Source organism: uncultured Methanobrevibacter sp. (assembly GCF_947169325.1).
Taxonomy (GTDB): domain Archaea; phylum Methanobacteriota; class Methanobacteria; order Methanobacteriales; family Methanobacteriaceae; genus Methanocatella.
Map to the genome: position 1 here is coordinate 1 of NZ_CAMVPN010000003.1, position 57,671 is coordinate 57,671.

Annotated in this window: 58 protein-coding genes (1 of these 58 running past the window's edge); 42 read left to right on the top strand and 16 right to left on the bottom strand. The window is 36.4% G+C overall.

Features of this window, described 5'->3' with window-relative positions; genetic code table 11:
* Nucleotides 1–583 (top strand): MBL fold metallo-hydrolase (locus Q0W26_RS00690; protein WP_298521441.1); only part of this gene is annotated, 583 nt, incomplete at its 5' end.
* Here Q0W26_RS00690 and Q0W26_RS00695 read toward each other — a convergent pair.
* Nucleotides 578–1,231 carry a TrkA family potassium uptake protein gene (locus tag Q0W26_RS00695; RefSeq protein WP_298521443.1) on the bottom strand — a complete coding sequence of 218 codons (654 nt, stop codon included), beginning with the start codon at nt 1,229–1,231 and terminating at the stop codon, nt 578–580. The two genes, Q0W26_RS00690 and Q0W26_RS00695, sit on opposite strands and share 6 nt — an antisense overlap.
* Before the next feature lie 54 nt (nt 1,232–1,285).
* Nucleotides 1,286–2,719: a TrkH family potassium uptake protein gene (locus Q0W26_RS00700; RefSeq protein ID WP_298521444.1), complete on the bottom strand. Its 1,434-nt coding sequence runs from the start codon at nt 2,717–2,719 to the stop codon at nt 1,286–1,288.
* A gap of 78 nt (nt 2,720–2,797) precedes the next feature.
* On the opposite strand from Q0W26_RS00700, the gene Q0W26_RS00705 reads away from it, so the two are divergent.
* Together Q0W26_RS00705 and fhcD are read left to right on the top strand one after the other, a co-directional pair.
* Nucleotides 2,798–3,856, top strand: a complete 1,059-nt coding sequence (locus Q0W26_RS00705) for a UPF0104 family protein (protein WP_298521446.1) — start codon at nt 2,798–2,800, stop codon at nt 3,854–3,856.
* Between the two features lie 468 nt (nt 3,857–4,324).
* Nucleotides 4,325–5,209, top strand: coding sequence for a formylmethanofuran--tetrahydromethanopterin N-formyltransferase (gene fhcD / locus Q0W26_RS00710; RefSeq protein WP_298521448.1), 885 nt, complete (start codon nt 4,325–4,327; stop codon nt 5,207–5,209).
* A 41-nt stretch (nt 5,210–5,250) separates the two neighbouring features.
* Here the strand turns inward: fhcD and Q0W26_RS00715 are convergent, their stop codons facing one another.
* Nucleotides 5,251–6,381 (bottom strand): NAD-binding protein, encoded by a 1,131-nt coding sequence (locus tag Q0W26_RS00715; protein WP_298521450.1) that lies wholly within the window; start codon nt 6,379–6,381, stop codon nt 5,251–5,253.
* Between the two features lie 70 nt (nt 6,382–6,451).
* On the opposite strand from Q0W26_RS00715, the gene Q0W26_RS00720 reads away from it, so the two are divergent.
* From Q0W26_RS00720 to Q0W26_RS00730, 3 genes are all read left to right on the top strand, one after another.
* Entirely contained in the window at nt 6,452–7,993 is a 1,542-nt protein-coding gene (locus Q0W26_RS00720; RefSeq protein WP_298521452.1) for an NAD(P)H-hydrate dehydratase, read from the top strand.
* Nucleotides 7,980–8,708, top strand: a complete 729-nt coding sequence (gene sfsA / locus Q0W26_RS00725) for a DNA/RNA nuclease SfsA (protein WP_298521454.1) — start codon at nt 7,980–7,982, stop codon at nt 8,706–8,708. Before Q0W26_RS00720 ends, sfsA begins: the two co-directional genes overlap by 14 nt.
* 115 nt (nt 8,709–8,823) lie before the next feature.
* Nucleotides 8,824–9,639 carry a class I SAM-dependent methyltransferase gene (locus tag Q0W26_RS00730; protein WP_298521456.1) on the top strand — a complete coding sequence of 272 codons (816 nt, stop codon included), beginning with the start codon at nt 8,824–8,826 and terminating at the stop codon, nt 9,637–9,639.
* Here Q0W26_RS00730 and Q0W26_RS00735 read toward each other — a convergent pair whose 3' ends face one another.
* Nucleotides 9,640–10,371 carry an NAD-dependent protein deacylase gene (locus Q0W26_RS00735; protein ID WP_298521458.1) on the bottom strand — a complete coding sequence of 244 codons (732 nt, stop codon included), beginning with the start codon at nt 10,369–10,371 and terminating at the stop codon, nt 9,640–9,642.
* Nucleotides 10,372–10,558: 187 nt separating this feature from the next.
* On the opposite strand from Q0W26_RS00735, the gene Q0W26_RS00740 reads away from it, so the two are divergent.
* Together Q0W26_RS00740 and Q0W26_RS00745 are read left to right on the top strand one after the other, a co-directional pair.
* A complete protein-coding gene (locus Q0W26_RS00740; RefSeq protein ID WP_298521460.1) occupies nt 10,559–11,380 on the top strand; it encodes a hypothetical protein in 822 nt (273 codons plus the stop codon).
* Nucleotides 11,381–11,482: 102 nt separating this feature from the next.
* Entirely contained in the window at nt 11,483–13,126 is a 1,644-nt protein-coding gene (locus Q0W26_RS00745; RefSeq protein WP_298521462.1) for a helicase C-terminal domain-containing protein, read from the top strand.
* 16 nt (nt 13,127–13,142) lie between these two features.
* Here the strand turns inward: Q0W26_RS00745 and Q0W26_RS00750 are convergent, their stop codons facing one another.
* Together Q0W26_RS00750 and Q0W26_RS00755 are read right to left on the bottom strand one after the other, a co-directional pair.
* A complete protein-coding gene (locus tag Q0W26_RS00750; RefSeq protein ID WP_298521464.1) occupies nt 13,143–14,321 on the bottom strand; it encodes an argininosuccinate synthase in 1,179 nt (392 codons plus the stop codon).
* 245 nt (nt 14,322–14,566) lie between these two features.
* Nucleotides 14,567–16,489, bottom strand: a complete 1,923-nt coding sequence (locus Q0W26_RS00755) for an IGHMBP2 family helicase (RefSeq protein WP_298521466.1) — start codon at nt 16,487–16,489, stop codon at nt 14,567–14,569.
* A 45-nt stretch (nt 16,490–16,534) separates the two neighbouring features.
* On the opposite strand from Q0W26_RS00755, the gene Q0W26_RS00760 reads away from it, so the two are divergent.
* From Q0W26_RS00760 to Q0W26_RS00770, 3 genes are all read left to right on the top strand, one after another.
* Nucleotides 16,535–17,275: a succinylglutamate desuccinylase/aspartoacylase family protein gene (locus tag Q0W26_RS00760; protein WP_298521468.1), complete on the top strand. Its 741-nt coding sequence runs from the start codon at nt 16,535–16,537 to the stop codon at nt 17,273–17,275.
* 69 nt (nt 17,276–17,344) lie between these two features.
* Nucleotides 17,345–18,070: a metal-dependent hydrolase gene (locus Q0W26_RS00765; RefSeq protein WP_298521470.1), complete on the top strand. Its 726-nt coding sequence runs from the start codon at nt 17,345–17,347 to the stop codon at nt 18,068–18,070.
* A gap of 27 nt (nt 18,071–18,097) precedes the next feature.
* Nucleotides 18,098–19,144, top strand: a complete 1,047-nt coding sequence (locus Q0W26_RS00770; RefSeq protein ID WP_298521471.1) for a glycosyltransferase family A protein — start codon at nt 18,098–18,100, stop codon at nt 19,142–19,144.
* On the opposite strand, the gene Q0W26_RS00775 is transcribed toward Q0W26_RS00770, so the two are convergent.
* Entirely contained in the window at nt 19,136–20,107 is a 972-nt protein-coding gene (locus tag Q0W26_RS00775; RefSeq protein ID WP_298521472.1) for an arsenic resistance protein, read from the bottom strand. The genes Q0W26_RS00770 and Q0W26_RS00775 overlap by 9 nt on opposite strands.
* 297 nt (nt 20,108–20,404) lie before the next feature.
* On the opposite strand from Q0W26_RS00775, the gene Q0W26_RS00780 reads away from it, so the two are divergent.
* The 17 genes from Q0W26_RS00780 to Q0W26_RS00860 are packed head-to-tail and all read left to right on the top strand — an operon-like array spanning nt 20,405 to nt 30,267.
* Nucleotides 20,405–20,719 carry a monovalent cation/H+ antiporter subunit E gene (locus Q0W26_RS00780; RefSeq protein ID WP_298521473.1) on the top strand — a complete coding sequence of 105 codons (315 nt, stop codon included), beginning with the start codon at nt 20,405–20,407 and terminating at the stop codon, nt 20,717–20,719.
* A 33-nt stretch (nt 20,720–20,752) separates the two neighbouring features.
* Entirely contained in the window at nt 20,753–21,019 is a 267-nt protein-coding gene (locus Q0W26_RS00785; RefSeq protein ID WP_298521474.1) for a hypothetical protein, read from the top strand.
* Nucleotides 21,016–21,438: a cation:proton antiporter gene (locus Q0W26_RS00790; protein WP_298521476.1), complete on the top strand. Its 423-nt coding sequence runs from the start codon at nt 21,016–21,018 to the stop codon at nt 21,436–21,438. Before Q0W26_RS00785 ends, Q0W26_RS00790 begins: the two co-directional genes overlap by 4 nt.
* 1 nt (nt 21,439) lies before the next feature.
* Nucleotides 21,440–21,673 (top strand): DUF4040 domain-containing protein, encoded by a 234-nt coding sequence (locus tag Q0W26_RS00795; RefSeq protein WP_298521477.1) that lies wholly within the window; start codon nt 21,440–21,442, stop codon nt 21,671–21,673.
* The gene (locus Q0W26_RS00800; RefSeq protein WP_298521542.1) at nt 21,673–22,059 is read left to right on the top strand and encodes a cation:proton antiporter subunit C; all 387 of its coding nucleotides are present in this window, start codon (nt 21,673–21,675) and stop codon (nt 22,057–22,059) included. The genes Q0W26_RS00795 and Q0W26_RS00800 overlap by 1 nt, the downstream gene beginning before the upstream one ends.
* Complete coding sequence (gene ehbF / locus Q0W26_RS00805; protein WP_298521478.1) at nt 22,052–23,506, top strand: energy conserving hydrogenase EhbF; 1,455 nt, start codon at nt 22,052–22,054, stop codon at nt 23,504–23,506. The genes Q0W26_RS00800 and ehbF overlap by 8 nt, the downstream gene beginning before the upstream one ends.
* Complete coding sequence (locus tag Q0W26_RS00810; protein ID WP_298521480.1) at nt 23,503–23,838, top strand: hydrogenase; 336 nt, start codon at nt 23,503–23,505, stop codon at nt 23,836–23,838. The genes ehbF and Q0W26_RS00810 overlap by 4 nt, the downstream gene beginning before the upstream one ends.
* Complete coding sequence (gene mbhE / locus Q0W26_RS00815; protein WP_298521481.1) at nt 23,831–24,112, top strand: hydrogen gas-evolving membrane-bound hydrogenase subunit E; 282 nt, start codon at nt 23,831–23,833, stop codon at nt 24,110–24,112. The genes Q0W26_RS00810 and mbhE overlap by 8 nt, the downstream gene beginning before the upstream one ends.
* Nucleotides 24,109–24,585, top strand: a complete 477-nt coding sequence (locus Q0W26_RS00820) for an MnhB domain-containing protein (protein ID WP_298521482.1) — start codon at nt 24,109–24,111, stop codon at nt 24,583–24,585. Before mbhE ends, Q0W26_RS00820 begins: the two co-directional genes overlap by 4 nt.
* Nucleotides 24,585–24,833: an energy-converting hydrogenase B subunit J gene (locus Q0W26_RS00825; protein ID WP_342765318.1), complete on the top strand. Its 249-nt coding sequence runs from the start codon at nt 24,585–24,587 to the stop codon at nt 24,831–24,833. Before Q0W26_RS00820 ends, Q0W26_RS00825 begins: the two co-directional genes overlap by 1 nt.
* A 12-nt stretch (nt 24,834–24,845) precedes the next feature.
* The gene (locus tag Q0W26_RS00830) at nt 24,846–26,258 is read left to right on the top strand and encodes a 4Fe-4S binding protein (protein WP_298521485.1); all 1,413 of its coding nucleotides are present in this window, start codon (nt 24,846–24,848) and stop codon (nt 26,256–26,258) included.
* Nucleotides 26,259–26,750 carry a 4Fe-4S binding protein gene (locus Q0W26_RS00835; RefSeq protein WP_298521487.1) on the top strand — a complete coding sequence of 164 codons (492 nt, stop codon included), beginning with the start codon at nt 26,259–26,261 and terminating at the stop codon, nt 26,748–26,750.
* A complete protein-coding gene (locus Q0W26_RS00840) occupies nt 26,751–27,197 on the top strand; it encodes an NADH-quinone oxidoreductase subunit B family protein (protein WP_298521489.1) in 447 nt (148 codons plus the stop codon). It begins immediately after the preceding gene.
* 13 nt (nt 27,198–27,210) lie between these two features.
* Nucleotides 27,211–28,338 carry a nickel-dependent hydrogenase large subunit gene (locus tag Q0W26_RS00845; RefSeq protein ID WP_298521491.1) on the top strand — a complete coding sequence of 376 codons (1,128 nt, stop codon included), beginning with the start codon at nt 27,211–27,213 and terminating at the stop codon, nt 28,336–28,338.
* Nucleotides 28,339–28,341: 3 nt separating this feature from the next.
* The gene (locus tag Q0W26_RS00850; RefSeq protein ID WP_298521492.1) at nt 28,342–29,340 is read left to right on the top strand and encodes a respiratory chain complex I subunit 1 family protein; all 999 of its coding nucleotides are present in this window, start codon (nt 28,342–28,344) and stop codon (nt 29,338–29,340) included.
* A 10-nt stretch (nt 29,341–29,350) separates the two neighbouring features.
* A complete protein-coding gene (locus Q0W26_RS00855; protein ID WP_298521493.1) occupies nt 29,351–29,605 on the top strand; it encodes an energy-converting hydrogenase B subunit P in 255 nt (84 codons plus the stop codon).
* A 2-nt stretch (nt 29,606–29,607) separates the two neighbouring features.
* Nucleotides 29,608–30,267 carry a DUF5612 domain-containing protein gene (locus Q0W26_RS00860; RefSeq protein WP_298521495.1) on the top strand — a complete coding sequence of 220 codons (660 nt, stop codon included), beginning with the start codon at nt 29,608–29,610 and terminating at the stop codon, nt 30,265–30,267.
* Between the two features lie 83 nt (nt 30,268–30,350).
* On the opposite strand, the gene cas4 is transcribed toward Q0W26_RS00860, so the two are convergent.
* The 5 genes from cas4 to Q0W26_RS00885 all read right to left on the bottom strand — a co-directional run bounded on the left by cas4 (nt 30,351) and on the right by Q0W26_RS00885 (nt 35,121).
* Nucleotides 30,351–31,145 carry a CRISPR-associated protein Cas4 gene (gene cas4, locus Q0W26_RS00865; RefSeq protein ID WP_298521496.1) on the bottom strand — a complete coding sequence of 265 codons (795 nt, stop codon included), beginning with the start codon at nt 31,143–31,145 and terminating at the stop codon, nt 30,351–30,353.
* A 135-nt stretch (nt 31,146–31,280) separates the two neighbouring features.
* Complete coding sequence (locus Q0W26_RS00870; RefSeq protein ID WP_298521497.1) at nt 31,281–32,759, bottom strand: sodium-dependent transporter; 1,479 nt, start codon at nt 32,757–32,759, stop codon at nt 31,281–31,283.
* Between the two features lie 103 nt (nt 32,760–32,862).
* The gene (locus Q0W26_RS00875; protein ID WP_298521498.1) at nt 32,863–33,180 is read right to left on the bottom strand and encodes a TfoX/Sxy family protein; all 318 of its coding nucleotides are present in this window, start codon (nt 33,178–33,180) and stop codon (nt 32,863–32,865) included.
* Between the two features lie 23 nt (nt 33,181–33,203).
* On the bottom strand, nt 33,204–34,277 hold the full coding sequence (locus Q0W26_RS00880) for a DNA polymerase subunit beta (protein WP_298521500.1): 1,074 nt from the start codon (nt 34,275–34,277) through the stop codon (nt 33,204–33,206).
* A 34-nt stretch (nt 34,278–34,311) separates the two neighbouring features.
* On the bottom strand, nt 34,312–35,121 hold the full coding sequence (locus tag Q0W26_RS00885; protein WP_298521501.1) for a hypothetical protein: 810 nt from the start codon (nt 35,119–35,121) through the stop codon (nt 34,312–34,314).
* A gap of 152 nt (nt 35,122–35,273) precedes the next feature.
* Between Q0W26_RS00885 and Q0W26_RS00890 the strand changes: the two genes are divergently transcribed.
* The 11 genes from Q0W26_RS00890 to Q0W26_RS00940 all read left to right on the top strand — a co-directional run bounded on the left by Q0W26_RS00890 (nt 35,274) and on the right by Q0W26_RS00940 (nt 43,295).
* Nucleotides 35,274–36,134 (top strand): hypothetical protein, encoded by an 861-nt coding sequence (locus tag Q0W26_RS00890; protein WP_298521502.1) that lies wholly within the window; start codon nt 35,274–35,276, stop codon nt 36,132–36,134.
* Between the two features lie 123 nt (nt 36,135–36,257).
* Nucleotides 36,258–36,851, top strand: a complete 594-nt coding sequence (locus Q0W26_RS00895) for a DUF366 family protein (protein ID WP_298521503.1) — start codon at nt 36,258–36,260, stop codon at nt 36,849–36,851.
* Nucleotides 36,848–37,366: a 6-pyruvoyl tetrahydropterin synthase family protein gene (locus Q0W26_RS00900; protein ID WP_298521504.1), complete on the top strand. Its 519-nt coding sequence runs from the start codon at nt 36,848–36,850 to the stop codon at nt 37,364–37,366. Before Q0W26_RS00895 ends, Q0W26_RS00900 begins: the two co-directional genes overlap by 4 nt.
* On the top strand, nt 37,363–38,061 hold the full coding sequence (locus Q0W26_RS00905) for a 7-carboxy-7-deazaguanine synthase QueE (protein ID WP_298521505.1): 699 nt from the start codon (nt 37,363–37,365) through the stop codon (nt 38,059–38,061). The genes Q0W26_RS00900 and Q0W26_RS00905 overlap by 4 nt, the downstream gene beginning before the upstream one ends.
* Nucleotides 38,062–38,123: 62 nt before the next feature.
* On the top strand, nt 38,124–39,059 hold the full coding sequence (locus Q0W26_RS00910) for a CBS domain-containing protein (RefSeq protein ID WP_298521506.1): 936 nt from the start codon (nt 38,124–38,126) through the stop codon (nt 39,057–39,059).
* 26 nt (nt 39,060–39,085) lie between these two features.
* Nucleotides 39,086–39,889 carry a CBS domain-containing protein gene (locus tag Q0W26_RS00915; protein ID WP_298521507.1) on the top strand — a complete coding sequence of 268 codons (804 nt, stop codon included), beginning with the start codon at nt 39,086–39,088 and terminating at the stop codon, nt 39,887–39,889.
* Between the two features lie 60 nt (nt 39,890–39,949).
* Nucleotides 39,950–40,747 carry a prephenate dehydratase gene (gene pheA / locus Q0W26_RS00920; protein ID WP_298521508.1) on the top strand — a complete coding sequence of 266 codons (798 nt, stop codon included), beginning with the start codon at nt 39,950–39,952 and terminating at the stop codon, nt 40,745–40,747.
* A 61-nt stretch (nt 40,748–40,808) separates the two neighbouring features.
* On the top strand, nt 40,809–41,543 hold the full coding sequence (locus Q0W26_RS00925) for an endoglucanase (RefSeq protein ID WP_298521510.1): 735 nt from the start codon (nt 40,809–40,811) through the stop codon (nt 41,541–41,543).
* Between the two features lie 23 nt (nt 41,544–41,566).
* Nucleotides 41,567–42,121, top strand: a complete 555-nt coding sequence (locus Q0W26_RS00930; protein ID WP_298521512.1) for a PsbP-related protein — start codon at nt 41,567–41,569, stop codon at nt 42,119–42,121.
* A 21-nt stretch (nt 42,122–42,142) separates the two neighbouring features.
* Nucleotides 42,143–42,655, top strand: a complete 513-nt coding sequence (locus tag Q0W26_RS00935; RefSeq protein WP_298521513.1) for a flavoprotein — start codon at nt 42,143–42,145, stop codon at nt 42,653–42,655.
* 31 nt (nt 42,656–42,686) lie between these two features.
* Nucleotides 42,687–43,295, top strand: a complete 609-nt coding sequence (locus Q0W26_RS00940) for a phosphopantothenoylcysteine decarboxylase (protein ID WP_342765319.1) — start codon at nt 42,687–42,689, stop codon at nt 43,293–43,295.
* Nucleotides 43,296–44,418: 1,123 nt separating this feature from the next.
* Here the strand turns inward: Q0W26_RS00940 and Q0W26_RS00945 are convergent.
* Nucleotides 44,419–48,513 carry a C1 family peptidase gene (locus tag Q0W26_RS00945; protein ID WP_298521517.1) on the bottom strand — a complete coding sequence of 1,365 codons (4,095 nt, stop codon included), beginning with the start codon at nt 48,511–48,513 and terminating at the stop codon, nt 44,419–44,421.
* A gap of 868 nt (nt 48,514–49,381) precedes the next feature.
* On the opposite strand from Q0W26_RS00945, the gene Q0W26_RS00950 reads away from it, so the two are divergent.
* The 3 genes from Q0W26_RS00950 to Q0W26_RS00960 all read left to right on the top strand — a co-directional run bounded on the left by Q0W26_RS00950 (nt 49,382) and on the right by Q0W26_RS00960 (nt 51,455).
* Nucleotides 49,382–49,684, top strand: coding sequence for a hypothetical protein (locus Q0W26_RS00950; RefSeq protein ID WP_298521519.1), 303 nt, complete (start codon nt 49,382–49,384; stop codon nt 49,682–49,684).
* 286 nt (nt 49,685–49,970) lie between these two features.
* Nucleotides 49,971–51,047, top strand: a complete 1,077-nt coding sequence (locus Q0W26_RS00955; RefSeq protein ID WP_298521521.1) for a LytS/YhcK type 5TM receptor domain-containing protein — start codon at nt 49,971–49,973, stop codon at nt 51,045–51,047.
* A 6-nt stretch (nt 51,048–51,053) separates the two neighbouring features.
* Complete coding sequence (locus Q0W26_RS00960) at nt 51,054–51,455, top strand: YgjV family protein (protein WP_298521523.1); 402 nt, start codon at nt 51,054–51,056, stop codon at nt 51,453–51,455.
* A gap of 298 nt (nt 51,456–51,753) precedes the next feature.
* On the opposite strand, the gene Q0W26_RS00965 is transcribed toward Q0W26_RS00960, so the two are convergent.
* The 3 genes from Q0W26_RS00965 to Q0W26_RS00975 all read right to left on the bottom strand — a co-directional run.
* On the bottom strand, nt 51,754–55,992 hold the full coding sequence (locus tag Q0W26_RS00965) for a hypothetical protein (protein ID WP_298521524.1): 4,239 nt from the start codon (nt 55,990–55,992) through the stop codon (nt 51,754–51,756).
* 118 nt (nt 55,993–56,110) lie between these two features.
* Nucleotides 56,111–56,752: a fibrillarin-like rRNA/tRNA 2'-O-methyltransferase gene (locus Q0W26_RS00970; protein ID WP_298521525.1), complete on the bottom strand. Its 642-nt coding sequence runs from the start codon at nt 56,750–56,752 to the stop codon at nt 56,111–56,113.
* Nucleotides 56,753–56,755: 3 nt separating this feature from the next.
* On the bottom strand, nt 56,756–57,671 hold the 3' portion of the coding sequence (locus Q0W26_RS00975) for an NOP5/NOP56 family protein (RefSeq protein WP_298521526.1). 236 nt of this gene lie beyond the right edge of the window; the window shows 916 of its 1,152 coding nt (coding positions 237–1,152); the start codon falls outside the window, past its right edge; it ends in the stop codon at nt 56,756–56,758.

Here is a 57,671-nt window from a genome sequence, read left to right on the forward strand (position 1 = left end):
TGGATTCAACTATGATTCCAACTGCTATTTGATTGATAAGAAAATCTTGGTTGACACAGGTGCAGGCCATAACAGGGACTATCTCTTTTCCAAACTCCGCGAAAACGGAGTCGAGCCTGAAGACATTGAATTGATAGTCAATACACACTGTCATTTCGATCATATCGGAGGAAATCATTTTTTCCCTAATGCAAAAATTGCAGTTCACAGGCTTGATGCGATTTCAATCAGAAATGAGGATACTCTTGGAACATCAATGTCTGCCTTTGAAGGCGCTGACAATTCCAGGGTAGACATTGAACTTGAAGACGGCGATGAGATTGAAGATTTCAGGGTAATACACACTCCGGGCCATACCAGTGGTGGAATATGTCTGTGGGATGGTGAAAACCTAATCAGCGGAGATACTATCTTCGCCGGTGGTGGTGTCGGAAGGATGGATATCGGAGGTGACTACAGCGACATGAAAAGCAGCGTTGAAAAGCTGATGGAATTGGATGTCAAAAACATCTATCCTGGTCACGGTCCGATAGTGGAAAATAATGGAAAAGACCATATAAGATTGTCTTATTCCTATCTATAATTTCTCTAATTTTTTTGATACCTTTTGAATGTGGCCTCTTTTTACAAGCAGGGAAACCTTTTCCCCACGGCTTATGATGTTGTTGGCTTGTGGGATTACCAATTTCCCGTTATCGTAAGTGGCGATAATGATGTATTCCTTGGTTGGTGAGATGTCCTTAAATCGTTTTCCGACAACCTTGTCATTTGTTATTGTCATTTCAATGATTTCAGCGTCACCTTCACCGAGGGTTGTTAGCTTTGATACTCTTGGGTTGGTAACATATTGCGCCAGATCTCTTGCTGCGCTGATTTCAGGACTGATTACTCTGTCAATTCCAACTTCTTTGAACGCTTCCTCGTGATCAGGATTACTTACACGTGCGATAATGGTGTCAACATCATATTTTCTAACCAGAATGCATGAAAGCAGGTTAGCTTCGTCATTTCCGGTAGTTGCTATGAAATATTTTGCATCTTCAATATCTACTTCTTCAAGCAATTTGGAACTGGTTCCATTTCCGCAAATAACTAGTGCATCAAGGTCGGATGCAATTTCAGCACATAATGTTTCGTCGTTTTCAATTAATGTAATGTCAAATCCTTCTTCAATCAATAAATTTGCTAGGGAAAGTCCAACACGACCTCCTCCCATAATAATCGCATACATTAAATCGCCTCACTAACAATGAATAATCAATATTTATTTTTTAATAATATAAATCTATCTTCTGAAAATCTCGAAAAATGCTCTTAGTGTAATGAGCACAGGATATATTTCCAGCCTTCCTGTCCACATGTCGAACATGCTGATTATTTTAAGGACAGGATTTAGGGTGTGGTTGATGATTCCAAGCTCCAGACCGTTGTTTCCCTGAAGGGACATAGCTGCAAACAGGCTTCTGAACGGGTCATAGCCGAACAGGCAGAACATTGCCCAGGTGAACATGATGAACATCAGGTACAGTGTGATGAAGTTTCCGGATTGGGATATTGCCTTTTCAGGAATCTTGTGTCCTCTAAGTTTTATTGGCACAACCCTTCCTTCCGGAGACATGATTTCTCTGATATGCCTGTAAATTCCTTTAAAGAAGGTAATCATCCTGACAAGCTTAATTGCACCTACTGTGGATCCGTTGGAACCTCCAGTCAGCATCAGGCACATTATGCAGATTATCACGAATGGCGGCCAGTTCGCCATTACCATCGGTGATGCAACGCTCGCTCCTGTTGTTGTAATCGCTGAAGTTATTGTAAACAGCAGGTCGATAGGAACGATATTTGAGATGAAATAAAGCATCAGTGTAACGAATGCGATTACGCAGATGATGATTTTAAATTGCAGGTCTTCAATCAGGGATTTTCCTTTTGTCCTTATGACCTTATAATGGACTAAAAAGCTTGTTGCACCTAGAATCATCAGGACAATTGAAATGAAATAGATTAAATCATCCTGATAGAATCCCATATTGGCGTTTTTGATGCCCATTCCTCCGGTTGAGACAATGTGGAATGTGTTGCAGATGGAATCAAAAGCAGGCATTCCTGCAAGCATATAGAGGATTATTCCTGCAACGGTATAGATTACATAGATTTCCAAAGTCTTTTTAAGGGTTGTCTTGACACTTGGTTTAATGCGCTCATCTCTTGCTTCGGAGTGATAGAGTTTTGATGATACTGACCCTGGTTTTGTCAAAACCCCGATGACCATGACGACAACTCCCAAACCACCAATCCACTGTTCCAAAGCTCTGAAAAATAATATGCTGTGTGGCAATATTTCAACATCTTCAAACATGGTTATTCCGGTTCCGGTCAATGCTGACATGCTTTCAAAAACAGCATCGATTGGAGGCATATGAGTTGCAAGCATAAAGACAAGGCCTCCAATAAAACTGGCCCACAGCCATGCAAAGGATGAAATCATCATCCCGTGCTTGAGCCTCATTTTTTTATAAGTGGAATTTTCAAAATACTTTAAGAAAAAACATCCAAGCAGCACGGAAATCGTCGCAGGGATAACAAAACTGATGATATCAAACTCAAAATAAATCAGATCAAAAATCAGAGGAACCAGGCACATCACTCCAATTCCTATCATGATTAATCCGGAGTTTTTTGCAACAATAAGCAAATCAGTTTTGGTTATATATCTCATTAATCTAATAATTTGGACAAATATCTATATAAATTTTTAAGTATTATGAATTAGATAGGTAATATTGAAGATGATAATATGGACCGTAAGACAATATTGTTATTGGGCGTAAGTGTTCTTATTTTGGTCGTAATGCTGTGGTTTGTAGGTATCGATCAGGTAATATCTGCTTTGAAAATGGCGAATCCTGTTATAATTGCATTGGCTATAGCTACTCAGGTTTTCACTTACTTTTTATACACTTTGAGATGGCAAATTCTAAATAGGCTGACCGATATGGACATTGGATTTAAAAAGTTGCTTCCAATGGTTTTAGTGGGTCTGGCCGTCAATAACATCACTCCATCCGGACGTGGCGGGGGAGAGCCTGTAAGAGCATATCTGCTGTCCCAATCAAACGACAATTATCATTTTGAAGATGCATTCGCAACCGTTGTTGCCGACAGGGCTTTGGATACATTTCCTTTCGTCGTGCTTGCGGCAATCACAATCGCTTCCATGACTCTTTTCTTTGATTTTGACTTATGGCTGATTGTCGTGATGGTTTTGGCAGTAATTGTAATCGTGGCAATACTGATAATGCTTATCTACATGTGCATCAATCCAGGATTTGGTCATAGGGTTGACGGTTGGATTATATGTCTTGTCAGACGCTTTTACAAGAAAAATTCCGAAAGTCTGGAAAACAGGATACATGAAGCCATATTCGGTTTTCAAGAGACCATGAAATTATTAATCTCAAACAAAAGGGGTCTGGCCATTACATTGACATTATCATTTATAATTTGGATTTTTGAAATTGTAAGGGTTTATCTGGTATTTTTGGCTTTTGGAGCTAATGTTAATCTTATCGTAATTGGTGAAGTGTTTATTGTAGCCTGTTTGGTTGGAATGATTCCTCTTCTTCCTGGTGGTCTCGGCGCCATTGACGGTTTGATGATTGTATTTTATTCAGCAGCAGGAATTTCAGCTTCAATAAGTGCTGCAGCAACAGTCGTTGAAAGATTGATTTCATTTTGGATGACTACCATAATTGGTATGGTGCTGATGCCTTACTACGGGTCTGACGTTTTAGCTAAAATTTCATCCAGTTCTCCCGAAGAGCTTAAGGAAGGCGAAGCTGAAAGCGAAGATTGATATTTTTATATTTTTCAGCCGGTCAATGTGATTTAATTTAGCCACATTGACATTAACGTTTGCGTTCTGCGATTTTGGTCATGTTTTTCTTTGGGGATATATATCCTAATCTTTTTTTGGATTTGTTTTTGGAAATGCCGGTCGTTAATGTGGTTTGGCATTGACATTGGGGTTTTCAAATCGCTGCCGTTAATGTCGATTTGTAGTTTAACAGGCGGTTTTGACATTAACGTTTGCGTTTTGCGATTTTTGTCATGATTTGGTTTTAAAACGTCATCGTTAATGTGGTTTGACATTGACATTTGGGTTTTCAAATCGTTGCCGTTAATGTCATTTGATTGATTTCAAACGATTTGAATTAAATAGAAAACTTTATTTTAATAATGAAATATATCTTTAAATGTTATAGAAATTAGTTTAATTAATAGTTTTTTTAATCTAATTTTTAACGAAATTAATGGTGAAAAAATGGAAATCAATGGTGTAAAAATACAAGAAACCTTTGCTGAAGGTTTTGGAATTAAAGTATCTAGATTGATTATTACTGCAGCTACTAAACATTTAGCTAAAATTGCAGCTACTGAAGCTACAGGATTTGCTACTTCAGTTATCGGATGTCCTGCAGAAGCAGGTATTGACCAATATGTTCCTCCAACTGAAACTCCAGATGGAAGACCTGGTTACGCAATCATGATTTGCCACATGTCTAAAAAATCTTTAGGCGGACAAATTATGGATAGGATTGGACAATGTGTTTTAACTGCTCCTACTGCAGCAGCATTCAATGCTCTTGAAAGTGAAGAATCCTTCCCAACCGGAAAACAACTCAAATTCTTCGGTGACGGATACGAAACAGAAAAAGAAGTAAACGGCAAAAAAATGCATGTAATTCCTATTATGTCCGGTGACTTCTTAGTGGAAGATGAAATGGGATGTAAAGATGGAGTAGCTGGTGGAAACTTCTTCATCATGGCTGACAGTCAAATGGCTTCCATTGTTGCTGCTGAAGCAGCTGTTGACGCTATTCACGCTGTTGCTGGTGTAATTACTCCGTTCTCTGGTGGTATGGTTGCATCTGGTTCCAAAACAGGTTCCAAATACTCTTTCATGAGTGCATCTACCAACGAAAAAGAATGTGTAACTTTAAAAGATCAAGTAGAAACTGAATTGCCAGAAAACGTATTCGGAAATATGGAAATCGTTATTGATGGTGTAGATGAAGAATCCGTTAAAGCTGCTATGAAAGCAGGTATTGAAGCTGCTTGTCAAGTACCTGGTGTTCTTGAAATCGGCGCAGGTAACTACGGTGGAAGCTTAGGTCCTTACCAAATCCACTTACAAGACTTATTCTAGAGAGTTTCACTCTCTCACTTTCTTTTTTTGATAAAACTTGATTATTTGATATTTTTCTTTGTTATCTCAGCCACTTCTTTTTTGGTCAAGTTTATTCCGAGTATCTCTTCGTGCTTTTCCAATTCATCAATCAGTTTACGGAATGTGGCACGGTCAGGGCCTGAAATGATATGGGAATGGGTATTGTTCACGATCCTATACAGATTTTCGATGGCTTCCTTTTGGTCTGTGTTCTTTTCAAGATAATCCCTAAATTGCTTGCCGTCTTTAATGTCCATCGTATTTATCCTTCGTGTCAAGGGGGTTTCGATTCCAGGCAAGTGGTATTGTATGTTTTCCAGATTGCATCCATGTTTGCTGATTATTTTAAATTCGTCATAAAGTTCATCTACAGTATGCCTGACGGTCAATTTCAGGATATGTGGTCTTGTTGATTCGAAATAGAGGTCTTTTCCTCCAATCAATTCCGGAGACACGATTTTATCCGCACCTGCCTTTCTGAGCCTTGAGTAGTTTTCCTCTTTGCTGGCTCTTGATACAATCCATGCGTCGGGATTGCTTTCACGGATTGTTAAAACTATAAACAGATTGGTAACGTCATCTCCTGTGCTTATTATCACGCTTCTGCATTTTTCACCTGCCAGCTTTGAAATCAAGTCGTCTTCAGTAGCGTCTTTGTGTATTGTGACTACTGAATCGCTGTCCTCAATCTCTTCAAGTAGCTCTTCATTCTTTTCAAACAATATGACGTTCTGATTTCTTTTGGTCAGCTCTTCAAAGACCACTTTTCCAACCCTTCCGTAACCGCAAAGAATATAATAATCATCCATATTTTCAATTGCCTTCATTTTCATAGCTCCTTTTGAATATTCTCTCATTTTTTCCTGGAAATTTGTTATAATAATGTTAAATACATAGGCAAGCAGTGCAACTCCTCCCAATGCAAGTGTTGTTGCAAATATCTTTTGAATTCCGGTGGTTGGGGTAAAGTCTCCATATCCTACCGTTGCCATGGTAATTACCGAATAATAAATTGAATCAATCAGATTTAAACCCATTATAAAATAAGAACCTACAATTCCATAAATAAATAAGGCGACAATCAGTATTATGCCTGTTGTAACATATTTTGTAGGCAATGTCTTTAGAAGTTTTATGGTAATCTTTCTCATATGTATTTCCCTTAAATTAAGATAATTATATTTATTTTAAATACTCATATTTTAACTTAAAGGTGATTTTGTGGACCCGATAGATATGATGGTAACTGATTATAATTGTGAATATTTAGGTTTATCCCGCTTATGCTTGATGGAATCTGCCGGAAAGTCTCTGGCAGAAGAGGTGGGTAAGATTGCAGTCTATACATTCTCAAAACCTGTCAAGGTTGTAATTTTTACTGGCTCCGGCGGAAACGGAGGGGACGGCTTTGTTGCAGCACGCTATCTTTTAAACAGAGGCTATGATGTTGACATCTACATGCTGAAGGAGAATATTCACTCGGCCGAGGCCCGCACAAACTTTGAGATACTGATGAACATGATTCCCCGTCTGTCCCGCCTGAACGTTTACAGTCTAAAGACATTGGATGACATTAACGGTTGCGAAGTTGCAAAAAGCCATGATTCAGAGTTCATCATTGTCGACGGGCTTCTGGGAACAGGAATCAGGGGAAGTCTCCAGACCAACATCCGAAGGGCCATCGAAATCATAAACGACTCCAAAGGAATCAAAATCAGTGTTGACGTGCCGTCAGGAATGGATCCTCTGACAGGTAATGTGGATGACTTGGCTGTTGTTCCGGATTATACAATCAGCTTTCACAAAATCAAGACTGGAGTTAGAAACGCCGAAGAGGAAGTAGTAGGGGGACTTGTAACTGCAGACATTGGAATTCCGATTGAAGCGGAATACTTTATAAGTTACGGTGATTTTTTAAGGATTAAGAACAGAAGCGAGGATTCGCATAAGGGAAACAACGGCAGGATTTTAGTTGTTGGGGGAAGCAAGGACTATTCAGGCGCTCCAGCTATTGCAGGAATGGCTGCAATCGGTGCAGGTGCAGACCTGGTTTATGTTGCCGCTCCCGAAAAGGCGGCTGAGGCCATCAAGTCAACCTCTCCGGATTTAATTGTAAAATCCCTTGAGGGAGATAAGCTGACATTGGTGCATTTGGATGAAATTTTTGAATTGTCTGAGAAAGTGGATGCGGTTTTAGTCGGTCCGGGCTCAGGAATTGATGAGGAAACCTCAAAGCTCTTCAATGTGCTGGCTGCAAAAATCAAAAAACCTGTGGTATTTGATGCGGATGCCCTAAAGCAGGTTGAAATGTCATTGGTTAAAAACCGTGAAGATATTATACTGACTCCACATATTTTCGAGTTCAAATCATTCTTCAACGTTTCTGATGACTTGAAACTGGACATCGCTTCCTATGATTTCGCCAAGGTCGATGAAAACGTAACCGAGTTTCAAAAAATCACTCGCCGGATTAAGGGTTCGGTGATTGTCAAAGGCCACTATGACCTGATTTTGTCAGGCACCAAATTCAGAATCAACAAGTCCGGCAATGCCGGAATGACTGTTGGAGGCACCGGTGATGCGCTTGCAGGAATAGCTGCAGGTTTGCTCTCACAGGGTCTAAGTGCATTTGATTCTTCATGTCTTGCGGCATTCATCAACGGCCTTGCAGGCGATGAAGCATTTAATGAGAAAGGAAACGGCTTTTCAGCAACAGATTTGGTTTCATACATCGGCAGTGTGATTAAAGATGGATTATGTTAAGGGGATTTTCAGGGCAAGGCCGAACAGGTTCATTGCAGAAGTTGAAGTGGAGGGCGAATTGGAAATAGCGCATGTGCCGAATACCGGACGCTGCAAAGAGCTTCTCATTGACGGTGCTGCGGTTTGGCTAAAGCCATCCGACAATCCGAACAGAAAGACAAAATATTCTCTGCATTTCGTTGAAAACAAGGGGGTGCTGGTATCACTTTACTCCCAGCAGGCCAACAGCATTGTATATGATGCAATCATTGACGGCAAAATAAAGGAGCTTGCAGGCTATGATTTTCACCAAAGGGAAAAGACAGTTGAAAACTCCCGCATAGACATATACCTGGCAAACCGTGAAGACAACTGCTGCGGAATGAACTTTTTAACCGAACCCTGCTATGTTGAAGTCAAAGGAGTCACACTGATAGTTGACGGTGAGGCCAGATTTCCGGATGCTCCGACAGAGAGGGGTGCAAAACACATGAAAGAACTGATTAAGCTTAAAAAGGATGGAAACCGCTGTGCGGTGTTTTTCCTAATTCAGCATCCTGCAGGAAAGTTCTTCAGGCCGAACTGGGAAAACGACCCTAATTTCTCAAAAACATTAAATGAAGCACATGAAGCGGGCGTTGAAATACTTGTATATCGCTGCGATAACCGGTTGGATGGAATTGAATTGATTGCTGAACCTTTGGACTTTGATTTGAATCCTCCCGAAGCAGATTAGAATCTTGAAAAAATTGTCAGTCATTAGTTTTTTAATTTGTCTACATTAAATATATAAGTCATATTTGAGTTAAATTATTAATATCAATAAATATTGATTTTTGGAGATTTTTCTAATGGATTTGAATAGTGAAAAATATTGGGAAACCAGATTCCAGACAGACTGGAAATCAAGGCATGGTGTAGAACAGACTGTATTGCACTATGAAACAATAGTGGAGCATTTGCCGGAGTATATCATAGAATCAATCAGGCAAAACTCATACACGATTTGCGATATGGGTTGTGGTTTGGGCGAAGGAGTGGTGGAACTTCAAAAAACATTTTCCTCTTCCACAGTTTTTGGAATTGATTTCTCCCAAACTGCCGTTGATGAGGCAAATGAGAAATACGGCTCAGAAAGCCGCAAGTTTATCAAGGGCGACATTCTCAACAATGATAAATATTTTGACGTTATTGTTCTTTCACATGTCATAGAACACTTTAAAAATCCATTTGAAATTCTAAAATCCCTTTCACATTATTCCAAATATCTTATTGTTGCAGTCCCATTTAGGGAGAAAAACATGTGCGATGAACATGAATTCAGATTCGTCTACTCTTCATTTCCCCTTAAAATCGACAACAAATCTTTAATGTTTTATAAGGAAATTCCGCCAATGTTTTTTGAAGCGGGCAATTACACTGTACAGGAACAGATGCTTGTTGTTTATGCAAATGAGGAGTTATCCGGGGGCCACACTCTTGCAAATTTCCATTCATATTATGATGAAAAGCTTGAGTTGGATGCAACAATAAAGAAACTCAAAAAATTCGAGTCAAAACTGAAAAAAACCAATTCCAAATTAAAAAAGGAAAATAATCATTTCAAATCAACCAAAGCCTATAAATTTTGGCAAGTCTATGCCAATTTGAAGAAAAAGCTCTTCTGATTATTTTGAAATTTCAATTTGGCTTAAAGTCTCTCCGATAGCGTCGTTAATGACTAAGCTTGCAATATTGTCATATTGCGTTTCGCTTTTGTTTATCAAAACAAGATTTTTGCCGTTGAAGTAATTAATCAGTCCTGCTGCAGGATACACCACAAGTGAAGTCCCGCCAATGATTAACGTTTCCGCATTGGAGATGTAATCGATTGCAAAGCTTAACACGGCATTGTTCAACGGCTCTTCATAAAGCACCACATCAGGCTTCACGATTCCGCCGCATTCACACCTTGGAATGCCGTCACTTTCTAAAATGTAATCTAAACCGTATTCCTTACCGCAGATCTGGCAATAGTTTCTGTGAATGGATCCGTGAAGTTCTAAAACTTCTCTGCTTCCAGCCTTCTGATGAAGTCCGTCGATGTTTTGTGTTATAACTGCTTTTAATTTGCCTGCCTTTTCAAGATTTGCCAGTGCAATATGCGCAGGATTTGGCTCTGCATCCTTGAAAACTAATGTGTCCTTATAATACTCGAAGAATTCTTCGGTATGGTCCAAATAGTAACTGTGTGAAACAAGGTTTTCAGGTGTGTCTCCATATTTTTCCAGACTCTTGAAGATTCCGCTTTCAGAGCGAAAATCCGGAATTCCACTTTCTGTTGACACGCCTGCCCCTCCGAAAAACACGATGTTGTCGGAAGAGTCAATTATTTCCTGCAGTTGGTTGATTTTAGACATGATATTGTTTATGTAACTGTTTCGTATTTATTTTTTTCCAAGTCAAAATTGTTTTCTCAATGTAAAATTGCTTAAATCTTATTAAATTAATTTTAAAGCATTAAATTGCTCTAAAAGATAACATAATACTTTATATTAAATGGAAACATAATATAATGTGTTCACTAGATTATCGCGATGTCTATTGATGCAAATTAAAGAGGTGGTTATTATTCCTGCAAAAAATCAGGAATTCGACTCACTTCTCAAATTGTCTTCAAGAGCATTTTTAAATGCCTTGATGCGCATAACTGGAGAAAAACCTGGAATTATAGAAGTTCTCCATCAGGATGTGTTGACTTCACGGTTAAAAAGAGGGATTCTTGATTTGCCGGTGTTGACACATCATGGGTTTTGTATTAGCTATGAATTTCATTCAATGCCTATTAATGACAAAACAGTGCTAAGAAATTACCAATATGCAATAGATTTGAGAGTGGATGTTGAGGTTCCTGTTAAACCACATTTCGTGTCTTTAGATGAGAACAAAACTCCAATTCCAATAGTTGAACTCTTTCCAGGTGTCTTTTCTAATCCGGAAGTAACTTTCTTAGCTGATATTGATGGGGAAAAATCTTTAAATAATATTAACGATAAATTAGAAAATCAAGTGGAATTGGATGATGATGACGCATATCATCTTGCATTAATGCCGTTTTTTCATCATGAAAAAAGTCGGGAAGAAGTATTGGAGTATATGTGTCAGTTCATTAACAAAATTGAAATATCTGAGGAGCATAAATACATAATTAAGCTTGTTCAGATATTATCTGTGAAGGCAATATTCACTGATGAAAAGCAAGAAGAATTTCTGGGAGTGATAAAAATGGAAAGTACTTACATTGATCGCTATGAAAGGAATCTAATCAACAAAGTTGTTGAAGATACTAAAAGAGATCTTGCGATGAAAATGAAAGCTGATGGTGTCAGTTCAGATTTCATTTTTAAATATTTTGGTTTAATATTGTAATTTTGGGATTTCATCCCATTTTTTTATTTTTTTAATATTATTTTAAATATTATTTTTTACATACTATTACTAAGTTGTTATTAAAATTTAGTGAGGAAAGCCATGGAGAATACTAATTCTAATTTGGATTGGATGGTTTACTGGTCACTTCCAAAGTATAATCCTAGAAACAGCCAGATTAGACTCATCAACCAGATTAATTTTGCAATCGGTGAAGGCTATAAAAATATCATTCTTGAAGCGGGAACGGGAATCGGCAAGTCCGCAATCGCAACCACCCTTGCCAATATGTATGAGGATTCCTATATTCTGACAATGACAAAGCAGCTTCAGGAGCAATATTTGGATGATTTTTCAGACATGCTTGTCGAAATCAAGGGCAAAGGAAATTATCCGTGCAATTACAATGGGTCCTGCGATTTTTGCATTAAGGATGAGTATAACTTAAGAAAATGCGATACCTGTCCTTTTAAATTAGCATTTAAGAGAGCCGTTGATGCTGAAAACGTCATCACCAACTATGATTTTCTCTATTACATGGGTGTCGCCAATCAAATGCTGGATTCAAGGGAGCTGCTGATTTTGGATGAGGCACATAATCTTGAACGCAAGATGCTGATGCTGTCCACGCACAGCATGAACCGTGAATACATTTCAACAAAGTTCGGTATTGACATATTTGAATCCCTGATGAACAATTCCGTTTCATATAACAGCTTAAAAAGGGATGCTCATCATTGGATTGAACTGTGTGATGATTTGGTCAAAGTCTGTAAGGAGCGCATCAGGGAAATCGATGGTGAGCATAAAAGAGACGTTCAGGTTACATTGGATGAATTTGAAGAGGATCCGTCCAAGTTTTCAAGTTCTGATTATATCGAAAAGCAGAGGCTGGAAACGGACATGAAGGCATTTGCAACAATCAGTCTGGGATTGGGTGCTGACGATTTGATTATCGATTTGCCTAATCGTGGTGATATCCTGGATGGCAAGATGGATATTTCAGCTGATTTTAAGCCGTTCTCGGTTTCAGATGATACACAAAACCTGCTTAAGTTAGGAAATGTTCGCATATTTCTGACAGGGACTCTCGGAAACATGGAGAAGTTCTGCCAGTGGAACAACATCAACGTTGAGGAGACTTACTATATCTATGAGAAATCTCCATTTGACGTTGCCAAAAGACCAATTTTTCCAGAATTCGTTGCAAGCATGAGTGGACAGACTCGTGGAATCCCCAATTGGAAAAATGAGAGAGCCATTAAAAAGATTAAAGAAATTCTAGATAAGCATAAACATGAAAAGGGAGTAATCCATACCTCAAGCAATGAACAGGCTTTCTGGCTAATTGAGAATTTAAAAGACTATCCGTTAATATTTGTCGGTGGTGAGGATAGAAACATCGTTTTAAAAGAATTTACTGAATCCAAAAAGAATTTTGTTCTAATAGGGGCTTCGATAAAGGACGGCGTTGACTTTAAAGGGGATCTGTGCAGATTTCAGATTATCTTTAAGGTTCCCTATCCTCAGCTGAATGAGCAGGTCAAATACAGAAAGGCTTTGGACAAGTCATGGTATTACTATCAGGCGGTAATGGCCATCATGCAGGCGTATGGTCGTGGAATACGTGATAATGATGACTGGTGTGTGATGTATATTATAGATTCTGATTTCATCAACCTGTTTGATTTCAACAGAAGCTTTTTCAATGAGTATTTCATTGAAGCTGTTCAAAAAAAGAAGTAAAGTGATAGCATTAAAGCTATCTGTTTAATTTTTGGAAATTTCTTGCTTGAAGACCGTGGTATTTAATCATACCTTCAACTTCACTCTGTTCGGTTTCCTTGTCTTCAAATGTAATCTGTTCAATGCTGTGTAAGCTGAATGGAGATTTTCTAACAATTGGATGGATTGAGCCTTTAAACACTTTCATCACGACTTCTCCGCTTACTCTTTCCTGCATTTTGTCAATTGCTTGGTCGAGGTCTTCTCTTAAAGGTTCCTGCCAGAGAGCTCTGTAGACCAAATCAGCATAAAGTGTAGACATGTATTCGGCAAATCTTAACTCATCAGTTGTTAGGACTAACTCTTCTAATGCTTGGTGTGCTGCAATTAATAATTTTGCACCAGGTGTTTCGTAGATTTCTCTGCTTTTAATACCAATCATTCTGTTTTCAATAGTGTCTACTCTGCCGATTCCATGGGATCCTGCAATTTCATTTGATTTTCTGATAATGTCGATTAAAGGCATCATTTCACCATTAATCGCTATAGGAATACCTTCTTCGAATTCGATAGATACTTTTTCAGGTTCATCTTTAGCATCTTCCCAAGAGGCAGTCCATTCGTAGATGTCTTCCGGAGGTTCGTTTGCAGGGTCTTCCAGAACGTCTCCTTCAATTGCTCTTCCCCATAGGTTTTCGTCAATACTGTAAATTTTATCATAACTTAACTCAATACCTTTAGATTCAGCATATGCTTTTTCTTCAGTTCTTGTCAAGTTCATTTCTCTGATTGGCGCAATGATATCTAAATCGGACATTGCATAGATAACTGCTTCAAATCTGAACTGGTCGTTTCCTTTTCCAGTACATCCATGTGCAATGGCAGTTGCTCCTTCTTTTTCAGCCACTTCTATAAGTTTTTGGGCAATTAATGGTCTTGCAAAAGCAGTACTTAATGGGTATCCTTCATATTCTGCATTTGCTTTGATTCCACGTGCGATGTATTCGTTTGCAAACTCTTCTTTGGCGTCTATGTTGTAGTGTTTTAATCCACCAATTTTAGCCGCACTGTTTTTTGCTTTTTCCATTTCTTCTTCGCCTTGTCCTACATCCACGCATGCAGTAATAACTTCTACATTATATTCTTCTTCTAATAATTTAACACATACAGAGGTGTCTAATCCGCCACTGAATGCTAAAAGTACTTTATCAGTCATTTAATCACCATAATTATTTTGATAAGAATGAAATTATCAAGAGATATTTATATTTTTAATAGTATTTAATGATTTTCGAAAAATAAGGGCAGAAGAAAACTCTTAATTGAGGGAATAATTGAGGTTGAAGTTATATGTGTTTTAAAAAGAAAACCTCAATTAAGAGTTATAAAGAGAAGAAAGTCTGAACTTTGTTCTCTTGATTATAATGTTGTATGTCATAGTATATAAAAGTTTAGGTATGCCTAAATTTTTACCAATAATTTCCTCTCTTCAACAAAATCAATCAGTCGGGAATATGTTGGGTTGTGCCTTAAAGTATCCTTGTTTCCGATGATGATGAGTTTCCTTTTGGCTCTTGTTATTGCAACATTCAGCCTTCTTAAATCACTTAAAAAACCGATGTTTCCGTTCTCATTGCTTCTCACAGTTGAGATAATGATGATTTCCTTTTCCCTTCCCTGAAATCCGTCGACGGTTTTAACCTCAACCGGAGTCCTGTCCTTGATGATTTTGACCTGATCGGCATATGGGCTTATGATTCCTATTTCATCTTCACTCAAACCGTCATTTAAATAATCATTAGCCAGTTCAACGGCAATGTCTGCTTCAAGCTCATTGACAATGGATTTTGAATCCTTCAGATGTCTTTCACCGACATTATCGACTGATGAGGTGTCAACAAAAAGCATTGCGTCTTCTTTTTTGTCTGATTTTATGATGTCGTTGATGGTAATGTCATCAACACTTGAATCGCTTTTAAGGCTGTTGTTGTAGAATTCCGCATTCGGAAACTTCATTAAGAGTGAATTCATACGGTACTGGACATTCAGAATCTGTGACTTGAAGGGGTATGTTTTTATTAGCTCTTCGAACAATGTCTTTTCAAGCTCATGCGCCTTGTCGCTGATTATTGTCGGAGGAAGCTGCTTGTGGTCTCCCGCAAGAATGAATCTGTGTGCCTTTGCAATAGGAATAAGAACGCTTGGAATTGTTGCCTGTGAAGCTTCGTCAATGATTGCAACATCGAATTTTGTCCTTGCGATTGACTCCAAAGCCGCCGATGAGTTGGTTGATAAAATAACATCGCTGGTTTCGATGATGTCTCGAATCATTTTGTTTTCGACTCTTTTGATTTCATCATGAAGCTCGTCAATCTGCTGGTTGTATTCAATCCACTGAGCCATTGATTTCATTTTTTCGGCTGAAACTCCACGGTTTCCCTTTCCCTTGGATGCATTGTATAAAATGTCATAGTCTCCCATTCCTCTTCGGTATTGTGGAGTCGGCTTTGTGTGAACGCTTCTTTTTTCGGCCAAATTGTTGATTTTCTGATGAATCTTTTTGATTTTTTTGTTTAACTTGTGGTTTTCAACCTTATATGCCAAAGTTTGTGTAATGTTGTGTTTTGAAACCCTTTGCGGATGGCCCAATCGAGTAAGCTTTAATTTCTTATTTTCCATCAGCCTTTCTAAGATATTGTCGACTGCGGCATTGCTTTCAGCAGTCGCCAGCACCTTGTGGTTCTGTCTTGTTTCCTGTGAGATCAGTTCGACTAAAGTTCTGGTTTTTCCGGTTCCGAACGGACCGTGAATCAGATAGAAGTTTTCACAAGAAAGGGCATTTTCAATGGCTATTTTTTGGGAATCATTTAGTGAAGTGTCAATGTAGTCAATATAGGGGGTTCTTCGATTTGGCTTCGGGTTTCTGTCAGTCAGCATATATTCCAGTGCATTTTTTCCTTTAAGGCTAAGATGCTTCAGGTTATCCTCCATTCTCTTGAATGTAACGTCATTGGCATACAAGTCAAGCCTCACTTTTTTTTTAACGACCCATTTTGGAATTCTCTTGTCGAATGCAACCTTGATGAATCTGGCACCCTTTTCAGTTACTGTGCCTGTAAAATCGCTTTTCAATGGATTGTCTGTGCTTACCAGCACCATGTCTCCCACTGATATTTCGGTATCTATAATTTCTGATCTGCCGAACTGGACAATCTTAAGGCCCAATTCCTCGCCGACATATTTTCCTTTAACCTTGTTGATGGCACGGCCAAGTTCTTCTCTTTTTTGGCCGGACATGTGTGCTATTTCAAATCGCATAAGCTCGATTTCAGCATCCCTTTCATAATTGACCAGTCTTATTAAATTTTTAATATATTTTTTCAATCTAATCCCTAATTTATAAATAAGAGCGTTAATGTAATTAAATATATGGAATTTGAAAAAGTCAATCAATGTGAAAACCTGGAATTTGGATATATCTGCGATTTTTCAGGAGGATATGTCTCCAGGAATAAGAAACTGTTCGAAAATATTGAATTGACTTCTTTAAACAAATTCATTTTGGAAAAATCTGTTTTTGGAACTCCAATTTTCAAATTGGGTGGCGGCAAGACAAAATTATTGGTATTATCTGGGATTCATGGAAACGAGCTGTCGCCTCAGATTGCAAATCTGAGATTAATGAATGAGCTTGCAGATAAAAAATTGTCTTCAACATTGTATTTCATTCCTTTTGCCGCTCCAAAGTCTTCAATGAACAGCGAGAGGAATTTCAATTCAATGGATTTGAACCGGTCAGCTCACATCAGCAATTCCCTGAGCAATCTCATTTTAAGGACAATACTTGATTTGGGGATTGATTTTGTAGGGGACTTTCACTCAACAGGCAGAAATTCAAATCCTGGTTTCGAGTCAATTTTTTCATCAAAATCACCGACTCCTGAAAGTTTTTTGATGGCCAGTCATATATCACGGGACGTTGGCTCTGAAGTGATTGCATTTGATTTTGCGGGGTCATCCTACAAAGGTGCGGTTGAGGATGTTTGCAATTTAAAGGGAATTCCTGCCGTTACATGTGAAGTGCTCTGTCCTTTTTCAAATGTTAATGATAATGCCATTGAAACTTCATTTAAGCAAATGAAAAGTTTTTTGGATTATTTTGGTGTGTGAATACTTTTCAAGCGCTCTCGGATAAATCACTTTAAATACTAATGTTATAATTACAATTAAGGTGATTTCATGTCAACTTACAAGGGGCATTCCGTATTTGCATTGATAGTTTCTATAATGTTTTTTCATAGTCCTCTGTTGATTGCTTTAACGCTGATTGGTGCAAATATTCCTGACTTTGACCATAAATTCAAAAAGGACAATGTCTATAAGTTGATCATTTTAGGATTGATAGTGTTCATTTCACTTTATATCCTAAAATTACCTTATTATATCGGCCTAATCATCGTATTTTTAGGAGTAACGTTCAATTTTTCCGAGCACAGAAGCTTCACACATTCCATTTTTGGAGTTTTGACATTAACGGCGGCGGTTTCGCTAATATTAATATGGTCATTTCAGCTGATTGTTGCAGTAACTGACATTAACGATTACTATCTGATAATGGCAATATTGACTGTTCTCATAAGCTTTCTATTTTTAAACAAAAATGTGCTGATGCTGTTTCTGCCGGTATTTTTCATTTCTTTATTTGTTTTTAAAACTGGAAATGTAAATTGCCTTGAAATTGTTTTAAGCCTCTTTTTAGGGGTGTTTTCACATGTTGTTCTTGATTCATTCACTCCTGCTGGAATTAAAATATTCGCCCCATTGTCTTCAAAAAAGGTTTACAGGAATTTTGGAATAATTTCAATATTTGTTTTAGTCGTTTTAGCTATTGTATATCGTGCTCCAATTCTCTTTGAATTATTTGAGCAATATGTGTCCAATTCACTTCTAATCCTTGGCATTTAATAATGAGTAAGTCATATATTAATAATCATGGTTGAAATTTCAGTTATACTTCCTGTTTACAATAGTGAAGAATATCTAAGGGAGTGTTTGGAAAGCCTTTTGAATCAAACATTCAAGGATATTGAGATATTGTGCATTGACGACGGCTCCAGTGACAGCTCTCTTGATATTTTAAAGGAATATGAAAGTGTAGACAGCCGTATAATTGTAATCAGCCATGAAAATATGGGTGTTGCCGGAACCCGTAACAATGCCCTAAAGTTAATTAAAGGCAATTATGTCTATTTCATGGATTCCGACGACTATCTGGACAAAAATGCATTCAAGAAACTGCATGACAATATCACTTCAAACAGTTCGGATTTCTGCATCATGAAAGCTATTTTTGTAAACGGCTCTGAAGAGTATAAGTTTCCTGCATTTGAACTTGAAAAGGAATTCGGCAAGGTAAACTTCAATAGGTTCACATTTACATATAAGGACGTCAAAAGCCATGTCTTAAATGATTTGTTTGCACCGTGGCTTAAGTTGTACAGTGCCGATTTTTTAAAATCCAGTGATGAATTTACTTTTCCTGAAATCAAATCCTATTCAGATGCGCCGTTTCATGTAAAAACCATGCTCAAGGCTTCAGGGATATCATTCGTTCCGGAATATCTGTACTACTATCGTGAAAATGACGATTCCTTGGTTCATTCATCTTCAAACACTATTAATTTTTTCAAACTCTCTGACATTATCGAAGGTTATCTGAAAGATAATGGCTTTTTCGATGAGTTTAAGGATGAGTTCAACGCATTTAAAGTCGTCAAGCTTGTCTATTATATGGGCTTTACAGATTCTGAAGAATATTACTCAAAAGCTAAGGATGAGCTGTCAAAAATTGAAATCTCATCTCTGATTGCCGATAAGGACATTGACAGAAGAGACATTGTTTTGGATTCCGATAACTTGAAGGAATGCAAATTGGCTTTGGAACTCTATGACTGCAAAAGACGTGTAAAATCAATGCAGGAGTCCAAAAGCTGGAAGGTCACAAAGCCTTTAAGGAAATTCACCTCATCACTAAAATAGGTTGTTCATGCACACAAAGAACAGTCCTGAATCTTTAACCCACAAACAGAATTTTGAGACGATGTAAAGGACCGGCAGTTCTATCAGCGGCCCGATTACAAGTGCAATGGCTATCAGTTCGTGGCCAGGAAATGAATTGATTGCAATGGCCAGTGCCAGTGGGGAATTTCGTGCAAGTGTTGTCATTGTCAGGCTCGCATATTCGGAATATGTAAAATTAATTTTTTCAGACAATAGCAAATCAATTATGACATTAACGGCGAAGAATGCGATTAATGGGATGAAAATTGTTACTATTGAGTTTAAGTTTGAAAATAGCAGTGATCCTTGAGATGCAAAAATGCAAAACACTGCAATTGCTAAAAACCAGATTTCCCCATTGGAGAATAGTTCTGTAACTTTTTTGCTTGAATCATCATTAAGCAGGAATTTGGTAATCTGTGAAGCTATAAATGGGATTACTATGATGATTATTATGGAATAGGCAAGTTGAGTATAGTCCATCGAATTTGACGCTGAAAAGAATATTACAAGATAGATTGGAAGCAAAACGATTTGTAAAATTAGATTCATTGGCAGAATTGATAAGCTAAGCTTCAAGTCTCCCTTTGCAAGTTTTGTGAATACCAGATACCAGTCAGTGCAGGGTGTCAGTATCAGCATGAAAAATCCGATGAAAAGGTCGATATTTGACTTGAAAAATATGGAGCCTAGGAAATATCCAAAAAGAGGTGTCCATATGAAATTGATTATGATGCTTGTCAGACTGAATTTGACATTTCTGAAACTGTTTTTCAGTTCATTCAACGGAATCTCTAGAAATAGTCCGTAAAGCATCAGACATAGGAAGACTGTTATCAGATTGCCAGCATTATCGGCGGTGACATTAACATTGGAAAATATAAGCCCTATGATGACTGCGGAAAATATTATGACTGGCTCTAACTTTTCTTGTAACTCCATACTATCACTTTTTAGGTATAACTAAATTTATAATACGTCATATATAATGTTTTTTTATCATCATGATATTCGTTGAATTTTAAATTTAACAATTGTTTTATCAGTGTTTTTTATTTTTGACAATAATTTTGTTCATTATATTTCTTTTAGAAAAATTTATATTAACTTATTTTAAATTTGTATGAATTTTTTTAAAAAAGCATACATTTATAATAAATAATCATGATAAATAATAATATTATTATTTAATGTCAGATTTCTGACATATTTATAATCAAATGAAATGGAGCTTGTTTAATGTTTTTGACTAGAATTGGATATGGAATCGCGTATTTTGTGGTTCTTATCTATGAAATAATTAAATCAACAATTGATGTTTGTTTTAATTCAATTATAAGGAGAAATATTGATCCTATTGTTGTTGATATTGAAACAGTTTTAGAGAGGCCTGTTTCTCAAACAATATTGGCAAATAGTATATCTTTAACTCCCGGTACTTTGTCTGTTGATTTGGACAGTGAAAATAACATTATTAAAGTAGCTGCTATTTCTCCAAGAGAAAAAGAGGATATTATTCCTTTTGAAAAGTATATTAAGAAAATGCTTGAATGACCATTTTCTTTTAAAACAATCGAGTGAGATAGTATGGATATATTGTTTATTGCAAAATATGTTTTGGTTATAGCATTAATTATCATGATGTTGGCCGCTTTAAGAGCAAGTGCATATAAATCCACTTCAATGGGGCTTTTAGGAAGCTCAGTTGTTGTTGTAGCTTTTGCTATGGCATTGCTTGTTGGAGGAGACATATATAATCTTGAATTCTTTAAAGATATATCACTAGCTTTAATATTCTTTGGTTTTGTAGGTACTGTTGCTTTCGCTGCTGTTTTGGGAGGGGAGGATAAATGATAGAATATATTCAATCAGCTCTTCTTATTATTTCAGCAATCCTGATTATAATTTCAGCAATAGGACTTATTTCATTGTCAGGCAATACTAAAAACGCAGTATATGGAAGAATCCACATTGTCGGTGTTTTTGATATTGCTTGTATTATTGCTATGATTGGTCTTGGCCAATATTTGCTTGCGGGAATATACTTCATTATTGCACCGTTTACAGCACATGCAATTGCTAATGCTTATTGGAAAAAAGAAGATAGAGAAAATAATTCAGATCTGGTAACTGTTGAAGTCGAACCTGATTATGACAATCCGTTTATCCATCCTAGAGATAAGTTCGGATCTTTGGAGAGTGAAGACTCAGAAAAACTTAAGGCTGATGACAGGTTCTCAGTTGCTACATTGGAAATTGATGAGGGGGAGTAAGATGTTGGAATTTGTATTAATGATTATAATTGTTGTAAGTGCGATTCTTGCTCTTATTCAAAAGGATTTATTGAAGGCTGCGATTTTGACAGGATTTACAGGTGCGGCCGTTGCCGTTTTATTCCAGGTATTGCTGGCACCTGACGTTGCCCTGACTCAAGCGATAGTCGGTGCGGCGATTGTTCCTGTATTTATTGCTTTGGCTGTTAAAAAAACCCAAAGGAGTGATGGATGATGGCACAGACTCAACTGGTGATATTGTTCACATCCGCTGCACTAATCATTATCGGATTGTATTCAGCGATTTTCATTGACAATATCATAAAGAAAATAATTGGTATCAGTTTCATTGAGGAAGGAGCCAATCTGTTCATCGTTGCCATCGGATATAAGCCTGGTGGTGTTGTTCCTATTCTAATGCCTGGAATGGACACTTCATGGTTTGCTGCAAATGCCGCATATCCTTTGCCTTTCGGTTTGGTACTCACAAGTATCGTAATCGGCGCAAGTACATTGGCTGTGATGCTTGCTTTGGTAATGGTCCTGTACAGAAGATACGGAACATTGTCCACCAAAGTGATGCTGGCAGACACATCAAAACAGGAGGAATACAATGAATGAACTAATTCCACTCATGGTTATAGTTCCTTTGATGGCAGGTCTGCTCATCTCAGCATTTTCAAAGTTCAACAAGGCAACTAAGATTTTCGCATTTGTCGTTGCAATCTGTCTTCCGATTATACCTTTGGCTTCCAATTATGGACTTCATTTCTTCGGAGGTTACGAGCCGATAGTGGATAATGTGACAAGCGTGATGTTCCATCCGGCAATTACATATTCATTCACATTCCTGCAACAGATATTCATTGCAATGATTGGTATTTTAACATTCCTAGTTGTATTTATCTATCTGACTAAATATAAGGAAATTTCAGGTCCTTACCTGTTCCTGCTATTCTTGGGTACTGCCGCCGTTACTGCAATGCTTCTTACCGATGATATCTTCCACATGTTCGTGTTCTTTGAGATATTGGCACTGGCACAGGTCGGTATTGTTGCGGCTTCATCAATCGATTACAGTTATGAAATGGCTTTAAAATACATGATTTTAGGCTCAATTGGATCACCTATCATGCTTTTGGGAATTGGATTCCTCTTGGCAATGACAGGCAGCGTAAACGTTACAGACATTGCGGTTGCTGTTCATAACGGTTTGGTTGACATAACTTCTCCAGTATTCTTATTATCACTCGGTTTAATATTCTTTGGTTGGCTATATGCATCAGGACTGCCACCATTCCATACTATAAAATCTGGAATTTATTCAAAAGCTGAACCTCATGGAGCAGCATTGCTTCAGTCATTTACTGTCATTTCAATGATTTCAATCGTACTCATAATGTTTAGAATCTATTCAACATTGCCTATATTTGAAGTCCTCATAGTCTTCTTCTCTATCTTGGCTATGATATTAGGTGTTTCTCTTGCACTTACCCAAACTGACTTCAGAAGGATGATTGGATTTTTAGCAGTAGGTGAGCTAGGATTTATAGGTTTGGGTATTGGTCTTGGAACCCAGTATGCAATAACTGCTGGTCTTTTCCAGGCACTGAACGAAATTATTATTACTGCATTATTATTCATAGGTTTCGGCGCTATTGTCAATGCAACTAATGAGGTTGACACCCGAAAGCTTGGAGGCCTTCTGGCATACCATCCGAAAGTCAGCATAATGCTTCTGATTGGAGGTTTGGCCATGGCAGGTGTTCCTCCTTTAAGTGGGTTCCAATCAAAACTGATGCTTGTTCAGGCTTCATTAAGTTGCGGTTATCCGGAAATATCAATTTTAGCAATTATGGTAAGTATAGCAACATTCGTGGTATTTGTAAAGACATACTACTCTATGTTCTTAAAACCGAAACCTACTGAACTGAAAGTGGAAAACATGGAAGTTCCAAGGGCGATGATATTTGCAATGGGAGTACTGTTAATCATTATAGTAGTGCTAGGTATATTCCCTGATGTCGTGACTGCTGGAATTTCTAACTTTGTAGGAGGGATATTATGAAACTATATGACCAGATATTTAATGTGGTAAAGCAGTTCAGGAAACTGTTTTCACCAGGTCCGGTAACCAATGCAGACGTTTCCGGAAGCATTACGGCTGAAATATTTCTAATAGTTTCATTGATATTGTCTGCAATACTGCTAAGGCACGTCAATGTTTTGCTTGCGGGATTGGTTACACTCATCTTGGCAATCGTATTGATTTCAAATATTCCTCTTATTCCAAAGTTCAAAATCGAACAAGAGGATTCATTGGAAAAAATGATATTTTATGCTGTGGTAACACTCAGCATCATTGTGGTATTCTTATACTGGGGTGGTAATCTTGTCTAGCAAAGCTACAGTTCGCAATCTTATTGCAGCGGTATTGACTGCAGTGTTTTCAGTCACTTTAATTGATGCAATATTCCATTTGCATGATATGATCAATCCTGGTGTAAGCTATATCTATAACGCTTTGGGAACTCAAATAGCGCCGAACATGGTAACTGTGGTCATTTTCGACTTCAGGGCATATGATACATTAGGCGAATCAATCATATTGTTGACTGCAGGTATTGTGGTTTTACTCATATTCGGAAGAGGATTACTGGGGGATAAACAATGAGTCAGGGTAGTATGATTTTAAAACTTATATCCTTGCCGATTTCAATCATTTTAATCTGTTTGGGTATAATGACTATTCTTGGAGGCCATATCACTCCGGGTGGAGGTTTCCAGGGTGGTGCAATGATTGCTAGTGGAATTATATTATCTATCCTTGTTTATGGTTTAGGTAATTCTCCATTGGAATTGTCTCACGCTTATATTGAAGTGTTCGAATCAATCGGAGCATTAGGATTTATAATATTCGGATTAATAGGTTTGTTTGTAGGAGGATTTTTCCTCTACAATATGGGAACAGACTTGTTGAATGTTGTTCCCGCTACAATTCAGACAGTTTTCCACTATCCTGATGTCACCAATGCAGGTATTATTCCATACCTCAATATATTTGTAGGACTGAAAGTATTTGTAGGACTGTCCTCAATTGTAATAGCATTTGCAGGATTTAAGAAATTTGTTGGGGAGGGTGAATGATGATATCCTTAGGACCAATCATTTTCGGTTTAATATTGGGTTTGATTATTGGATCTCAAATCAAGCTAGATGTCAGTGATGCCAAATTCACTCTGGCCTCATTTGTGATGATATTAATAGCAGGAATTATTGCAGCATGGCAATTGGGTAATTTCCCATTCTATACAGATTTGCCGATTTCAACTGCATTTTTATCTGCTTTAATAGGAATTTTTGTAGGCAAACTACTATTTGCAAGGAGTAAATAAGGAGTTTTTATCATGTTTTTATCAACTAATACTTGTGACGGAAAAAGGGATTGCATAAAACAGTGTCCTACAAAAGCCATAAAACTTATCAACGGCAAGGCATTCAGCTGTCTTACCTGTGGAATATGTTATCAAAACTGTCCTAATGCAGCCATATTTGAAAACAGCTATGGAGGTTATGTTGTAGACAGAGCCAAATGTAACGGCTGTGGAATGTGCATGTACAACTGCCCTACAAACAACATTAGCATTGAGGATGGAATTGTTTACGGTATATGTTCACGCTGCGGTGTTTGTGTTGAAGCGTGCTCAAGCCATTCCCGTGTGGACGGCTACGAGCTTGAAAAGTCAAAGCAGCTCACATTAATCGAGTCATTGAAAATATTGAATCCTCCATTGGATAATGTTCGACACAAAACATCAGACAAATGCAATGAGGTAACAAGGAGTTACTTCGGAACCGACACGGAAAAATGTATTTTGTGCGGCAGATGCGAAGAATATTGTCCAACCGGAGCAATTCATGTCAAAATTGACCGTGATGATGGAATTTGTAGGGAGTGCAGGATATGCAGCGATGTCTGTCCAAATGAATCAATGAACAAGCATCAGCTGGTTAACAAATCAACCTGTACGCTTTGTCTGAACTGTATGAAGGCATGCCCTAATAATGCAATTTCCGTTGATGATTTTGAAATCATTGTTAATAAGATTAATCAAAAACCCGCTGGAAAAATCATATCCTGTCTTAACTGCGGATTATGTGCTGATTTATGTGAGAACGAATCTCTCAAGAACGTTGACGGCAAACTGAGATATGATCCAACAGCAGACACAGAAAACACTACTCACAAGAAAGCCATTGATTCATGTCCAGTTCATACATTAACCGAAGATGATGAAATGTTCATCTATGATGAGTTTGACGATAAGGAACTGCCGACATTGTCAGGATTTTGTGTATCATGTGGAAAATGTTTCCAGGTCTGTGATGAAGTTGGAGCCCGTCAGCTCATGACAGCAAGCTGGGACGGCAGCGTTTCAGATGACTGCATTTCATGTGGAATATGTTCGGAAGTATGTCAGGAAGATGCGATTACATTATACAGGGGAACAATAGCAGTTGACCTTGACAAATGCATATTATGCGAAAACTGTGCGGTTCACTGTCCTGTTGATGCGATTCCTAAATCCACAACATATAAAAATGAAATTGTTGGTGGATTCAACTTCATCGAACAGGAATTATGTATGCATTGCGGATTATGCCATAAGACATGTCCATATGAAGCAATTGATGAGATTGACGGTAACTTCGTTGTAAATGATGAAAAATGTACCTATTGTGGAGCATGTAAAAATGCATGTCCTGCAAGGGCATTCCTATTCGAGAGAAATTTTAAAGATTCAATAGAGGGTATTTAAATGAGGAGTATGCTTAGAGTAGCTTTGGAAGGAGCTTTTACTAACTTTAAAAGAATCTTTTTTGCAGCAGACAGAGTTACAGACATGGAGCTTAGAAGACAGATTTCAACCCTTTCTGTAGAAGTTGATGACAGGGTTGATGAAAAGGCGTGCATAGGATGTGCAGGCTGCGCCAATGTCTGTCCGACAGGTGCAATTGAGATGAAGCAATTGGCAAGTCCTGTTAAAATCGCTGAAGGATGGACTAAGACTGAAGTACCTGAAATTAATCTTGAAAAATGTGTTGTATGTTATTATTGTCATGACTTCTGTCCAATATATACATTTTATGGTCAAAAGGGAACAGTTCATCCAAGCTGTGTCGGTGACCAGGAAGTTAATGTGGAGGAATTCATTGAACAGCCATTTAAAATTTCAGAAGACAAGCTTAAGTTTATTGCACAGTACTTGTCAGATACAACAATACTGAAAAATAAGGAGGAAGGTGATTAGATGGGTATTAAATCATTTTCAAGAGCAAGAGCAATACACGTCATGCTGGTATATACAGGCGGATGCAATGGATGCGATATTGAAATTGTAAATTCAATATTATCACCAAGATTTGACGCTGAACAATATAACGTGTTCTTGACATGGAATCCTCGTGAAGCGGATGTGCTGGTTGTCACAGGACCGGTTACACACCTGAACAGGAAACCTCTGGAAGCCATTTATGAGGCCATTCCTAATCCTAAATTAGTTGTAGCTGCAGGAAGCTGTGCATTGATGGGTGGAGTATACAAAAACTGTCATGGTGATATTCCATCAGAAGAAATTGAAGGACCAGTTGAAAATATTATACCAGTGAATGCAAAGATTCCGGGATGTGCCGTAAGGCCTCAGGATGTCCTGGCAGGAGTTGTATCACTGTTACCTATATTATTGGATGCGGATTAAAGAGGGGAATTAAATGGATGAAAAAGTACCAAGAAGCAATATTATAGAAACTGAAATTCCAATGGGTACAGTTCACCCTGCTGCATTGGAACCATATAGGGTAAGATTTTTCGTTGAAGATGAAATAGTTCAGGAAGCGGAAATTACCATTGGTGTAAACCACCGTGGAATCGAAAGGATCATGGAAGGCCTTCCTGTTGAAAAGGCAAATTCCCTCACAGAAAAAATCTGTGGAATATGTTCCAATTCACATATATGGAATTCCTGCAGAACCGCAGAAATTGGACTAGGCATCGAAATTCCTGAAAGAGCCACCTACATTCGTGTCATAATGGGCGAACTTGAACGTTTGCATTCACACTTCTTATATCTGGCGCATGGCTGTGAAGTGTTGTCTCACGAGACATTTTCAATGAGGGTATTCTATTTAAGAGAAATCGTCATGGAACTGCTTGCAATGATTGGAGGTAACAGGGTTCAATACGGCTGTTCAGTTTTAGGCGGAGTAAGGCCAAGATGTGACGTTGATGAAGCAAAGCTTTTAAGGCTAAAAAATGACATGGATGCAGTAGAGGAAGGCCTTACAGGTTTTGTGGAAAGGTTCCTTGCAGATTCTGTTGTACAGTCAAGGATTACAGGAATCGGTGTCCTGCCGCAAAAGCAGGCAATTGAGCTGGCCGTAACCGGACCGACTCTCAGGGCTACTGGTGTTGCAAGGGATTTGAGAACAACAATGTTTGAATACGATAACTTTGATTTCAATGTCATAACCCAGCCGGATGGCGATGTAAGGTCAAACCTTGTAATGAGGGCTTTAGAATCATTCGAGTCTATCAAAATCATTCGTCAGGCAATTGCCAATATTCCTGAAGGAAAAGTGGTCAACAGGGATTGGGAAATGTTTGACACTGACATGAATGAGAGTTATATTGAAGTTCCAAGAGGAACTCTTTATCATTCATATGCACTGGAAAGCGGAAGAGTAAGGCACTGTATTATAAGAACTCCTTCAATGGCAAACATTGGAGCAATGCAATATGCATGTATTGGAGATCAAATTACTGATGCCCAATTATGTATTGTACAATGTGACCCATGTTTTACATGTACAGACAGAGCAATAGAGATAATCAGGAGATAGAAAATGTTTGGAAATACATTAATTAATGCAATTCTTGTAGGCGCAATAACAGTGATTTTCTGTTTTTTAATTTCAACATTACTGCCAGGTATCGAAAGAAAATATATACATGCAAGAATTCAGCAAAGGATTGGGCCAGTTGTGATTGCTCCTGGAATCATGGCTCCAATAAAATTCATGTTTAAGGAAAATGTTAAGGTAGAATCTCCTGTTCCGGGATTATATAAGGCATTGCCGATAATATGTTTCATTGCAGTTACATGTTTATTAATAGCTTTAACTCCTCAGGCTTTTGCAATTCCTGCTCTTTCAAGCCTTGTGGCTATTGTAGGATTTTTGAAAGTTGAAGAGATATGTTATGTATTGATGGGAGCTTTATCCAAATCAGTAATGTCAGTTAGAATGCCGTTTCCGGATCAAATCAAAGGGGCCGCTCACAATAATGCGGTCAGGTCATTTGTTGAGGACATAAGTTCTAGAAGATCATTGAGAATGATTACTTACGGGTCATTTCCATTATATTTGGCATTGTTTGCACCTGTAACTCAGGCAAGAAGCATTTTCCTATCAGATATAGTTGCATTTCAACAGCTTAATGGGCCGTTCCTGTTTACAGTGTCCGGAGCCATTGCTGCGATTGTATTCTTCATAGGTTACATGATTATATTAAATGAATATCCGTTCTCAATCATTAAGGCAAAATGTGATGTTATTGAAGGACCATACATGGAGTATGCTTCAAAATACAGGGCCATTGTGTATTTGACAAGAGGATTTTTCATGATGGTGCTTGGCGTGCTGTTTTCAGTTTTATTTCTGGGTATTCCGCCAGTAATTACATCCTGGAGCATTTTGATTAACATTATAGTAGCATTGATATTCGTATTTATGATGGGAATCTTCTCAGCATTTAGTCCGGTATTTACAAACAGGCAGCTGTTGCCGACAATACTTGGAACAACCCTGCTTGGAGTATTAGCCATCGTGCTTGGATTATTATGAGGTGATTTATTTGAAATTTGTTATGAGGCCATATCACATGGTAAGTCTTGGAGGATACATTGTTGAATGGGATTTTCCTTACAGAAATCTCATAGTCGTAAATAAAACCTCTGAACCGATTAAAATAGAAATCCCAGTGTTTCATGAAGAATGGATTGAAGAACATAGGGATTTGGGTCTTGAAGTTATTCCTGTAACTAAAGATGACAATTATTTGAGCATGTGGAAAAGGGCACATGCGGAACTAGACAAAATCAGGCCATAAAAATGAAGGATTATACATTAACAATTAAATCTGATGAGAAAAAAGGAGTATTGGATGACATTACCGATGTCATCACCGCTCACGGTGCTAACATTAGCTATGTCCATCTTTTCGTTGAAAAGAACAACATGGGTTCCATTAATCTGGAGCTTGAACATGTGGAAGACATTGACGATTTGATTGACGATTTGAATAACATTGAAGAAATCAAATCCGTTGAGCTTCATGGTTCTCAATTGGATATTTATGGTAAGCGTATAATCATTGTAGGTGGCGGAGCACAGGTGTCACAGGTTGCTATGGGTGCAATAACCGAAGCCGACAGACACAACATCCGTGGAGAACGTATCAGTATTGATACTATTCCTTTGGTTGGCGAAAAGGCCTTGGCGGAAGCCATTGAAGCCATTTCAAGGCTCCCTCGTGTAAGTGCTTTGGTTCTTGCAGGTTCACTTATGGGTGGTGAGATTACCGAAGCCGTTCGCAAGGTCAAAGATGAAAGTAATCTCATCGTAATTTGTCTCAACATGCCTGGAAGCGTAACCAAGTATGCTGATTTGATAATTACAGACCCAATCCAGGCTGGAGTTTTGGCGGTGATGTCTATTGCCGATACTGCCGTTTTTGATATTAAAAGGCTTGGTGACAATATCAAGTTTTAAATTCACGTTTATGGACATATAGTTTGGAGTTATTTAACTTCAAGAGTGAATAAGGATTGATTTAATCCTTATTTACTCAAATCTTATTCTTTAAAGCAAATATCTTTGTATTCACAAAGTTCACATTTTCTAGGATTTTTTCTTACTTTTGGAAGTTTTTTATTGTCAGTGATTTCTTTAACTTCCCTCATCACGTCAAACAATCCTTTTCTGATATTGACGTCCATTACAACAGGTCGTCTGTCGCCGATTTTTTCATAGTCGATGAAACCGACAAATACTTCCGTTTCAAATTCCTCTTCGAGAAGTATTGCATAGGCCACAAGTTCTATTGCATCCTGGTCCCAGACGCCTTTTACCGGAGGATTTGAGCTTTTGATGGCAACAGGATAGTATTTCCCGTCGGCTATTTCGACCTTGTCACACATTCCTATCAGTTCAAGCTGAGGGTCTTTCAGGAGGTAGGAGTACATGCAGTTTGGAAAGAACATGTCGATTATTTCAAAGGCGTTTTTGTCAAGTATTGTCATTGCCTGTTTGATTTTCAATGCTTTAATCTTGATGTTGAAGTATGTGTCATCAATGATTTGATTGATTTGGGATGCTTCAAGGCCCAGATCCATTGACTTGATTGCATTGGCACTGCTTTCGATATATGAGTCAATTGTCTGTGAGAGAATCTGCTCTATTTGGACAAGTGTCATGTCCTTTTTGATCTTTCGCATATTTTTCTGGATTAAATCGCTCACGTCAATCTTAAGTTTTTTAAGCTCGATTGCAAGTTGAAAATCATTGTTTTCGCTCATGTCCACATGGGTTTGGATGTATAGCTTCATAGGACAGTACATATGTGTTTTTATTGAAGAAACGTTTATCATTTTATAACCTCTTAAATTGTGTAATATTACTTAGTACTTGGTAATATAAATAATTAGAAGTTATAAATGCCGTAAATTTCTTAAAATAAAATAAAAAAAGCAAATAGCTAACAATTTAGCTATTTGAAGTCAATTTTACACGTCGTAATAATTTTTGTTTATTGCAGGCAATTTTGCAAATATGAAAGGAACTACAATAACAACTATAGTTAATATCAGCATGATTGTTGTGCTGAGGCTGTCTGCAGTAGTTATTGTTGAGTATACTCCTTGAATCCAAAGGCCGAAAATACAGATTGGCAGGATGTATTTGATGACTGTTTTCCAGGTTTTGCCCACTTTGATTGATGAATTGTCATTCAATGTTTTGATTAAATCATCGAATTTGTAAATCCATCCGAATATTATGCATTCAAGAAGAATTGCAAAGAGCAGTGCGAAGTTGTTCAGGTATGCGTCGAACACTCCAAGTATTGTACTTCCAGCACCGGTTGCAAATATTGTGGATATGAAAAATCCGACAATGCAAACTACGGTTGCAGTCTTTTTACGCTCAATGAGAAACTTCTCAGAGATTGAATAGCAGACTCCTTCAAGAAGCGCAATGACGGATGTGATTCCTGCAAACAGTATGCACAGGAAGAATAGCGGTCCGACAATGTATCCGACACTTCCCATTGTATTGAATACTTGTGGAAATACGACAAATGCTAGGCCGGTTCCTTCAGTTACCAGTTCATTGAATGGAATTCCGGTACTCAATGCCATGAATCCTAAAATGGAAAAGATTCCTATTGAATTGAACACTTCAAAACCGGAGTTTGAAAATGCAACGATTATTGCATTGTCCACCAGTTTGGAGCCTTCAGGCAGGTAGCTTGCATATGTCATTGCAATCGCCATACCCAAACTTAAGGAAAATACAATCTGTCCAAATGCCGCCAACCAAACATCCAAGTTGGTCAATGCACTCCAATCCGGTGTGAAAATCTGTGTATATCCAATTGAGGCACCAGGTAATGTTAATGAGAATGCAACAATGCCCACAACAATTGCACAAAGCAATGGGAGCAGGATTTTACTGACATTACCGATTCCGTCATTCAAGTCTCTTTTGATAATGAACCATGCTAAAAACCAAATAACAAATACTGATGCAAGCACTGCCGGAACGATTGTAAATATTCCTGACATTGAATCTGTTGCCTGAAGGACATTGTTTGCAAAGTACAAATCAGGGTTTGCTCCCCATGCCTTTGTCAGGCTTAAAACAATATAAATCAGATCCCATCCGACAACACAGACATAGTATGTTGTTATTAAAAATACGACTAATAGTATAAACCATGCGACAGGTTCCAATTTTTTACTGACTGAGAACAGTATTCTTGCAAGTGACTTTTTGAACTTGAATCCGACGGCATATTCCACTAGAACAAATGAGATTCCCAAAAGAAATAGTGAAACGATGTATGGTATCATGAATGATCCTCCACCGTTGGAGTATAAGACATTAGGGAAACGCCAGATGTTTCCAAGCCCAACCGCAGAACCGATCATTGCCATCATAAATGCGAGATTACTGTTCCATTCTGATTTTTGAGTTTCGGTCATTTTATCACATAAATTTTAATGGTTTTATTTATGTGATTTATGTTTAAATAATATTTCCTTATTATGAAACACGAGGTTTTAAAAAATAGATATGGGTGCTAAATTATTTGCGTTTTTTCCTTGGAGTGGGAAGCGCTTCATACATCGCTTCCACCAGTTCCTTTAGAAACTCCTTGTTTTCCACATCATCAACAAGCAGCATTTCCTTTGCACCCTCGTAGGGCAGTTCCCAATCCGCTTCAGGCATCATTGATTGGGCTACTTTCACGGGTTTAACGAGAAAACGGTCGTCATAAATGCCTCCAATAATCTTTCCCCGGTAATATAGGATGTATTCTCCCATCATTGCCCTGTAGGTTATGTCTTCCAAATCGGACAGCTGTTCCAATATATATTCTAGATACTCTTCACTTGATGTCATGAGAATTTCCTCTGCGGATTTGTTTATGCGGGACTTTCCTTAAGCTTTAGATACTCGTCAATGGCTTCACGAGTGGTTCCAACAACCAGACGGTAATGTGAATCCTTGCCATTGACAATGACCTTTTCAACTTTTCCTTTGGCTATCACGTGTTCGCCGTCAATGACTTCACCGGCATAGGTGTGGGTAAATGAGACGACTTCATCCAAAGGCACATCAACGCCATCAAGAACTTCAACATTCTCTATAGTATACAGTGACGGATTGTCGAATGCTCCAAGTGCGCTTACGATGTCGGCTTCGATTTGAGCTATTCCCTGAGGTTCATACACTGTATCTCCCCAAACACCTTCGATTTCTTCGTAATCCTTGGTGGCCAGAATGTCAAATAGGGTTCCGTTTATTGTTCCTCTGTTTGCCTTTCTGTTTTCATACCATCTGAATTCCTCTTTTGTAAGGCTTGCATCGCTCATTCTTTTGTTGTATACAAAGTCCCAGTAATCGTTGGTGATTCCCTGAACGGTAATGTCCTTGTCCACTTCTTCGATATGGACTTCCTTGCCCCGATACTTCTTAAAGGTTTCAATTGCCCTTCTGTGGTTGTCCAGACCATAAACTACAAAATCAAGGTCACTTACGTCATCCTTTTGAAGACCAGGTAGGATGGAACCTGAAATTCCAAGATGGTCATATGGAATGTCTGCCATGAAATGGAAGAAATCGGCAACGTCCATCAGTTTTGAAATCAGTTCGGGATTTTTGACTTCTCCACCGCTTTCAAAGGTCTTTTTAAGGCCTAAAAGCCTGTCTTCAGGTTTGATGATTCTTTCAACCTTATCAAGCGGCACGCCCATCATTTCAACATTGGTGACGTCACAGAAATACAGATAATCGGGATGATTTTCACGCAGATAGGTATATGCTTCCTCAGATCCTACTTTTCTGTATCTCCTGCCGTCCTTTTCACGGTCTCCTTCAGGATCCGGAATGTATCTTAAAAATGAAATGACTCTGTCTTCAGGGTGAATGTAATTGGTTGATGCGAAATACAAGTCATCGCTTGTGTAGATAAAATCTCTTGTTCTTACTTGCTTCATAATTTAACTCCTAATTTAAATTTTGTTTTCTTCATTAATTAATATTGTCAGAATAATAAAACAGGCTATATGAGTCCAGGATGAAAAATAGTGCAAAGGCTTCTGCCAATGCGGAAATTATGCTTCCTATAACAAAATAGTATTCCAATGTTCTCATAATGATTAGCACTGCTGAAAATACCAGAAAATTCAAAATGACGAAATTCAAGTATTTTTTAATGCCTTTGCTTTTGATGATTTTTGAAAGCTTTACAAAATTCACGGATTCCTTAACGTCTCCAGTTTCCTTTAGTCTGATTTTGGCAAATGAACAGTATGAAAAGCATATTGCAAAAAGGATTATGAATATAATCAATGTGGCAATCACTGAGGATGCCAGATGATGATATGAATCTGGGGACAGCAGACTAAGCAATTTAGGCAATGTCACCGTATCGAGTTTAGAATCTATATATGTCACGCTGTCCATGATGGAGGATATGTTGTGGTAAATACCCAAAGCCAGGGACAGGATTATTGTGCCTCCTATTGCGAGCATATAATAATAAATTTCTATCATTTCGTCCTTAAATCCCGCTTTTGCGGTTGTTGTAAGTGAAACTTCCCTTATGTCAAATGAACTGTATATGTAATGATAAACAATGGCTATGCAGATTCCAAGAATGGCAATGTCTATCACAAAAGTTATCAATACTGTTAGGGGCGTCAAATTTCCAATTTCAATTTGATTAACAATTGAATTAACAATTTCAGATATGAAAAAGAGAAATGTGACTAAAATGAATCCCTTATATGCTCTGAATGGCAAATAAAATGCTTTTTTAATAATTTTCCAAGTATGCATAAAATCATTTATTACTTTGTAATTTGTTAAGTATTATCTTTTTCGGCGATTTTAAGAGGCATATCATATGTGAATATAAAAAGGATTCATAATGATTAAATACTTTTTTCAACACAATTCATATTAAACATGTTTTTTTGGGAGGAATAATTTTGTTTAAAAGGAAATTCGTTGTTCTTTTAATGATTTTTGTTACATTATTGGTCGTTTTTCCAGTAAGTGCGGCTGATAATTTGACATCTGCAAATAATGATTATCTAACAGTCAGCGATGATTTGAACTCTGATTTAGAGCTTTCAAATCAGTTGGATGACGTCAAGCTCGAAAAGCCTGGCACTGAGGATAATTTAACCGCAGCAAGCGGAGATTCTGATGAGGGTCCTGTTGGGGAAAATAACGTAACTTATGTGATGTTGGGTACTGATATTAATGCCAATAACTTCACACAATATGCCGTTGACTTCAAGGCAGGCGAACGTGGCGGAAACTTCAATCTTGTTTTGGTTGATGTCTACCAAAGGGGATTAGCTAACAAGACAGTCAAAATAGGTTTCAACGGCCATGTTCAGGATGTTGTCACTGGGGCTAACGGTCAGGCTCACATGCAGGTCAATCTGGCAAGCTCAGATAAATACACGTTCGTTGCAATGTTTATGGGGGATGACAGCTACAAGGCAGTAATGAAGGTCTACACTTTTAAAATCAACAAAAAGCCTATTTCAATTTCCGCCAATGCCAAAACATTCAAATCAAAGGCAAAAACCAAAAAGTACACAGTGATTTTGAAAACTAAAAAATGCTCATCATCTGATGGAAAGGTTTACTTGAACAGCGGCAAAAAGGTCACTTTAAAATTGAACGGCAAGACCTATTCTGCAAAGACAGACAAAAAGGGCAAGGCCACATTCAACCTTAAAATAACCAAGAAAAAGAAATTTAAGGCTACAGTCAAATTTGCCGGCGACAACACTTACAAATCCGCCACCAAAACAGCATACATAACAATCAAATAGTGGGATTATTCCCACCCAATTAATTTTTTACGATACTTTTTTTAATACCTTTTACTAAATATTAATAGGTATTGTGGCTTTTTGACCACTTATTTTTTTACAACATTAACGTTAGGTTTTATCATGACTATTACTCATAAGCATATCGATGAAATTTTTGAATATGATGGAAGCCAGATTAATCCGTCCTGGGCATTTCAGGAGTTTGGAATTTACGGATCATCCGTCATAACATGGATTGGGCCGGTCAACATCACTCCGGATAATTTAAAGGACTTTGCAGATGTGGGTCTTGAAATCAAGTCAAACAATATGGTCAATTTCATCTGCGAATTCTTTGACCAGCAGCCTCCGAACATGAGAATCGCCTATTTAAGGCAAAGGCTTCTTGTGATGATTTTCAGGGAAATACTCACAGAATATGGAGTCAAATCAGAAAGGGAAGGGGATGACATATTCGTTAATGGGGGAAAACTCTCAATTTCCATTGCTTCTGTCTCATTGAGCTCTGCAAAAATACATTTCGCCCTCAATCTTGAGGATAAGGGAACTCCTGGGGATGTTGAAACAATAGGATTATTCGATATCAGAGTTAATGATAAACAGATATTTACGAATGACAATTTATTGGAACTAATCAATAAAACTGTTGAAAGGTTCATTGATGAACTGGAAACAATAGAAAAGGATATAAGTAAAACAAAGGTGTTATTATGAAAATTTTAGTCAACGGTATGCAGGCCAATTTAAGATTCTCTTCAGCCCATGTGATTCCGGGACACGAATCCTGCGGATATATTCATGGACATTCTTATTTTGTGGATGTGGAAATAGAAGGTGAACGTTCAGGTGATTTCGAATTCGTAGTGGACTTTAAGGATGTGAAAGGATTCACTAAGGCAATCTGCGATGAACTGGACCACAGGCTATTGATTCCTGTCTACAACAATTTAATTGATTTTAAGGATTTTGACAAGCAGTCAGATTCAATTTTTGACCTGAAAAAGAAACATTCAGTTCACTTCAAAATCGACGGTAAAGGATATTCCCTGCCTGCAGTCGACTGTGTCTTCCTGCCGCTTCCATACACTTCTGCTGAAGAGCTGTCAAAGTTTTTCGCAGAGACTTTAGCCAAAAAGCTAGCTGAAACCTATGACAATTTGCAGTCAGTTTCAGTATGCGTTAATGAAGGAATCGGTCAGGGAGCAGTGTATAAGAAGGATTTCGAATGAAAGCGCCAGTCATTGAAATATTTTCATCCTTTCAAGGGGAAGGCCTTCTGATAGGCGAAAGGCAGATCTTTGTGAGATTTGCAGGATGTAACTTGAATTGCAATTATTGTGATACCAATGATAGTAAATCAACCGAATCAGGAAAGCTGATGACTCCAAGCCAAGTCACAGAGGAAATCAATAAATTATTGACTCCTGATTGCCGGACCATTTCATTTACTGGAGGTGAACCTAGCTTATATCCTGACTTCATATCTGAAATTTCAAAGAATTTCAATTTAAAGATTATGCTAGAGACAAATGGAACTTTGCCGGACAATATAGATTCAATAGAAAAATTGGACATCGTATCTCTTGACATTAAATTGCCGGAGCATTTCGACGGCGATTTTGATGAGGAAATTTTTCTAAATGAGATTAAATCACTAAATTTATTAATGGCGAAGTGTATAAATGTATATTGTAAAGTAGTTATATTGCCTTCAACAAAAATAAATTCATTTAAAGAGGTAGTTGAAAAATTATCCGAAAATATTTCAAACAAAAGCAACCTTAAAATTATTATCCAACCATCTAGTCCTCTAGATGAATGGAAGGACATTAATTTTAGATTATTTAATTTTTCTGAAATTGTTGGGCAATATTTTGAAGTTTCCACCATTCCTCAAATCCATAAGATTCTGGATATTGAGTGAATTTTGTTTTTGATATATTGATTTTATTTTTTTGAAGCGTAATTGTAAATTGAGGTGTATATATGAAAGATAAAACATCCATTAACAGAAAATCAAATACCGGTGCAGTTGAACGTGAAACCAAAGTTCATGATAAGGAAGGAGACATAATGGCTATTGCATCAAGAGATGTAATTTCAATCCCACCTACCAAACCTATTAAAGACACTGCAAAAGTAATGATGGAACATGAATTTAGAAGATTACCAATCACAGATCCAGGTTCAGGCAAGTTGTTAGGTATCGTAACAGTAATGGATATATTAGATTTCTTTGGTGGAGGAAAAAAATTCAACATTATTGAGAAAAAATACCAAGATAACTTCTTGGCAGCTATCAACGAACCTATTAAAGAAATCATGACTCGTGATTTGATAACTTTATCTAATAAGGCATCTATTGGGGAAACTATCCAAACTATGTTAGACAATCAATTAGGTGCTATACCTCTTGTTGATGCTGATGGAAAACTTGCAGGTATCGTAACTGAAAGGGACATTGCATTATCTTTAGCAGGCATTTCTGGAAAAGAAACCGTGCAAGATTACATGAGTCCTAAAGTATTCAGCACCACTCCTGGAACACCAATCGGAGATGCATGCAAAATCATGGTAAGAAATGGTTTAAGAAGAATTCCGGTCATTGGTGGGGAAGCTGACATTTCCAAAGCAGCTAAAAAGCTATTGGGTATTATAACCTCTACTGATGTTATAAGATTTTTAAATGCAAAAGAATTATTTGATAATTTAAATTCCAATTTGGCAACTGATGTCTTAAAAACAACAATTACCGATATTATGGTCAAGGAACCAGTAACTGTCGAACCTAACATGACTATCGGAGAGTTATGTGACCTTTTCGCAGAAAAGAATATTGGTGGAGTTCCTGTTGTTAAAGACGATAAAGTAATGGGAATCATTACTGAAAGAGATATTTTAAACGCAGTTAAAAGAATTTAAATACTAAATAATAAGGAGATGATAATATGCAAATTAAGAATTTGATGTCTGAGGATTTAATCACTGTAGACAAAGATCAAAATCTTTCTGATGCGTTAAAATTGTTACGCAAACACAACGTTTCACGTTTGCCAGTAACCAACAATAAAGAATTAGTCGGTATTATTTCAGAAAGGGACATAGCTAACAAGCTCGGTTCTTCAAAATATGAAAGCATGCCTGCATCAAGACTTCATATTTCATCTGTAATGGTTAAAGATGTACTTACAGTTCCACAGACAATGCAATTGGAAGAGGTTGCAAAATTGATGCTTGACAACGGCATAGGTTCAGTTCCTGTAATGGACGACGACAACAAGATGGTCGGTATCGTATCAAAAGCTGATTTTGTAACACTTGCAACAGGAATTGCATTTGACAAGATAACTGTAAAGGAAATAATGTCTAAAGACGTAATCTATGCATCTTCAGCTGAAAGGTTGGTCCATGCAAGGAGATTGATGCTTGAAGCCCATGTCGGAAGATTGCCTGTCATTGATGAAGATGAACTTGTTGGAATGATTACCTCTAAAGATTTGATGAGGGCTTTCATAGACTTTAGAAAAAAAGTCCCTGAAAAGTATCAAAAATCTCAAATCAAGGAGGTTTTGGTCGAAGACATTATGTCACACAACCCAACTGTTGTGTCTAAAGACATGTCAATCACTGAAGTGTCTGAAATCATGATTGAAACAGGCTACAACGGATTGCCTGTTGTTGAAGGCTCTCAGGTGATTGGTATTATCACACAAACAGATATTTTAAGACTGATTGAAAAATTAGAATCTTAAAAACGTATAGTTGCTACAACTATACTCTTTTTTTTATTTTTAGGGGGTTTAAAAATTACATTGATTTCATTTTTAGGTCCTAAAGGAACTTTCACCCACGAAGCAGCCAACATGCTGGGCGATGACTTAATACCTTACTGCACAATTCCCGCAGTCATGGAAAGCGTCGTCAATGATGAATGTTCATTAGGGGTTGTTCCGATAGAAAACTCCATTGAAGGGCCGGTAGGCATCACTCTTGATTCGCTGGCACACAAGTACGATTTGAAAATCTATAAGGAAATAATCATTCCCATAAATCAGAATCTCATAGTCAATCCGGGAACTAAAAAGGAAGATATCGAAGAGGTATACTCCCACGCCCAGGCATTGGCCCAATGCAGGGATTTTCTAAATGGCATGGATGTGCATCTTCATTATGCGGTAAGCACGGCAAGAGCTGCCAAGGACATTATTGGCGATAAGTCCAAAGCGGCAATCGGGAACAAAAAGATTGTCGAATTGTATGATTTGGAGGTTCTTGAAGCCAGCATTCAGGACATGGACAATAATGAGACCAGATTTGTGGTATTGTCCAAGGACAATCATGAAATGACTGGCAGGGACAAAACATCAATAATCTTTTCCATCTATGAGGATAAGCCGGGCCAGCTGTATAAGATTTTGGGAATTTTCGAGAAAAACAACATTAACCTGACAAAAATCGAGTCCCGACCATCTAAAAAAGGTTTGGGAAAATATCTATTCTTCGTTGACTTTAATGGCCATATTGGTGAGGAATCCATTCAGAATATCTTGAAAGAGATTGAAGAAAATACCTATTTTTTAAAAGTTTTAGGTTCATATCCTGAATTTTAGGTAAACTTTAAATTAATGTTTATATATAATTATTCATGTACAAATTCAGGGAGGGTAGGTAATGTCAGATGAAAGAGAAAAACTTCTAAATGTCATGAGAAATTTAGAGTCTGATTATAAATCAGGTAAAATATCTGCAGAAAAATACAGTTATTTTAGATCTAAATATGAAGATAAGTTAAATTCAATAGATGCTAAGGCTGCTACAAGAAGAATTAGATCTATGCAAGGCAAACCATCTAATGACACTAAAAAAGCCAAATTGCATAAAAAACCTACCAAAAATAAGAAGAAAGAAGAACAGGACTTGGTTCAAAAATATATTATTAATCCTAAGAAGGATGATTCCAGATACAATAAAAAGAAAAAATCTTCAGTAGACAGTGGAACATTCAAATTATTGCTACTGCTGATATTGGTTGTTGGTTTTACTGCTGGAATAGCTTACGGTATTTTTAATTTGGACTTTGGATCTTTGTCCGATACTGAAACTGTAGCGATTGTTAGTGACACTGCATTCCCTGAAATTAAAGAGGTTGTCACAGTCAATAAGACAGCTACAAATAGTAGTAATTATGGTAATTATAGTTATTATGATGATTACGATGATTCTGATGAGATAGAGACTACTACGGAAACAACTACGACCACATATACTGATTCATCCAGTTCGGATAGCTCTCAGAACAGTGGTAATGGCCAACAAGGCTCAGACACTTCACAATCAGGTTCCTCTAATACTGGAGGAGGTAGTTCTCAATCCGGAAGTGAAGGTGGACGTAGTAATGAAGGGTAATTCCTTCTAGTGTCAGAGGTGATATGATGAAAAATAGTTTTTTAAAAGGAAGCATTATAACAATCATACTTTTATTATTTTTAATTTCTGCTACATCTGTAGCTAGTGCTGATAGTAATGATAATTCTGATTTAAGTATATTGTCTCTATCCAAAGGAGGAATCACTATTCAATATCCTTCCAATTGGGGCAATTCACAGTCAACATCCAACTACTCCGTAATGGCAATTTCCAAGATTGATTCCATTGATTCATTTGGTGTTGGCCAGGTCAATATTCAAGTTGAGAAAAACTCATATGAAGGAGATTTCTACACTTTTGTAAATGAAACTTATGACAAAATGCAAAAGGATCCTTCATTTCAGTTAGTTTCATCCGGAGGAGTTTCCATTGGGGGAATGGATGCGGTGGAATACATCTACACTTCCAGCCAAAGTGATGTTGAAAAAGAGCATAAGGCAGTCTGGTTTGAAAAAGGCGGTCAGGCTTATGTCATAATGTACAGCGCTCCGATTGATCAGTTTGAAGATAATTTGTATGTCTTTGATTATGTACTGTCAGGAATACAAATTACTTAATTTCTTTTTTTAGGTGTTATGATGATTATTTTATGTGTTACAGGTAGCGTCGCTGCTAGCGAAGCTATCAAATTGACCCGTGAATTTAGAAGAAATGATGTTGAAGTTAAATGCTTCATGAGTGAGGCGGCCTGTGAACTTATTCATCCCAATTCCATGGAGTTTGCAACCGGAAACAGTGTAGTCACAGAACTGACAGGTGAAATTGAGCATGTCAAATACTCTCAGGAAGATTTGATATTGGTAGCACCGGCTACAGCAAATACAATCTCTAAATTTGCATATAAGATAGCCGATAATCCGATTTCCACCCTTTTAATCACTGCATATGGCCACGACACTCCAATCGTTTTTGTCCCATCCATGCATGATTCAATGTATAAGGCCATAAAAGACAATATTGAAAAAATAAAAGAGGAAGGCTCAGCAACATTCATCAAGCCTCGCATGGATGAGGGAAAAGCCAAATTCCCATCCAAAGAGGACATTGTACTGGAATCTTTAAGGACAATTAATTTGCATAAAAAGGAATGATACTATTAAAGGGAAAAAAGTTTTGATAAGTCTGGGAGGGACTTATGAGCCAATCGATTCTGTAAGGGGGATTACAAACAAGTCTTCCGGAAAAATGGGTTTGGAGCTTGCAAAAGAAGCATACATTCGCGGTGCCGATTTGAAATTGGTTGTAGCTAATGTCAGTGTTGATATTCCTTCTGTTTTTGATGTTGTTCATGTTGAAACAAGTAGCGAGATGAATGATGTTATTCTGGATTTGATTTCTGACTATGACATTTTCATTTCAACAGCTGCGGTGTCAGACTTTGAGTTCAGGCAAAAGTCCGACAAGAAGCTTGATTCAAGCAGTTCTCTTTTTTTGAATCTCAAGCCTACTACCAAAATCATTCGCCAAATCAAGAAGATCAATCCAGATATATTCCTTGTTGGCTTTAAGGCTGAATTCAACATTTCACGTGATGATATAATTTGCTGCGCCAGAAAGCAGATTGCCGATGCCGGAACAGATCTGGTTGTTGCCAATGACATATCCAAATGTCACTTCGGTTCTGATGAGAATGAGGTCTTAATCGTCGATGATGAGGTGCTGTCAGTGCCGTTGGCTTCAAAAAAGGAAATTGCAAAAACTATTATTGACGTAATTTCAAAAAAGATTTAAGTCTACCTATATGTCTCACCGATAATTGTTTAGTTTGAATATTCACTCGTCTTATTTTAATTATTTCTTAATTTATTTTTATATTGACATTAACGGTTGCCATTTTAATGAACTATATAATTAAAATAAAGGTAGGTTCAAGAGGAGCAGTATCTGATTTTCACCAAATTTTTTTAGGTCATACTAAATTACTTTGAAATTGTTTTATTTTTGGCATGTCACATCGTTTAAATTTGATTTTGAAATTGTAATTACATGTCAAGGGCAATATTGTTTTTACTATGTATGGCAACATCATATAATAATTGAGTTTCAAACATATTTGCATATGCAATAATAAGCTCAGAATAGTAATACTTTTTTAAATAAAATAAGCAAATTAATCTTTGAAAAAAATTCTTTTAAAAATAGTTATTTCAATAAAATAAGTTCATGCCTTTAGGCTTTAGTTAAATGGAGTGATTAATAGAGTGAATCAACCTAAAGGACGTTTCAATGAACTTTTATTTTATTTGCATTAGCATATTTTATATTTTATTTTCTAGTATAAAAAGGTATTGGAGTAATACTTTTTGGCAATTTTTGTAGTAATTTTTTACTTTTCTTAGAAGTATTTTTTTGTTGATTTTCTCTCAAAAATCAAGTGATTTTTTCAAAAATTTTTCCTTGATGGACATTGCATTATTGTCTTTTTTGTATAGGTTTTGTTTTGCAATTTGGTTAATTTTAAAAATTTAATCTTAGGTTTTCCTTTGATATTTGGTAGATTTTGATTTAACATTTTAATTGCCTTTAGTTTTTAGGGGTTGTGTTGTAGAATCATTAAATATTTGTTCTATTTGATGAAATTTTCAAGTATTTTGAATCATATAATTTCTGAGGTAGTGATATTCAGTAGAGCGTTGATTGGATATTTTTTTACTAATGCTCCAACAAACATTCTTGTTTTTCATAAGATAAAATTTCAAATAAATCTAAAGGCTTTGTTTTTAGAATATCTAATTAATTTTAATTATTTTTAGGATATATTTATTAATGGCTGGAAAATTACTGAAATAAAAGATTTTGGGTACTGAATTTGAATCAAACTATTGTCTAAAAATAAAAAGAATAACTCTTTTCATTATTTGATTTTAATTTTAGTGTTTTTAGTTACTTTGTAGTAGTAGTTGTTTCCTTTATAGGTAATTGCTGCTTTGTAAGTTCCTTTTTTAGTTAGCTTAGTAATTTTAAAGGTTGCTTTGCCTTTGCTGTTGGTTTTTACTTTGTATGTTTTACCTTTAACTTTTAAGGTTACTATTGCTTTTTTCATTGCTTTTTTGCTGTTTTTCAGGATTATTGTGTATTTTTTGATTTTTGTAGTTCTTTTGAATGTTTTTGATTTGGCGATTATTTTTGTTTTCTCTTTATTGATGGTAATTTTGATAGTTTTACTTGTTGGACTGTAATTACTATTTACAATTTTAATTACCATGTTTTTTTTACCGGCTTTTGCAGTTTTTAGGATTTTTGCAGTTAATTTTATTGAAGCAGATCCCTTTTTGATGGTGGAAGTTCCAATTTTTTTGCTGTTTAGTGTAAATGTTACTTTGATTCCATCAGTTATACTTTTGAAGTTAACTTTGTAGGTTCCGCCGTAATTAATCGTATATGCCGCATTTTTTGCATTAATTGTAATGTGTTTTTTATTTACAGTGAAATTAACGGGAATTTCTGCTCTTATGATGTTATTGTCAATGTATGTAATATTGGCATTGTAAGTTCCAGCATTTAATTTAGGAATAACAAGTGTTGCGATTCCATCTTTTACATCAGCATAATATTCAACATTATTAACTCTAACAACCACTTTACCACTGTTCAATGGGTATATGGTGCTGCTATTTACCTGAACTTTGATGTTGACTGAATTACCGTAAACAACATCTTTAGCTTCAAGAATACTCATGCTTACTGTATCGTTTACCAATGGAACATCATTTGTAACATTATCTAAAGTTATTTTAGCACCTATGTTAACATCAATGCAATTTTCACCATTGCCTATGAATTCAGAATTGCTGATAATCATGTCGGTTTGGGTTTTAATTGCACTGCCTTCAGTTGCATTGTTGTCAATGAATTTAGAGTTGTCTATGGTTGTTTTACCATTATTGTAGATTGCTCCACCATAAGTAGCATTGCCATTAAAGAATTTAATGTTTTTCAAGGTTACATTGTTTGCTTGAATGTTGAATATTCTTGCAAGTCCTGCTCCGTTGATTGTGTGTCCTTTTCCATCAATTGTGAAGTTGTCTTTGCTGATTGTGATTCCATTTTCAAATTTCTTATCGATATCTGTATATGTATAATCATTTGCTAATTCAAGATAATTTCCATGGTTTTCGATTTGATGGGAAAGCATTGTGAATGTTTCATTGTTAAGCACTGTGAATGCTTTGATGCATGCTACCTGCAGGGCGGTTTCTTTGGTATTATATGGATCATAATTATAGAGGTCAGTCCAGTTTTCACCGTCAAAGCTTATAAATGAAATGTTTTCGCTGTAAAATTTATTGACATAGTTTATCCCTTCACAGATTGGGACGCTGGCATTCTGGTGATTGATTTGGAATTCTATTTCAAAAACATCACCAATTTCCAATGGAATGAACTCTCCGAGTTCAATTGTCCAGTATCCTGATTTTGAAAATCCTGATTTGCTTAACTTTAAATCATTGTTGACGTAGACTGATAAATTCCAAAAGCTATCTTCCTTGAAATATGTGGATGCTCCGGCTAAAAGTTCATTGTTTGTTGCATTGAATCTGTTTTTATACCATACTGTATTATTTTGGGTATTGATGAAATCATTTTGTGCCTGGTCGTACTGGTAATTTTTCTCATATTTTATTGTACTGTTGAATATAATCACGGATGTTCCTAAAAAGTAGGAATTTGGAGGACAGGAAGTATCATAATATGAAACATAGAAATAACCGTCTTCTCCCCAGTCATGGCCCCAACTGTTTTTACAAATCCATGCTCCTAGTCCTGGAGCATTAGGTATTTCCATTGTATCATTCCAACCTACAATAACAATTTCGTGATTGGAATAAATGGATTCATTGTAATACTGCTTAACAGAATTTGTTGAATAGATATCGGATACTGCTCCTCCATATTTCATTATAGCTTTTTTAATTTCATCATTGTCTGTGAAGTTATCCCTTTTAAGGTTTAAAATATTTTGAACGTGCAATACACTATCAAACAAATTTGAATATCGGCTAATCTCAATATATGGGTCATCCTCTTCTAAAACGGGACCTAGCCAACTTACAAGGTAACCTGTGTGTGTATTGGGATATCCTCCATAATTTGGTTCATAAATCCAACCGAATGGTGATGTGTTACTTGCAATGTTTTTCATGTTGTTTTCTGAAAGGTCCAGTAATAAGTTATGTGCTTTTAAGACATTTGACTCTAATCCTCCAATTGCTGCAAAAGCCCAGCAGTTACCCTCATCATCCTGGTTCTTAACGGAAGTAGTCTGGTTTAAGTCAACTAAATTGTAATATGGGGGGATGTAATCAGTATCAGCATAATTGCCTATGAAAAATGTGTAATTTCTGCTGATAATTATTAGATTATCCTTATCATATGAAATGTAATTGACATATACGGTTTTATTGTCTTTTGCTGAATTATTCTCATAATTATTTTTTGAAAAATCTTGAGTTGATTTGGAAACGATATAAATTGCGCTGCCATAACCGCTGGCATTATTATTTTTAAATGTATTGTTTTCAATTACCACATTTCGCATATCTGTTAGATATATTGCAGATCCAAAATCACCAGTATTTGATGAGAGTAGTGAGTTTATCAACTTTAAATCTCCATTTTGGTGAAAATAAGCTCCATTGATGCTTGATGAATTTGTTATGGTCAGATTATCGAATGTTGAATTACAATAGCTGATGAATATTCCCGCACCATATTTTGATTTAGCATTAACTATTGATATATTAAATCCAATTAATGAGTGGGAATCGCTACAATATATTGCTCCACCTCTTGATGTTGAAGAGCAATTGATAAACTCAGTTGAGGTGATGTTTATTAGAAATGGATAATCAAATACATTTTCAAATAATATTGCACCTCCCCTATCGGCTTGGGAATTATGAAACTTACAATCGTTGAAATTGATGTTTCCATAAGAGATATAAATGGACCCTCCAGTTTGCTTTGCTTTTGAATTATAAAATGTACAATTGTTAACAGTGAAATTTAAAAGGTCGTAAGTTGTATAACATATTGATCCACCTCTTTTCCCTGCAGTATTGTTTATAAATTCGCAATTGGATATATAAAGATTGCCTATAAATGTATAGACTGATCCGTAAGTAGATGTGCCGGTATTGTTAATGAATTCACAACCCTCAATTGAAGCATCTGCCTTATTTACACGAATACATGGTGTGCTTTTTGCGGTATTGTTCACGAATTTGGAATTGATTATATTGATTGGCGATTTTTCACAAGTCAATACTCCTGAAGCAGATCCTACTTTGTTGTTGATAAATTCGCAGTTGGAAATGGTGAGGTTTGATTTGGATGCATAAATTATTCCATAAGTTATATATGAATCTGATTCGACATTTTCGTTGTCAATGATTTTTGAGTCTTTAATATTCACTGTGCTGTAATATGCTTCTAAAATGCCTGCATCTAAAAGGGTGTTATTGTAAAATGTACAATTCACCAGATTGATATTGCTGCTGTCACTGTAGCCGTTGTAAATCATTCCTGTTGGGAAGTCTTTAGAGTAGTTATATTTGAAATCTTTGAAAATGACATTCGATAAGGTCATGTTTTCAGGAGCATAGATTTTGATGTTTTTCAGGGTAAGATTCTTGAATGATACAAATCCGGTTATATGGATAGTGCTTCCGTTACCGTTGATGATAGTATTTGATGTGTCTTCACCGATAAATGTAATGTTTCTGTGTTCGGATTCCTGTTTATAGTCATATTCCCCATCTGTCAAGTAAATGATTGAATCATTTTTAAGGTCATTGTCTGTCAATTCTTTGTGGGGAGCATCAACAGATGTGATGTCTTCAGTGTTGTTAACATTTAGAATAGTATTGTCAGAAATTGTATTTCTGCTGTCTATTTCAATTAAATCAGTATTATTATCACTTGCGCTTGTTGCAGGGATAATAAACAATAAAAATATTAGAAGCGTTATAAGAAAATATTTATTTTTTAACATAATTTCACATTTCCACAATATTATGTAGTTATTCTTAATATTTAGTATATTGGGGTATAATAGTTGAATTAAGTTGCACTGTGATGAATAAAAACTATTAGAAAGTGAGGTTGCAAAAGTTTGATATATTTTGATAAGTATCTAAGTAATACTTTTTCGCGATTTTTGTAGTAATTTTTTATAGTTCTCAGAGCTATTTTTTTGCTGATTATCACTTGCAAATTAGGTGGTTTTTTTAAAAATTTTTCTTTCATTGACAATGCATTATTGCCTTTTTTGTACTAGTCTTATTTTACGATTTGATTAATTTTAAAAATTTTATCTTATGTTTTCTTTTAATATTCTTTTGATTTCAATTTAAGAGTTTATAGGTTATTGGTTTGAATAGTTTTACTTGTAAAATTCATGATTGTCTTTTTTATCTGATGGGATTTTCAAATGATATGCTCTTTGTAATTTTTGATGTTCTGATATTTATTGAAGTATTGTGGTGATACATTTTGGGCTATTGGTTGATATTATTTCTTTTTGGCAATGGCATGAAAAATTAAATGCCATTTAATCTTTTGATTTTTATTTAATTGTATAAAATGGCTCTGTACAAAGTTATCATGATGAACTATACTTCAATTCTTTATTACTAATTTAATAAAGTTCGGTCCTAAATTGTCATATGGGGTCTTAGTAAAATCCTTGGATGAGGATAGTTTGTAAAGTCTGAGAGTCCTGATTTGAATAATATATGATAAACATGACAAATATGTAATTATTAGATAATAATTTAAATGAGCATATCTAAATTTAATAAGTAAGAGGTAATATTATGGTGAAAATGGAAATTGAATTAACAGATGAGCAATTTGAAAGGTTTGAAATTTTAAAGTCAAAAGGGGTTGATGTTGGTCAGGCTATTGACCTTCTTTTTGGAATTCAAGGTGAGATTATCTCTCAAGTTGAAGAACAAGAAAATGAAAAGAATTTATTAGAAAAAATATCTGATACAAATTATGACGTGGAAATAAAACAGCAATTGCTGAAGAAAAATTATCAGAAAGACAAAACCTCTGACAGAGCAATACGGGACACCAAACAGAATTTAAAATGGTCTAAATTTTTTGAATTATAGATTTCAACATGCAATATTATAATTTAACAGTCTAAATTGTTATAGTATAATATTAATAGTTACTAAATTATTAGGGCTGATTTAAAAAATCAGTTTCAAAAAACTTTAGATGAAATGTTTAAAGAGGGAACCGTTGATAAAATCGCTGAAAAGTATAATGCTTACAACATTCCTGAAGGATTAATCCGTAAATGAATTATGGGTGAATAAATTCCATTTATAATCAATGGAATTTCATTGAACAATGAACTATGATTAAACAATAAATATATTACTTGGAAGTTCTATGATTGACAGATTAAAAAATAACCTATGCAATGATAAAAAAATAGCAATAATATTGACAGTTTTGTTCATATTCAATATTCTACTTTTCATTAACCTATTTGGATATATGACTATTGTAAAACATGTAGATATTTCAGTAGTGCATGAGATTGGCACCATTATCTCAGCAATTATCATTTTAGGATTTATTTCAACCAGGCTTCCAAAATTTAAAAAGATTACTGACGGATCCATTTATGAAATCGCTTATCTGGTAATTATCGGTTTGTTGAGCATTACAGTTTCTTATTTTAACAAATCTACAAATGGGGAGTCGTTATGGGCTCCATTTTTAGAGATGTTTAGGATGCTGTCCGTTATATTGATTTTAACATACATAGCTACCAAATCCAAAAGTTTCATGGCTATAGTTAGGGGAGATATTTCAAGAAAAGCAATAATATGGCAGATTATTATATTTGCAGTCCTTGGAATTTTGTCATCATATTTCACTTTAAACATTAACGGAATCCCTGGCAATGCAAGAACCTTGGTTGTGATGATTGCAGCATTATTCGGTGGGCCTTATGTTGGAGTTCCGGTCGGACTCATATCTGGCGTTTGGAGATACTTCATGGGAGGACCTACTGCACTTCCATGTGCCGTTACAACAATACTATGTGGTATTATAGGGGGATTAATCTATAAATGGAGCGATGGAAGATTTTTAAATCCATTCAACGGTGCACTGCTGATGCTTCTCTATAGTGGATTTGACATGTTTATAATATCAGTTTCAAGTTCCGGAGGACAGGGATTAATCATTGCCAATGCGCTTTATGCTCCAATGACTTTCACAGCTGTGCTGGGAATTATATTGTTTTCCATGTTTTTAATTGAGAAAAAAGAGGAAGTTTCAACAGAACTTGAAAAGGAAATTTGGGAAAACACACAAAACATTTCAACAAATATGGATATTATTGATGTGCATACAGATAGAATAATTGAGTTGTCGCAGGAATTAGAGGAATATAAAAATAAAACTCTTCGTTTAGAAAAGGAACTGCAAGAAATTAAAAATGATAAAAATAAATAGGTATATATGTATCTGCCATGGAACATTATTGCTGGAAACCTTATTTCATTGTTTGCCGGAATTTTTGTAATATTTAGCTTATGGGTAAATGATGATAAAAAAGCATATAAATACCAAATACTAAATGCTTTTATACTGATTATCGCATCATTTTTCTTTAATTCATACGTCGGCATGGTAGTCATGGCAATGGTTACAATAAGGCTATGTATGGTTTATAAAGATAGGTTTTCCATCAGATGGGCGATATTTTTCGTTGTATTGTCTACTGTTATAGGTTTTGCGGTAAATAACTTAGGGCTTGTTGGTTTGATTCCAATAATTGCAACAGTTCAAATCACAGGGTGTATTTCTTTCTTCAAATTAGTTCGCAATCATGGAATAATTGATGAAGGTGTGGGAGTATAATTAATGGACTATAATAAGTATATCGAGTCTTAGATAGTGAGGTAGCAAAAGATTAATCTACTTTGATATCTATCTAAATAATATTTTTTTTGCGATTTTTGTAGTAATTTTTTACTTTTCTTAGAAGTATTTTTTTCAGTGATTATCACTTGCAAAATAGGTGATTTTTTTTAAAAATTTTTCTTGCATTTACAATGTATTATTGCCTTTTTTGTAAACAATCATATCCATTTTATAATGATCCTAATTGGGGATATTGTGAAAATAAAAAAAGAATGGCAGTAGATGCGCGTTGCACCTATCTGATTTTAATTTTAACAGTTTTGGTTACTTTGTTGTAGTAAGAGCCGCCGTTATATTTAATAACTGCTTTGAAAGTTCCTTTTTTAGTTAATTTGGTAATTTTAAATGTTGCCTTGCCTTTGCTGTTGGTTTTGGTAGTGTATGTTTTACCTTTAACTTTTAAGGTAACTTTTGCTTTTTTCATTGCTTTGTTTTTGCTGTTTTTCAAGGTTATTGTGTATTTTTTGGTTTTTGTTGTTCTTTTGAATGTTTTTGCTTTAGCAGTCATTTTTGTTTTTTCCTTATTTATGGTAATCTTAACAGTTTTACTAACAGGTGAGTAATTTTCACTGTTGATTTTAATAATAAGGTTTTTGGTACCTGCTTTAGCAGTTTTTAAGATGCTTGTAGTTAACTTTATTGAAGCGACTCCATTTTTGATGGTGGATGTTGCGATGTCTTTGCCGTTTAATGTAAATGTTACATTAACTCCATCAGTCACATTCACGAAATCAACATTGTATGTTCCACCATAGTTGATGACATACGCAGCATTTTTCGCATTTATTGTAACATTTTTTAGATTTACGGTGAAATTAACAGGAATTTCAGCTCTTGTGATGTTATCGTCAATGTATGTAACATTGGCAGTGTTGGATCCAGCATCCAGGTTTGGAATAACAAGTTCTGCGATTCCTTCTTTTACCTCAGCGATATATTCGACATTATTGACTTTAACAGCCACTTTACCACTGTTCAATGGAGCTATGGCGCTGCTGTTTACCTGAACTTTAATGTTGATGTCATCGCCGTAGGTAACATCTTCAGCTTCAAGAATCTCCAGGCTTATTGTATCGTTTACCAATGGTTTATCACTTGAAACGTTGTTTAAGGTTAATCTGGCATCTTCATCAACGAATATGCAGTTTTCACCGTTGCCGATGAATTCGGAATCGCTGATGATCATATCGCTCTCGGTTTCAATTGCTCCGCCGGATTCTATTGCGGTGTTGTTTTCCAGTAAAGTATTTTTTATTGTTAATGCTTCATAATTATAGATTGCTCCACCATATTTTGCATTGTTGTCTGTAAATTGGGAGTCTGTTATAGTTGTTTCACCGTCATTGTCCACTGCTCCACCATTTTCTTTTGCAGTGTTGCTTGCAAATTTGGAGAGTGTTATTGTCATGTCACTTTCAAAGTTGTAGACTGCTCCACCATTGTACTCGGCGGTGTTTTGTGTGAAGTTGGCGTTTGTTATTTCAATTTCACCATTATCAGTATTGATTGCTCCACCGAATCTTGCGGTGTTCTGTGTGAAGTTGGCGTTTGTTATTTCAATTTCACCATTATCAGTATTGATTGCTCCACCGTATCTTGCGGTGTTTTGTGTGAAGCCTGTGTCTGTTACGGTTGTTTTTCCATAATCGTTATAGATTGCTCCGCCCAGTCTTGATGCAGTGTTGTTTGCAAATTGGCTATTTTCAATATTTGCTTCACCTCTGTCATTATCGATTGCTCCACCATATGCGGCATTGTTGTTTTCCAGTCTGCAATTATCCATATCAAGGTAATATCTGTTTTCGATTGCCCCGCCGTATCTTGCGCTGTTTAGGGTGAAGTTGGTGTTTGTTATCTCCATTTCACCGTTGTCATTGTTGATTGCTCCACCATATTCCTTTGCAGTGTTGTTTGCAAATTGGGAGTCTTTTATATTTATTTCATTGTCATAATGACTGATGACTCCACCATATTTTGCGCTGTTGTTTGCAAATAAAGAGTTAAAAATTTCCATATTTCCTGTGTTGTAGATTACTCCACCGTTGTAGTCCGCAGCATTGCATGTGAACTCGTCATCTGTTAGGGTTAGGCTGCCTCCTTCATTACGGATTACTCCTCCATATTTTGCAGTGTTTTGTGCAAAATGGGTGTTTGCTATATAGATGCTAACAACTTCCCCATTATAGATTGCTCCTCCTTCGAATGCCCTGTTTTGTGCAAAGCTGGAGTTGTCTATATCTAATTGGGACACATCAGCATAGATGGCCCCTCCGGTCGGAGCATTGTTTTGTGTAAATGAAGTATTCACAACACTTGCAATACTAGTTTTAACATATAGTGCACCGCCTTTTTCACTTGCTGTATTGTTTGTGAAATTACAGTTGATAACAGCCAGATTATTGTTTGTATAAATTGCTCCACCATTTTCAGCGTGATTGTTCTTGAATGAAACTTCTTCAATAATGCCATCGCCGCCGGCAGCTATTGCACCGCCGTTAATTGCAGAATTGTCAATAAATTCCACATTGAATATTATGTTTTCAAAGCCTTCAAAGAAATTAACTCCTCCGCCTGTAGGAGCATTATTGTTGATGAAATTGCCGTTGAAGGTTATGTTGTGAGGAGTTTGTCTGTAGTTTATGCCCCCACCATTTAACGCTGCAGTATTGTTTATAAAATCACATGTGAATGTGCTATTTGTTGACACATCCTTGAATGTTATTGCCCCACCGTTTCCAACAGAGGCATCAACTTTTCCTAAAGCGCTGTTGTTTGTGAAATAACAGGTAAAGTTATTGTTATTGGTGGTATTGTAGAAAAATATTGCCCCTCCACATGATTTGGCAACATTGAATGTGAAGTTTGAGTCGAATTTATTGTCATTTGCCTTTTTGTAAAAAAAGATTGCACCGCCGTAGAGTGCGTAATTGTTTGTGAAAATGCTTTCAAAACTATTGTTTTCAGCCAAACTGTTGAAAAATATTGCTCCTCCACTGGCTTTTCTTGCACTATTATTATAAAAGTCGGCAGAAATTATGTTATTGGAAGATTTAGCTTGGAAGCATAATGCTCCACCAGTTCTTTCAGTCGCATTACCTTCAAAATAGCCGGCAATTATTACACTATCAGTTTCATTGTTAAAGAATATTGCACCACCTCGGACAGCACAGTTATTAATAAAAATGGAGTTGATTTCACAATTTGAAATATTGCCATCAGTTCCTTGCCAGTAAATCGCACCTCCATCGGATTCTGCTGTATTGCTGGAGAATTTACAGATAGTTACTTTCCCAGCAGTTCCTTGCCAGTAGACTGCACCGCCATCGGATTCTGCTGTATTGTTGGTAAAGTGAGAGTCGTTAACTGTTCCATTAAATGCATTCCAGTAGACTGCACCACCATTGTCTGCTTGGTTATTGGCGAAGCTAGAGTTGTTTGTTATTCCATTATATGCATACCAGTATATTGCACCACCATTGTCTGCTTGGTTGTTAGTGAAATTACAATTGGTTAGTGTACTATTACTTCCTTCCCAATAGACTGCACCACCATTATCTGCCTGATTGTTCATGAAATTACAGTTGTTTGCTAATCCATGTCTTTTTTGCCAGCTGATTGCACCACCATTGGACCCTGTGTTGTTTATGAACTCGGAGCTGTTCACGATTCCATTTTCTCCTTCCCAATAGACTGCACCACCGTCGTTTCCATTATTTTTAATGAAACTGCTATTATTTACAGAACCCTCAAGAGCATTGAGGTCCCAGAAAAGTGCACCACCATTAATTGAGGTGTTATTTGCAAAATTGGAGTTGTTAATTGTTCCATTATATGCATTCCAGTAAACTGCGCCCCCTCTTTGTGATCCTTGGTTGTTGATGAAGTTACAGTTGTTTATTGTTCCATTAGCAGAATTTGAATCCCATTGGACTGCACCGCCACTAAATTTTGTTGCGGTGTTGTTTATGAAATTGGAGTCGTTTATTGTTCCATTAACTCCGCACCAGAAGACTGCACCTCCCCTTAGTTTTGCATAGTTGTTGGTGAAGTTACAGTTGTTTATTGTTCCATTAGCTCCATACCAGCAGATTGCACCGCCATTATCAGTAGCATTACCATTTATGAAGTTAATATTTTTTAATGTAACGGTGTTTGCCGTAATATTGAATATTCTTGCAAGTCCTGCTCCATTGATTGTGTGTCCTTGTCCGTCAACATTAAAATTGGCCTTGTCAATCACGATTCCAGTTGTATAATTGGAATCCTTTTCAGGATTATAAGTGTAATCTTTTGTTAATTGTATTGTGCTTGTTGTTGAGTTGGTAATTTCTGCATTTAAAGTTGAAAAATCGCTAATCTCATTTTCGCCATTGGATATTTCTTCAGTATTTATGTCGGTTTGCGCTACTATTTCATCAGATGCATTATCTGCTGCACTTATGCAAGATAAACTGATTAAAGCAAATAAAATCATCGCAGCTATTATGACTTTATGTTTAATAATAATCCCTCCTATTCAATAAAAAGTAAATATAATGTTGTGTTTATTTAAAAAGCATTTAAGATTATCCTTTGCAAACTATGCCCTTTTTTTAAAAATTTTTTTCTACTAGAAAGGCAATATGGTCTTTTTCGTATGGTTCCAGTTTCACTTTTTCAATAATCTTAAAGCCTTTCTCTTTCAGTTTCTTCTCCTGTTCCTTGAATACCTTTTTAGGCTTTTGCACTACATCTATACTTCTGGCCTTTATCATTAAAAGACCCATGCCGTTATCCTTTGCAAACAGGTTCATGTTTTTCATAAACAGTTCGCTTTGTGTTGGCTGGGCGACATCACAGTATACCAGGTCAGTTTTTTCCACAATGTTGAGATATCCTTTAGGTTTTGTTGCATCACCTAAAATCGGAGCAATATTAAGTCTTTGTCTTGAGAGTTGGACCAGTTTTTTAGCTGTTGTAGGTGAAAATTCAACTGCATAAATTCTTCCATTGATTACGATATCTGAAATGTGTGAAACTGTTGTTCCGGTTGAAGCGCCAAGGTACAGCACTTTTGAAGTGTCCTCAAGTTTCAGATTTTCCAATCCATTTAAAAGAGCTGCTGCCAATTTGGACCTTCTGGGATTCCATATCCTGTACTCGTCATCCTCTTTGATTAGCTCTTCTCCATAAACTGAAATTCCAGGAGTCAAATTCTTGGTGGCCACATTACCGTCTTTAAAATAAACATTCATGTCCTATCTCCTTTTCTTTCTTTTTTTGCCTTTTCGCTTCTTGTTTTTGGATTTTCCCTTTTCTTCATTTCGTTTTTTGGTTGTCTTTGTTGGAAACGGATTGTTCTTTTCTATCTCTTCAGCTTTCTGGATAAAATCATCATAAGCGTTTTCATCAAAAGTCTTGGTAAAAACGTCCCTTCTCACGGCCAGTGATATTTTTCCTGCAAGCATTCTTGCAATCTTTCCACGATTCCACCATTTTGCTCCCCTTACCTGTGGGTGCTGGTATATCAAACCGTATTTTGGAGGTCTGTCTCCGCTTTTCAAATGCCTGAACAATGCCTTTTCGGCACCCATAATCTGAACTGTGCTTGAAGGATAAATTGCAAGGCGTTTAAGACCTCCTGCATGTGAAATTAATTTTGCACCAAGAGATGATCCGACCAACAGCCTTAAATTCGGTGCAATGTCCTCCATTTTGCTGTCAATGTATGCTTCAATTTCCTTTCTTGTTTTTTGAAGTTCATAAATGGATTTTGCATATGTGTTCATTATCTCCAAATCCTTGGCGTTAATGTCATCTTCTAAGTCTAAAACGTTTTCGGGGAATGCTTCAGGTTTTGCTTCAATGATCTTTTCCTTGGTTTCATTTTGCGAAATCAGTCTAATGTATGTTTCATTGCTTTTGATGACGTCCATTTCAGGGAAATAAAGTGCATACCATTCCCTGATTCTTTCGATTAATTTGGATATGGTCTCGTCAATCTCGTCAATTGAATTGATTGCCTGAATCAGGTGCTTGTCTTCGCTTGCAGATTCCTTTTTAATCTTATAAATTGCCAGTCTTTGATATATGTCTGCAATATCTTCGCCATCCAATTCGAACTCTTCATAGTTGCTTCTCAGGTATTCTCCGCCCTGGTTTGGTGTTTGTATT

What these genes read in the sequence shown, in the direction of transcription:
- Q0W26_RS00695 (WP_298521443.1), bottom strand. Translation starts at nt 1,231, where the DNA reads ATGTATGCGATTATTATGGGAGGAGGTCGTGTTGGACTTTCCCTAGCA.
- Q0W26_RS00700 (WP_298521444.1), bottom strand. Translation starts at nt 2,719, where the DNA reads ATGAGATATATAACCAAAACTGATTTGCTTATTGTTGCAAAAAACTCC.
- Q0W26_RS00705 (WP_298521446.1), top strand. Translation starts at nt 2,798, where the DNA reads ATGGACCGTAAGACAATATTGTTATTGGGCGTAAGTGTTCTTATTTTG.
- fhcD (WP_298521448.1), top strand. Translation starts at nt 4,325, where the DNA reads ATGGAAATCAATGGTGTAAAAATACAAGAAACCTTTGCTGAAGGTTTT.
- Q0W26_RS00715 (WP_298521450.1), bottom strand. Translation starts at nt 6,381, where the DNA reads ATGAGAAAGATTACCATAAAACTTCTAAAGACATTGCCTACAAAATAT.
- sfsA (WP_298521454.1), top strand. Translation starts at nt 7,980, where the DNA reads ATGGATTATGTTAAGGGGATTTTCAGGGCAAGGCCGAACAGGTTCATT.
- Q0W26_RS00730 (WP_298521456.1), top strand. Translation starts at nt 8,824, where the DNA reads ATGGATTTGAATAGTGAAAAATATTGGGAAACCAGATTCCAGACAGAC.
- Q0W26_RS00735 (WP_298521458.1), bottom strand. Translation starts at nt 10,371, where the DNA reads ATGTCTAAAATCAACCAACTGCAGGAAATAATTGACTCTTCCGACAAC.
- Q0W26_RS00740 (WP_298521460.1), top strand. Translation starts at nt 10,559, where the DNA reads ATGCAAATTAAAGAGGTGGTTATTATTCCTGCAAAAAATCAGGAATTC.
- Q0W26_RS00745 (WP_298521462.1), top strand. Translation starts at nt 11,483, where the DNA reads ATGGAGAATACTAATTCTAATTTGGATTGGATGGTTTACTGGTCACTT.
- Q0W26_RS00750 (WP_298521464.1), bottom strand. Translation starts at nt 14,321, where the DNA reads ATGACTGATAAAGTACTTTTAGCATTCAGTGGCGGATTAGACACCTCT.
- Q0W26_RS00760 (WP_298521468.1), top strand. Translation starts at nt 16,535, where the DNA reads ATGGAATTTGAAAAAGTCAATCAATGTGAAAACCTGGAATTTGGATAT.
- Q0W26_RS00765 (WP_298521470.1), top strand. Translation starts at nt 17,345, where the DNA reads ATGTCAACTTACAAGGGGCATTCCGTATTTGCATTGATAGTTTCTATA.
- Q0W26_RS00770 (WP_298521471.1), top strand. Translation starts at nt 18,098, where the DNA reads ATGGTTGAAATTTCAGTTATACTTCCTGTTTACAATAGTGAAGAATAT.
- Q0W26_RS00775 (WP_298521472.1), bottom strand. Translation starts at nt 20,107, where the DNA reads ATGGAGTTACAAGAAAAGTTAGAGCCAGTCATAATATTTTCCGCAGTC.
- Q0W26_RS00780 (WP_298521473.1), top strand. Translation starts at nt 20,405, where the DNA reads ATGTTTTTGACTAGAATTGGATATGGAATCGCGTATTTTGTGGTTCTT.
- Q0W26_RS00785 (WP_298521474.1), top strand. Translation starts at nt 20,753, where the DNA reads ATGGATATATTGTTTATTGCAAAATATGTTTTGGTTATAGCATTAATT.
- Q0W26_RS00790 (WP_298521476.1), top strand. Translation starts at nt 21,016, where the DNA reads ATGATAGAATATATTCAATCAGCTCTTCTTATTATTTCAGCAATCCTG.
- Q0W26_RS00795 (WP_298521477.1), top strand. Translation starts at nt 21,440, where the DNA reads ATGTTGGAATTTGTATTAATGATTATAATTGTTGTAAGTGCGATTCTT.
- Q0W26_RS00800 (WP_298521542.1), top strand. Translation starts at nt 21,673, where the DNA reads ATGGCACAGACTCAACTGGTGATATTGTTCACATCCGCTGCACTAATC.
- ehbF (WP_298521478.1), top strand. Translation starts at nt 22,052, where the DNA reads ATGAATGAACTAATTCCACTCATGGTTATAGTTCCTTTGATGGCAGGT.
- Q0W26_RS00810 (WP_298521480.1), top strand. Translation starts at nt 23,503, where the DNA reads ATGAAACTATATGACCAGATATTTAATGTGGTAAAGCAGTTCAGGAAA.
- Q0W26_RS00820 (WP_298521482.1), top strand. Translation starts at nt 24,109, where the DNA reads ATGAGTCAGGGTAGTATGATTTTAAAACTTATATCCTTGCCGATTTCA.
- Q0W26_RS00825 (WP_342765318.1), top strand. Translation starts at nt 24,585, where the DNA reads ATGATATCCTTAGGACCAATCATTTTCGGTTTAATATTGGGTTTGATT.
- Q0W26_RS00830 (WP_298521485.1), top strand. Translation starts at nt 24,846, where the DNA reads ATGTTTTTATCAACTAATACTTGTGACGGAAAAAGGGATTGCATAAAA.
- Q0W26_RS00835 (WP_298521487.1), top strand. Translation starts at nt 26,259, where the DNA reads ATGAGGAGTATGCTTAGAGTAGCTTTGGAAGGAGCTTTTACTAACTTT.
- Q0W26_RS00840 (WP_298521489.1), top strand. Translation starts at nt 26,751, where the DNA reads ATGGGTATTAAATCATTTTCAAGAGCAAGAGCAATACACGTCATGCTG.
- Q0W26_RS00845 (WP_298521491.1), top strand. Translation starts at nt 27,211, where the DNA reads ATGGATGAAAAAGTACCAAGAAGCAATATTATAGAAACTGAAATTCCA.
- Q0W26_RS00850 (WP_298521492.1), top strand. Translation starts at nt 28,342, where the DNA reads ATGTTTGGAAATACATTAATTAATGCAATTCTTGTAGGCGCAATAACA.
- Q0W26_RS00860 (WP_298521495.1), top strand. Translation starts at nt 29,608, where the DNA reads ATGAAGGATTATACATTAACAATTAAATCTGATGAGAAAAAAGGAGTA.
- cas4 (WP_298521496.1), bottom strand. Translation starts at nt 31,145, where the DNA reads ATGATAAACGTTTCTTCAATAAAAACACATATGTACTGTCCTATGAAG.
- Q0W26_RS00870 (WP_298521497.1), bottom strand. Translation starts at nt 32,759, where the DNA reads ATGACCGAAACTCAAAAATCAGAATGGAACAGTAATCTCGCATTTATG.
- Q0W26_RS00875 (WP_298521498.1), bottom strand. Translation starts at nt 33,180, where the DNA reads ATGACATCAAGTGAAGAGTATCTAGAATATATATTGGAACAGCTGTCC.
- Q0W26_RS00880 (WP_298521500.1), bottom strand. Translation starts at nt 34,277, where the DNA reads ATGAAGCAAGTAAGAACAAGAGATTTTATCTACACAAGCGATGACTTG.
- Q0W26_RS00885 (WP_298521501.1), bottom strand. Translation starts at nt 35,121, where the DNA reads ATGCATACTTGGAAAATTATTAAAAAAGCATTTTATTTGCCATTCAGA.
- Q0W26_RS00895 (WP_298521503.1), top strand. Translation starts at nt 36,258, where the DNA reads ATGACTATTACTCATAAGCATATCGATGAAATTTTTGAATATGATGGA.
- Q0W26_RS00900 (WP_298521504.1), top strand. Translation starts at nt 36,848, where the DNA reads ATGAAAATTTTAGTCAACGGTATGCAGGCCAATTTAAGATTCTCTTCA.
- Q0W26_RS00905 (WP_298521505.1), top strand. Translation starts at nt 37,363, where the DNA reads ATGAAAGCGCCAGTCATTGAAATATTTTCATCCTTTCAAGGGGAAGGC.
- Q0W26_RS00910 (WP_298521506.1), top strand. Translation starts at nt 38,124, where the DNA reads ATGAAAGATAAAACATCCATTAACAGAAAATCAAATACCGGTGCAGTT.
- Q0W26_RS00915 (WP_298521507.1), top strand. Translation starts at nt 39,086, where the DNA reads ATGCAAATTAAGAATTTGATGTCTGAGGATTTAATCACTGTAGACAAA.
- Q0W26_RS00925 (WP_298521510.1), top strand. Translation starts at nt 40,809, where the DNA reads ATGTCAGATGAAAGAGAAAAACTTCTAAATGTCATGAGAAATTTAGAG.
- Q0W26_RS00930 (WP_298521512.1), top strand. Translation starts at nt 41,567, where the DNA reads ATGATGAAAAATAGTTTTTTAAAAGGAAGCATTATAACAATCATACTT.
- Q0W26_RS00935 (WP_298521513.1), top strand. Translation starts at nt 42,143, where the DNA reads ATGATTATTTTATGTGTTACAGGTAGCGTCGCTGCTAGCGAAGCTATC.
- Q0W26_RS00950 (WP_298521519.1), top strand. Translation starts at nt 49,382, where the DNA reads ATGGTGAAAATGGAAATTGAATTAACAGATGAGCAATTTGAAAGGTTT.
- Q0W26_RS00955 (WP_298521521.1), top strand. Translation starts at nt 49,971, where the DNA reads ATGATTGACAGATTAAAAAATAACCTATGCAATGATAAAAAAATAGCA.
- Q0W26_RS00960 (WP_298521523.1), top strand. Translation starts at nt 51,054, where the DNA reads ATGTATCTGCCATGGAACATTATTGCTGGAAACCTTATTTCATTGTTT.
- Q0W26_RS00965 (WP_298521524.1), bottom strand. Translation starts at nt 55,992, where the DNA reads ATGATTTTATTTGCTTTAATCAGTTTATCTTGCATAAGTGCAGCAGAT.
- Q0W26_RS00970 (WP_298521525.1), bottom strand. Translation starts at nt 56,752, where the DNA reads ATGAATGTTTATTTTAAAGACGGTAATGTGGCCACCAAGAATTTGACT.